Source organism: Pseudomonas graminis (genome assembly GCF_001705435.1).
Classification (GTDB): domain Bacteria; phylum Pseudomonadota; class Gammaproteobacteria; order Pseudomonadales; family Pseudomonadaceae; genus Aquipseudomonas; species Aquipseudomonas graminis_B.
The window spans coordinates 1-57671 of the sequence record NZ_MDEN01000060.1; the positions used below are offsets into that span (position 1 = coordinate 1).

39 protein-coding genes (1 of these 39 running past the window's edge) are annotated in these 57671 nt (G+C 60.5%); 20 read left to right on the forward strand and 19 right to left on the reverse strand.

Annotated features, from left to right (window positions below; translation table 11 throughout):
• Window positions 1-94 precede the first annotated feature (94 nt).
• From msrQ to BBI10_RS09500, 6 genes are all read right to left on the reverse strand, one after another.
• Window positions 95-715 (reverse strand): protein-methionine-sulfoxide reductase heme-binding subunit MsrQ, encoded by a 621-nt coding sequence (msrQ, locus tag BBI10_RS09475; protein WP_065988277.1) that lies wholly within the window; start codon window positions 713-715, stop codon window positions 95-97.
• A complete protein-coding gene (gene msrP / locus BBI10_RS09480) occupies window positions 715-1728 on the reverse strand; it encodes a protein-methionine-sulfoxide reductase catalytic subunit MsrP (RefSeq protein WP_065988278.1) in 1014 nt (337 codons plus the stop codon). Before msrP ends, msrQ begins: the two co-directional genes overlap by 1 nt.
• A gap of 71 nt (window positions 1729-1799) precedes the next feature.
• Window positions 1800-2648 (reverse strand): CDP-diacylglycerol--serine O-phosphatidyltransferase, encoded by an 849-nt coding sequence (gene pssA / locus BBI10_RS09485; RefSeq protein WP_065988279.1) that lies wholly within the window; start codon window positions 2646-2648, stop codon window positions 1800-1802.
• 148 nt (window positions 2649-2796) lie between these two features.
• Entirely contained in the window at window positions 2797-3813 is a 1017-nt protein-coding gene (ilvC, locus tag BBI10_RS09490; RefSeq protein WP_065988280.1) for a ketol-acid reductoisomerase, read from the reverse strand.
• A 46-nt stretch (window positions 3814-3859) separates the two neighbouring features.
• Window positions 3860-4351 carry an acetolactate synthase small subunit gene (gene ilvN, locus BBI10_RS09495; RefSeq protein ID WP_065988281.1) on the reverse strand — a complete coding sequence of 164 codons (492 nt, stop codon included), beginning with the start codon at window positions 4349-4351 and terminating at the stop codon, window positions 3860-3862.
• A 2-nt stretch (window positions 4352-4353) separates the two neighbouring features.
• Window positions 4354-6078 (reverse strand): acetolactate synthase 3 large subunit, encoded by a 1725-nt coding sequence (locus BBI10_RS09500; protein ID WP_065988466.1) that lies wholly within the window; start codon window positions 6076-6078, stop codon window positions 4354-4356.
• Window positions 6079-6488: 410 nt separating this feature from the next.
• Here BBI10_RS09500 and BBI10_RS09505 point away from each other — a divergent pair, with 410 nt between their 5' ends.
• A complete protein-coding gene (locus tag BBI10_RS09505; RefSeq protein WP_065988282.1) occupies window positions 6489-6917 on the forward strand; it encodes a DUF4124 domain-containing protein in 429 nt (142 codons plus the stop codon).
• Window positions 6918-6920: 3 nt separating this feature from the next.
• Here BBI10_RS09505 and BBI10_RS09510 read toward each other — a convergent pair whose 3' ends face one another.
• Genes BBI10_RS09510 through mrcB form a run of 3 tightly spaced genes read right to left on the reverse strand, consistent with a single transcriptional unit; the run spans window position 6921 to window position 10336 of the window.
• Window positions 6921-7250 (reverse strand): YqcC family protein, encoded by a 330-nt coding sequence (locus BBI10_RS09510; protein WP_065988283.1) that lies wholly within the window; start codon window positions 7248-7250, stop codon window positions 6921-6923.
• A complete protein-coding gene (locus tag BBI10_RS09515) occupies window positions 7243-7983 on the reverse strand; it encodes a tetratricopeptide repeat protein (protein ID WP_065988284.1) in 741 nt (246 codons plus the stop codon). Before BBI10_RS09515 ends, BBI10_RS09510 begins: the two co-directional genes overlap by 8 nt.
• Before the next feature lie 31 nt (window positions 7984-8014).
• Complete coding sequence (gene mrcB / locus BBI10_RS09520) at window positions 8015-10336, reverse strand: penicillin-binding protein 1B (RefSeq protein ID WP_065988285.1); 2322 nt, start codon at window positions 10334-10336, stop codon at window positions 8015-8017.
• A 133-nt stretch (window positions 10337-10469) separates the two neighbouring features.
• Between mrcB and BBI10_RS09525 the strand changes: the two genes are divergently transcribed.
• From BBI10_RS09525 to BBI10_RS09535, 3 genes are all read left to right on the forward strand, one after another.
• Window positions 10470-12005, forward strand: a complete 1536-nt coding sequence (locus tag BBI10_RS09525; protein WP_065988286.1) for a bifunctional aminoglycoside phosphotransferase/ATP-binding protein — start codon at window positions 10470-10472, stop codon at window positions 12003-12005.
• Between the two features lie 102 nt (window positions 12006-12107).
• Window positions 12108-12452 carry a pentapeptide repeat-containing protein gene (locus BBI10_RS09530; protein WP_065988287.1) on the forward strand — a complete coding sequence of 115 codons (345 nt, stop codon included), beginning with the start codon at window positions 12108-12110 and terminating at the stop codon, window positions 12450-12452.
• Window positions 12453-12679: 227 nt separating this feature from the next.
• Window positions 12680-12967, forward strand: coding sequence for a TfoX/Sxy family protein (locus tag BBI10_RS09535; RefSeq protein WP_065988467.1), 288 nt, complete (start codon window positions 12680-12682; stop codon window positions 12965-12967).
• 183 nt (window positions 12968-13150) lie between these two features.
• Here BBI10_RS09535 and deoC read toward each other — a convergent pair whose 3' ends face one another.
• The 3 genes from deoC to BBI10_RS09550 all read right to left on the reverse strand — a co-directional run bounded on the left by deoC (window position 13151) and on the right by BBI10_RS09550 (window position 15867).
• Entirely contained in the window at window positions 13151-13927 is a 777-nt protein-coding gene (gene deoC / locus BBI10_RS09540) for a deoxyribose-phosphate aldolase (protein ID WP_065988288.1), read from the reverse strand.
• 189 nt (window positions 13928-14116) lie between these two features.
• A complete protein-coding gene (locus tag BBI10_RS09545; RefSeq protein ID WP_065988289.1) occupies window positions 14117-14884 on the reverse strand; it encodes a heme ABC transporter ATP-binding protein in 768 nt (255 codons plus the stop codon).
• On the reverse strand, window positions 14884-15867 hold the full coding sequence (locus BBI10_RS09550; RefSeq protein WP_167355785.1) for a FecCD family ABC transporter permease: 984 nt from the start codon (window positions 15865-15867) through the stop codon (window positions 14884-14886). Before BBI10_RS09550 ends, BBI10_RS09545 begins: the two co-directional genes overlap by 1 nt.
• A gap of 212 nt (window positions 15868-16079) precedes the next feature.
• Here BBI10_RS09550 and BBI10_RS09555 point away from each other — a divergent pair, with 212 nt between their 5' ends.
• A complete protein-coding gene (locus BBI10_RS09555) occupies window positions 16080-16409 on the forward strand; it encodes a Rieske (2Fe-2S) protein (protein WP_065988468.1) in 330 nt (109 codons plus the stop codon).
• Here the strand turns inward: BBI10_RS09555 and sfsA are convergent.
• Both sfsA and BBI10_RS09565 read right to left on the reverse strand, forming a co-directional pair.
• On the reverse strand, window positions 16387-17130 hold the full coding sequence (sfsA, locus tag BBI10_RS09560; protein ID WP_065988291.1) for a DNA/RNA nuclease SfsA: 744 nt from the start codon (window positions 17128-17130) through the stop codon (window positions 16387-16389). The two genes, BBI10_RS09555 and sfsA, sit on opposite strands and share 23 nt — an antisense overlap.
• Window positions 17130-18302, reverse strand: a complete 1173-nt coding sequence (locus tag BBI10_RS09565) for a pyridoxal phosphate-dependent aminotransferase (RefSeq protein ID WP_065988292.1) — start codon at window positions 18300-18302, stop codon at window positions 17130-17132. Before BBI10_RS09565 ends, sfsA begins: the two co-directional genes overlap by 1 nt.
• 351 nt (window positions 18303-18653) lie before the next feature.
• Between BBI10_RS09565 and dksA the strand changes: the two genes are divergently transcribed.
• The 10 genes from dksA to pgi all read left to right on the forward strand — a co-directional run bounded on the left by dksA (window position 18654) and on the right by pgi (window position 31365).
• Entirely contained in the window at window positions 18654-19097 is a 444-nt protein-coding gene (gene dksA / locus BBI10_RS09570) for an RNA polymerase-binding protein DksA (protein WP_065988293.1), read from the forward strand.
• 174 nt (window positions 19098-19271) lie between these two features.
• A complete protein-coding gene (gene gluQRS / locus BBI10_RS09575; RefSeq protein WP_065988294.1) occupies window positions 19272-20159 on the forward strand; it encodes a tRNA glutamyl-Q(34) synthetase GluQRS in 888 nt (295 codons plus the stop codon).
• Between the two features lie 121 nt (window positions 20160-20280).
• Window positions 20281-20457 (forward strand): hypothetical protein, encoded by a 177-nt coding sequence (locus BBI10_RS27160; protein ID WP_002552060.1) that lies wholly within the window; start codon window positions 20281-20283, stop codon window positions 20455-20457.
• On the forward strand, window positions 20441-23395 hold the full coding sequence (locus tag BBI10_RS09580; protein WP_141695148.1) for a sensor histidine kinase: 2955 nt from the start codon (window positions 20441-20443) through the stop codon (window positions 23393-23395). Before BBI10_RS27160 ends, BBI10_RS09580 begins: the two co-directional genes overlap by 17 nt.
• 22 nt (window positions 23396-23417) lie before the next feature.
• A complete protein-coding gene (locus BBI10_RS09585) occupies window positions 23418-24857 on the forward strand; it encodes a sigma-54-dependent transcriptional regulator (RefSeq protein WP_065988296.1) in 1440 nt (479 codons plus the stop codon).
• Between the two features lie 753 nt (window positions 24858-25610).
• Window positions 25611-27008, forward strand: coding sequence for a polynucleotide adenylyltransferase PcnB (locus tag BBI10_RS09590; RefSeq protein WP_065988297.1), 1398 nt, complete (start codon window positions 25611-25613; stop codon window positions 27006-27008).
• Window positions 27009-27014: 6 nt separating this feature from the next.
• Window positions 27015-27497 (forward strand): 2-amino-4-hydroxy-6-hydroxymethyldihydropteridine diphosphokinase, encoded by a 483-nt coding sequence (folK, locus tag BBI10_RS09595; protein WP_065988298.1) that lies wholly within the window; start codon window positions 27015-27017, stop codon window positions 27495-27497.
• Between the two features lie 210 nt (window positions 27498-27707).
• On the forward strand, window positions 27708-28508 hold the full coding sequence (gene panB, locus BBI10_RS09600; protein WP_065988299.1) for a 3-methyl-2-oxobutanoate hydroxymethyltransferase: 801 nt from the start codon (window positions 27708-27710) through the stop codon (window positions 28506-28508).
• Complete coding sequence (panC, locus tag BBI10_RS09605; protein WP_065988300.1) at window positions 28505-29356, forward strand: pantoate--beta-alanine ligase; 852 nt, start codon at window positions 28505-28507, stop codon at window positions 29354-29356. The genes panB and panC overlap by 4 nt, the downstream gene beginning before the upstream one ends.
• Before the next feature lie 344 nt (window positions 29357-29700).
• Window positions 29701-31365, forward strand: a complete 1665-nt coding sequence (pgi, locus tag BBI10_RS09610; protein ID WP_065988301.1) for a glucose-6-phosphate isomerase — start codon at window positions 29701-29703, stop codon at window positions 31363-31365.
• Between the two features lie 69 nt (window positions 31366-31434).
• Here pgi and BBI10_RS09615 read toward each other — a convergent pair whose 3' ends face one another.
• Complete coding sequence (locus tag BBI10_RS09615; protein ID WP_065988302.1) at window positions 31435-32004, reverse strand: hypothetical protein; 570 nt, start codon at window positions 32002-32004, stop codon at window positions 31435-31437.
• A gap of 325 nt (window positions 32005-32329) precedes the next feature.
• Between BBI10_RS09615 and BBI10_RS09620 the strand changes: the two genes are divergently transcribed.
• Window positions 32330-33511, forward strand: coding sequence for an acetyl-CoA C-acetyltransferase (locus BBI10_RS09620; RefSeq protein ID WP_065988303.1), 1182 nt, complete (start codon window positions 32330-32332; stop codon window positions 33509-33511).
• A gap of 183 nt (window positions 33512-33694) precedes the next feature.
• Here the strand turns inward: BBI10_RS09620 and mgtA are convergent, their stop codons facing one another.
• Window positions 33695-36430, reverse strand: a complete 2736-nt coding sequence (mgtA, locus tag BBI10_RS09625) for a magnesium-translocating P-type ATPase (protein WP_065988304.1) — start codon at window positions 36428-36430, stop codon at window positions 33695-33697.
• A 686-nt stretch (window positions 36431-37116) separates the two neighbouring features.
• On the opposite strand from mgtA, the gene BBI10_RS09630 reads away from it, so the two are divergent.
• The 3 genes from BBI10_RS09630 (at window position 37117) to BBI10_RS09640 (ending at window position 41528) form a co-directional block, all read left to right on the forward strand.
• On the forward strand, window positions 37117-38133 hold the full coding sequence (locus BBI10_RS09630) for a class I SAM-dependent rRNA methyltransferase (protein WP_065988305.1): 1017 nt from the start codon (window positions 37117-37119) through the stop codon (window positions 38131-38133).
• Between the two features lie 111 nt (window positions 38134-38244).
• Window positions 38245-41211 carry a DUF748 domain-containing protein gene (locus tag BBI10_RS09635; RefSeq protein WP_065988306.1) on the forward strand — a complete coding sequence of 989 codons (2967 nt, stop codon included), beginning with the start codon at window positions 38245-38247 and terminating at the stop codon, window positions 41209-41211.
• A 26-nt stretch (window positions 41212-41237) separates the two neighbouring features.
• Window positions 41238-41528: a DUF2845 domain-containing protein gene (locus BBI10_RS09640; protein ID WP_244160338.1), complete on the forward strand. Its 291-nt coding sequence runs from the start codon at window positions 41238-41240 to the stop codon at window positions 41526-41528.
• Between the two features lie 151 nt (window positions 41529-41679).
• On the opposite strand, the gene BBI10_RS09645 is transcribed toward BBI10_RS09640, so the two are convergent.
• The 3 genes from BBI10_RS09645 to BBI10_RS09655 are packed head-to-tail and all read right to left on the reverse strand — an operon-like array spanning window position 41680 to window position 46595.
• Window positions 41680-43053: an HlyD family type I secretion periplasmic adaptor subunit gene (locus tag BBI10_RS09645; RefSeq protein ID WP_065988308.1), complete on the reverse strand. Its 1374-nt coding sequence runs from the start codon at window positions 43051-43053 to the stop codon at window positions 41680-41682.
• Complete coding sequence (locus tag BBI10_RS09650) at window positions 43043-45196, reverse strand: type I secretion system permease/ATPase (protein WP_065988309.1); 2154 nt, start codon at window positions 45194-45196, stop codon at window positions 43043-43045. The genes BBI10_RS09645 and BBI10_RS09650 overlap by 11 nt, the downstream gene beginning before the upstream one ends.
• A 49-nt stretch (window positions 45197-45245) precedes the next feature.
• Window positions 45246-46595 carry a TolC family outer membrane protein gene (locus BBI10_RS09655; RefSeq protein ID WP_065988469.1) on the reverse strand — a complete coding sequence of 450 codons (1350 nt, stop codon included), beginning with the start codon at window positions 46593-46595 and terminating at the stop codon, window positions 45246-45248.
• A gap of 402 nt (window positions 46596-46997) precedes the next feature.
• Between BBI10_RS09655 and BBI10_RS09660 the strand changes: the two genes are divergently transcribed.
• On the forward strand, window positions 46998-57671 hold the 5' portion of the coding sequence (locus BBI10_RS09660) for a retention module-containing protein (protein WP_065988310.1). Its footprint extends 1590 nt past the window's final position; only the first 10674 of its 12264 coding nucleotides appear in the window; its start codon is at window positions 46998-47000; its stop codon lies off the right edge, out of view.

The window sequence follows — 57671 nt, forward strand, 5'->3', positions numbered from 1 at the left end:
GTCCAACTCTTTGATTATCAAGGAGTTTTCCGTTTCGTCTGCGCCGGAAGTGGGGCGAATTATAGACAGATCCAGAGACGCGTCAAGCACTTATTTAAACTTTAGTGGGAACACTGCTGCTCTTAACCCGTCGACGCTGTATACGCTTAGCAATTGCGGGGATCCGCAGCACCAGAAGCAACGCGCCAATCGTTGCATAGACAGCCCACTCCTTCAGATCCGCCCGCACGATCCACAGCATATGCAGCAAACCCAGGCCCAAAATCAGGTAACTGAGCCGATGAAGTTTCTTCCAGCGCATTCCCAAACGGCGCTGGCTATAGCGATTGGACGTGACCGCCAGCGACAACAGCCCCAGGAAACCCAGCGCCCCGACAATAATGTAGGGCCGTTTGACCAGTTCTACGCCCAACTGCGCCCAGTCAAAGCCCAGGATAAAAAAGCCATAACCCAGCATGTGCAGCGACACATACGTGAAACACCACAGCCCCAACTGCCGGCGAACGGCGATCCATCCGGGCCAGCCCGTCGTGCGCTGCAATGGGGTCATCGCCAGCGTGATCAAAAGCAGGATCAACGTCCCCAAGCCCAAGCGATCAACTAGCACCTTTCCAGGATCAGGCCCCAAAGCAAAAATCCACGCCTGGTAGAGCCAATACAGGGGGACCAAAGCCGCTGCGACGAACACCGACACACGCCAGTAGATGAAACGCATCAATAGTTTTTCCGTAGGTCCAGGCCTGTATAAAGAGAAGCAACCTGCTCCCCGTACCCGTTAAACATCTCGGTCTGGCGAATATTCGGGCTGAACAGCCCGCTGGGCAGACGCCGCTCGCGTGCCTGGGTCCAGCGTGGATGATCAACCGTCGGGTTCACATTGGCATAGAAACCGTACTCGCTTGCCGCAATGCTTTGCCAGGTCGTCTTCGGTTGCTCGCTTGTCAGACTGATGCGTACGATGGACTTCACACTTTTAAAGCCATACTTCCAAGGCACCACCAGACGCAACGGCGCGCCGTTCTGATTGGGCAGTTCCCGTCCATACATGCCCACCGCCAGAATCGCGAGCGGGTTCATCGCCTCATCCAGACGAAGCCCTTCTACATAAGGCCAGTCGATCAACGCAAAGCCGGAGCGCTGGCCGGGCATGGTCTTCGGGTCCTGCAGCGTTTCAAACCGGATGTATTTGGCATTCGCCGTCGGTTCAACCTGCTTGAGCAGCTCGGAGATCGGGAAGCCCAGCCATGGAATCACCATCGACCACGCTTCTACGCAGCGCAGACGATAGATACGCTCTTCCAGCTGATAGGGCTTCATGAAGTCTTCGAGTGCGTAGCGGCCAGGCTTGGCCACCTCCCCGTCAATGACGACGCTCCACGGTTCGGTTTTCAGCGAGCCGGCGTTTTGCGCGGGATCACCCTTGTCGGTGCCGAACTCGTAGAAGTTGTTGTAGTGGGTCGCGTCCTTGAACGGCGTAATCGTCTCGTCCTTGACGGTAACGGCTTGCCACTTCGTTGAAGGTAACTTGCCTTTGAACCAGTCAGGGGCAGCGCCGGCTTCGACGTCGGTATAGCGCGAGGCTTCTTCGGCTTGCGCCCAGCGAGGCATTGCGCTGACGGCGAGCCCCGCAAGACTGCTTCCGAGCAATGCGCGACGCGAGAGATAAAAGGATTCGGGTGTGACATCCGACTCTTTGCAATCGGATGTAGAGGGGATCTTGATCAGCATGATGACTCCGCAGCTATGGAGAACTGAAGCATCTATAGCGGCGGAGTATGCGGGAAATAACGGTCGGCGAACTACCTCTGGCGACGTAGACGCAGCAGGTACTGGATAGGACCGGAAGCTGCATATCCAAGGAAAATTAGCAGCAGAATGCGCGGCGGATCACTGAACACCACAGCGAATACCAAAACGACGGCCAGAATCGCAACAAACGGCACCCGCCCTTTCAGATCCAGCTCTTTGAAGCTGTTGTACTTGATGTTGCTGACCATCAGCATGCCCGCTGCCGCGACCAATAGTGCAACCAGAAACGACAGTTTCGAACCCTGGATGCCGTAATCGCTGAACGCCCAGACGGTGCCCGCGACAACGCCTGCGGCGGCAGGACTTGCCAGGCCAATGAAGTAACGCTTGTCCGCCTTGCCCACCTGGGTGTTGAACCGGGCCAGACGCAACGCTGCCCCCGCAACATAGATGAAGGCGACCATCCAGCCGACCTTGCCCATGTCACCCAGCGCCCAGCCAAACGCCAACAGCGCCGGCGCCACGCCAAAAGCGACCATATCGGACAACGAGTCGTACTCTGCGCCGAATGCGCTCTGGGTGTTTGTCATCCGCGCAACACGGCCGTCCAGACCATCCAGGACCATGGCAACGAAGATGGCGATGGCGGAGAACGCGAAGTATTTGCTCGCGCTCGCCTGATCACCCGCGCTCAATGCACTCTGCGCACTCATGGCGCTGATGATTGCGTAGAAGCCGGCGAACAGGTTCGCAGTGGTGAACAGATTGGGTAGCAGGTAGATCCCGCGATGGCGCACCTGGCGCCCCTCGTCGTCGTGACCCTCTTCAATGTGTTCATCAATCGGTAGCAGGCTTTCGGCGTCAGCAGCCTTGTTCGGCTCTTCGGGACGTTCGCTCATGGACAATACCTTGCAGCTGAAGAATTTCGACAAATGCTTGTGGCCTCTGGGCCGACAAACGATGCAGCTTTATACCAGATGAGCCCCCATAACGAAAAAACGCGACCCGAGGGCCGCGTTTTTTCCTGCAGGAACCTGATCGGTGATCTTAGTTCTTGGCTTGGTCGACGATCTTGTTCTTCGCGATCCAAGGCATCATCGAGCGCAGTTGCTCACCGATGATTTCCAGGCCGTGCGCCTTGTTGTTGCGACGCTTGGCGGTCATCGACGGGTAGCCGCTGGCGCCCTCGGCGATGAACATCTTGGCGTACTCGCCGTCCTGGATGCGCTTCAGAGCGTTGCGCATGGCCTGACGGGATTCGGCATTGATGACTTCCGGGCCGGTAACGTACTCGCCGTATTCAGCGTTGTTGGAAATCGAGTAGTTCATGTTGGCGATGCCGCCTTCGTACATGAGGTCGACGATCAGCTTCAGTTCGTGCAGGCACTCGAAGTAAGCCATTTCCGGCGCATAACCGGCTTCAACCAGGGTCTCGAAACCGGCTTTGACCAGTTCAACGGTACCGCCACACAGAACGGCTTGCTCGCCGAACAGGTCGGTTTCGGTTTCGTCCTTGAAGGTGGTTTCGATGATACCGGTACGGCCGCCGCCAACACCCGACGCGTACGACAGAGCGACGTTCTTGGCGTTGCCCGAGGCGTCCTGGTAAACGGCGATCAGGTCAGGGATGCCACCGCCTTTGACGAACTCGGTACGCACGGTGTGGCCTGGTGCTTTTGGCGCGATCATGATCACGTCGAGATCGGCACGAGGAACAACCTGGTTGTAGTGAATCGCGAAGCCGTGGGAGAAGGCCAGTGTTGCGCCCTTCTTGATGTTCGGCTCGATTTCGTTCTTGTACAGCTGGGACTGAAATTCGTCCGGGGTCAGGATCATGACCAGGTCTGCAGCGGCGACGGCGGAAGCCACGTCAGTCACTTTCAGGCCGTGAGCTTCAGCTTTGGCGACAGTACCCGAACCCTTGCGCAGGCCAACAGTGACATCAACGCCGGAGTCTTTCAGGTTGCACGCTTGAGCGTGGCCCTGAGAACCGTAACCGATGATGGCAACTTTTTTGCCCTGGATGATCGAAAGGTCGCAGTCTTTGTCGTAATAAACTTTCATGAAATTCCCCTGATAACTTGGCCGCAAGGCCATTTGCAAAATTAGGTTAGATGCTCAGCACTTTGTCGCCGCGGGCAATGCCCGTGACGCCGCTTCGTACGGTTTCCAGAATGGCAGTAGTGCCAATCGCCTGGATGAAGCTGTCCAGCTTGTCGCTTGTCCCGGTCAACTGCACGGTATAGACGCTGCTGGAGACGTCGACGATCTGGCCGCGGAAAATGTCGGTGGTGCGCTTGATCTCGGCACGCTGGGCGCCAGTGGCTTTCACCTTGATCAGCATCAGCTCGCGCTCGATGTGGGCGCTTTCCGACAGGTCGACCAGCTTGACCACTTCGACCAGCTTGTTGAGGTTCTTGGTGATTTGCTCGATCACTTCATCTTGGCCAACGGTGGTCAGCGTCAGACGCGACAGGGTCGGGTCCTCGGTTGGCGCCACTGTCAGGCTTTCGATGTTGTAGTTGCGCTGCGAAAACAGGCCGACCACACGAGACAGCGCACCCGGTTCGTTTTCCAGCAATAGCGAAATGATGTGGCGCATGGTTATGTCCGCTCCGTCTTGCTCAGCCACATGTCACGCATGGACCCATCTCTGATCTGCATCGGATAGACGTGCTCGCCGATATCGACCTTGATATCGAGGAACACCAGCCGATCTTTCATGGCGAACGCTTCTTCCATCTTCGGCTTCAGGTCCTTGAGATCGGTGATGCGCATGCCGACGTGCCCGTAAGCCTCGACCAGCTTCACGAAGTCAGGCAGCGACTCCATGTAGGAATGCGAGTGACGACCGCTGTAGCTCATGTCCTGCCACTGACGGACCATGCCGAGCACGCCGTTGTTGAGCAGGATGATCTTCACCGGCAGGTTGTACTGCAGACAGGTCGACAGCTCCTGAATGTTCATCTGAATGCTGCCTTCGCCGGTGACGCAGGCGACATTGTCATTCGGGAAACTCAGCGCAACCCCCATCGCGGCCGGCAGGCCGAAGCCCATGGTGCCGAGACCGCCGGAGTTGATCCAGCGATTGGGTTTGTTGAAGCGGTAGTACTGAGCCGCGAACATCTGGTGCTGCCCCACATCGGAGGTGACGTAGGCATCGCCTTTGGTCACTTCGCACAGCGTCTCGATTACAGTCTGCGGCTTGATGACGCTTCCGTCGCCACGGTTGTACGGGAACAGGTCACCGCCGGCGCGCCATTCTTCGATCTGCTTCCACCACGTCGCGACCGACTCCTTGTTAGGGGTTTCGGCGAGCTCTTTGAGGGTCGCAACCATCTCGGTCAGCACGCTCTCGACCGGCCCGACGATTGGCACGTCGGCCTTGATGGTCTTGGAGATGGACGCCGGGTCGATGTCGACGTGAATGATTTTGGCGTTCGGGCAGAATTTCGCCGGCCCGTTGATCACGCGATCGTCGAACCGCGCGCCCACCGCAAGAATCACATCGGCGTGATGCATTGCCAGGTTGGCGGTGTAGCTGCCATGCATCCCCAGCATGCCGACGAACTGGCGATCGGTGCCTGGATAAGCACCCAGGCCCATCAACGTGTTGGTGACCGGAGCGTTCAATTGCTGCGCCAGGTCGGTCAATGGCGCCGAACCGTTGCCCATGATCACTCCGCCGCCTGCATAGATGACCGGGCGCTTGGCCGCGACCAGCATTTCCACGGCCTTGCGGATCTGGCCGGAATGGCCGCGGACCGCCGGGCTGTAGGAGCGCAGCTTGGCTTTCTTGGGGAAGATGTATTCGAACTTCTCTGCCGGGTTGGTCATGTCTTTCGGGATATCGACGACGACAGGACCAGGACGACCGGATTGGGCCAGGTAGAACGCCTTCTTCAGGACCTCCGGGATCTCCGACGGGTGTTTGATCATGAAGCTGTGCTTCACGATTGGCCGGGAGATACCGATCATGTCGGTTTCCTGGAACGCGTCGGTACCGACCATGTTGCTCGGGACCTGACCGGACAGCACCACCATTGGAATCGAATCCATGTAGGCGGTCGCGATACCGGTGATGGCATTGGTTGCGCCGGGACCCGAAGTCACCAGCACAACGCCTGCCTTGCCGGTGGCGCGGGCGTAACCGTCAGCCATGTGAGTCGCGGCCTGTTCGTGACGAACAAGGATATGGCTCACAGCCGGTTCTTTGAACAGCGCGTCGTATATATGCAGGAGGGCACCGCCAGGGTACCCGTAGATGTGCTCTACGCCTTCGTCACGCAAAAAGCGGACGACCATTTCAGCGCCAGATAAAAGCTCCACGTTGTTCACCTCTAAAACGCCAGAATACCGTCCACACAAGCGAGGAGACGGGTCTTAATAGGTTTACTGCAAAGCAGAGCATGAGCGACGGTGGTCGCCGACTACGTCAGCACTGACTGAGCAAGTATTGGGATCGCCCCTTAAGTGTTTCGGGGTCTTCCCACCCAGCGCGAGGTAACGCGTTGCGGGTGTTACGGGTCGGCGCGGGTGTGCGCCTCATGATCTACCGAGACGGTCTGCTTCTGGCAGTCCCTCTACAGCGAACTTTGGATTGTTCGGATTCGCCCCTCTCAAGTCAAGTCATCGATGCGCTTTCTTCGTCCACTGCCCGCCAAAAGGCACCGAATGAGGTCGTAGCGACCCGCTTGTGATAGGTTTCCGGCCATTGCCACAGAAGTAAGGAACCGGGAATGCGCTGGATGATTCTTGCAGCGACGCTGACACTGGCCGTCGCCCCGGCGGTCGGCCAGGCCGCGCAGATATACAAATGGGTGGACGCTCAGGGCGTCACGCATTTCGACGCCCAGCCGCCTGCCGGGCAGACAGCACAGGAAATCAATACAGGGAGCCCCGTCTCCGCCCCACCTGCCCCGCCCCCGCAGAACCAGGAGGGAGCACGGGAGCAGGAGGCGGTCGATGCCAAGGTCAGAAAACAGGTTGCCGCTCAGGAAGCCAAGCGCAAAGAAGCGTGCGACGAACAGCGAACCAATCTTGCCCAACTGCAGAACAACCCTCGGGTACGGCAGGAGGTGAATGGCGAGTTCAGGCGTTTCACGGAAGAAGAGCGGCAGGCCCGCATCGTCGAGGTCAAGCAGTACCTCGACGATCAATGCAACTGAGGGTCAGACCGCCTCGGTAATCAACCGGTCGAAGTCTTTCAGCAGCGCCAGCAAGTTGCGTGCTTCGCGGATACGGCTGGCGTATACCATCTCCGCCATTTCCAGAATGCCGGATGCCGTGGGCAACGGCATATCCTGCTCAAGGATGATCTTCATGCGTGGCAGGAAGATCCATTGCAGCCACTGATCAAAATCCAGCGTGTCGACGCAGAAGGGTTCACGGCTTGACAGCGACTCGTCGCTGGGCGGCACTTCCTTCCACCATCCCAGGACTCGCAATTCGCGCTCGATCAACAGCAATTGGTCAGCGATTTTCGGAAAGCGTTTATCCATTGGCTTTCTGCCGCGCCAACGCTGCACCGGCGGCGTCACCCTGCTTTTCCCGCGATTGGGCAATCAGGCCCCAAAGACTGGCTTGAAGGCTCGCGCGACCGTTGGCGTAGGTCAGAGCACGACGGGCCAATTGCTCAGCCTGAGGCGCATCGCCCTGGGCCAGACGCACTTGCGCCAGACGGTAGAGGACCTGGGGCTCACGGGGGGCAACACGTTGAGCACGCTCAAGGCTCGATGATGCGCCGTTGAGATCGCCACCGGACTGCTGCTGCTGAGCGGTGGTGAGCAACGCCAGCACCGGCCCATCCAGTTGCTCGTCTTCTGACAACCCGCCGCTGGACGCAGACGGAATGCCAGTCGGCGCCGAGGCCGGCATGTTGTAGGTATTGCTTGTCGCTGGCGGCGGTGTGTACGTATTGTTCACTGGGGCCTGATTAACCGGCGCAGTGCTGATCGGCGCCGTAGCGGGTGGCACGAACGTCGAAATAGGCGCACCACTGGCGTTGGCGCCGCCGGGTACCATGACCGTGACACCAGAATCTTCCTGAATCGTCTGCGACTGCGCGGGTGCCTGTACCGGCGCGCGATAGGTGTTGCTGCGAGTAGACGAAACGCGCTCGCCGTTTGAAACGCGTGACCCTGAATCGACCACCGGAATCGCACTGCGCGTCTGGGACGCGCAACCGTTGAGCAAAGCCAGAGCCGTTACAGCCGGAATCCACCACTTGTTCACGTCACATCCTCTTTGCTTAATTCAACCAGGCTTAGTTCAACCAGCCCTTGACCCAGTCCATCACCGAATCGGCAGGCGCTGCTGCCCCACCGCAGGTCGGGCCGGGTTGCGGCTCACTGCCGCGAATATACGGCATCTGTACGGCGTTCGGGCAGCTGGCGTCGGTGCCTTCGCCGGTACTGGCATTGACCCAGGCCTGCACGACGTTATCAGGCATCGCCATGTCCAGCGGCAGCGGATCGGCTTTCTTCATGAAGCTGGTCCAGATCTGCAGTGCGCCGGTGGCCCCAGTGAACGGCGTCTTGCCGTTGTCGTCGCGGCCCATCCAGACGATCGCCAGCAAGTCCTGGCTGAAGCCGGCAAACCAGCTGTCGCGCGAGTCGTTGGTGGTGCCTGACTTGCCCGCCAGATTCAGGGTGCTCGGCAGCACGTTGTACACCGATTTACCCGTACCCTCGCGCATCACCCGCTGCATGGCGTTCTGCAGCAAATAGATCGAACCCGGGTCGAAACGTTGCTGAATCTGGAACGGGTAGCGCTTGAGCGGCTCCCCTTCGGCGGTCAGTACGCTGCGAATCCCGCGCAACGGCGTGTTGAAGCCGCCGCTGGCGATGGTCTGGTACATCGTCGCCACTTCGATCGGCGTCAGCGCGCCAGCCCCCAGGAGCATCGACGGGAACGCCGGCCACTCGCGAGTGACGCCCAGCTTGGTCAGGGTTTTGAAGACATTCGGAATGCCCAGGTCCAGACCCAGCTTAGCGCTGGACAGGTTGTAGGAATGCGCCAGGCCCTGATACAGGAAAATGTTGCCGTGGGCTTTGTGATCGTAGTTCTGCGGTTTCCAGATCTGGCCGTCGGCGCCTTTCACCTGAAAAGGCTCGTCGGGAATCCAGCTGGTCAGCGAGTACTGCTGCGGACGCTCGAGAGCGGTCAGATAGATGGCCGGCTTGACCAACGACCCGATCGGCCGAACGGCATCCAGCGCCCGGTTGAAACCCGCGAAGCCTGCCTGGCGGCTGCCGATCAGCGCCTGGACTTCGCCGGTCTCCGGATTGGTCACGACCATGGCCGTTTCCATCTCGTCCGCGCCTTTGCGGCCCGAAATCCTGGCGAAGCTTTCACGCACGGCAGCTTCGGATTTCATCTGCAGAATAGGGTCGAAACTGGTGAAGATCCGCAGGCCCTCTTCGGTCAAGTCCTCGTCGCGGTAGTCCTGACGCAGCTGGCGTTTGACCAGATCAAGGAAGTCCGGGAACGAGCTGTCGGCCAGCGATCCGACTTTGCTCACGCCAAGCGGCATCTTCTTCGCAGCCGCAACCACTTCGGGGGTGGCGACACCCTGTTGTTCAAGCAGATCGAGGACCAGATTGCGACGCTCCAGCGCACGCTCGGGATTGCGGCGCGGGTTGTAATACGAAGGCCCCTTGACCAGACCGACCAGCAAGGCGACCTGATGCAGCTTCAACTCCGACAGCGGCTGACTGAAGAAATACTGACTCGCCAGACCAAAGCCGTGGACCGCGCGCTGACCGTCCTGCCCCACGAACACTTCGTTGAGGTAGGCCTCGAGAATCTCCTGCTTGCTGTAATGAATCTCCAGCAGAACTGCCATCATCGCTTCGGTCAGCTTGCGGGTGATGCTGCGCTCGTTGGTCAGGTAGAAGTTCTTGACCAGTTGCTGAGTCAGCGTCGATCCGCCCTGGCGCATCTGGCCAGCGGAAGCGTTGATCCAGAAAGCTCGCAGGATCCCCTTCGGCGATACGCCGAAGTGATGGTAGAAATCCCGATCTTCGACGGTGACGAGCGTATCGAGCAAATAAGGCGGCGCCTGATCGAGCTTGATCAGAATCCGGTCTTCGAGATTCTTCGGGTACAAGCCGCCGATCATCAGGGGCTCAAGCCGCGCGACAGCAAGCTTGGCGCCATTGGCGGCGCTCAGTTCCGCGACGTAATCGCCGGAGAAGCGCACGTGAATCTGCTGAGCCGGATCAGCGCCTTCATAGAACTGGAAGCCGCGGGTGTTGAGATCGACAGTGTTGCCGTTGACCGCGGCAGCGCCCGGCCCGTTGGCCACACCTTCACGACGATAGCCCAGCGCATCGAGTTCCAGAAGGAAGTCATCGCGTGAAAGCTTCTGGCCGACGAACAGCTCCAGTGGCCGTGCATAGACCTTGGCCGGAATGGTCCAGCGCTTGCCGGAGAATTTTTCCTGGACGATGGAATCCAGGTAAACGGCGAAGCAGCCAAGGATCACCAGCCCGACAAGACTGAGTTTCAGGGCCCAGCCCAACAGGCTGCGCAGGCGGCTGTTGGTGGGTTTGGGGGATTTTTTCGGGGTGCGGGATCGGGTCATGGCGGCGGATTATACGCACTTTCAAAGCCCCCGACAGACCGCCCTTTAAGCGGTTTGCAGCAATGGCTCCAGCGGCCATAATGGCCGCCTTTCGCTACTTCTCTATCGCCTTATCACCTTTCAAGGATCGTCCGTGAGCCAGACACTGATAGCCGCGCTGCAAAACCCCGCCCTGTTTCCTCACCCGGTCGAACAGTTTCAGGTCATCGAGACGCATATTTCCTGGGTGCTCCTCACCGGCCAGTACGTCTACAAGATGAAGAAGCCGGTCAATTTCGGTTTTCTGGACTTCACCAACCTGCCGGCGCGCCAGCATTTCTGTGAGCAGGAGCTGATGCTGAACCAGCGCCTGACGGACGATCTGTACCTGGAAGTGCTGCCTGTTACCGGCAGCATCGACGCTCCTCAGCTGAATGGTGAAGGCGAAGCGATCGAGTACGTGCTGAAAATGCGCCAGTTTCCGCAGGACGGATTACTCAGCACCTTGCAAGCCAAAGGCGAGTTGACCACCGCGCACATCGACGACATGGCCCGGCAGATCGCCGAGTTTCATCTCAAGTCGCCCAAGGTGCCGATGGAAAACCCCCTCGGCAGCGCCGACAGCGCAATGGCGCCGGTCACGCAAAATTTTGAGCAGATTCTGCCCTTCCTCAGCGAAAAGTCTGACCTCATCCAACTTGAAGCGCTGGAGGCATGGGCGAACAGCAGTTTCGAGCGCCTCAAGCCATTGATGAACCAGCGCAAGCTCGACGGATTTGTCCGCGAGTGCCATGGCGACATCCACTTGGGCAACGCAACGCTGATCGATGGCAAGGTGGTGATTTTCGACTGCATCGAGTTCAACGAGCCCTTCCGCATGACAGATGTCTATGCCGACATCGGCTTCCTGGCCATGGACCTTGAGGATCGCGGCCTGAAAAGCCTTTCCCGTCGATTCGTCAGTCAGTACCTCGAACTGACCGGCGACTATGCGGGACTTCAGCTTCTCAATTTCTACAAGGCCTACCGGGCACTGGTCCGCGCCAAAGTGGCGCTGTTTAGCCTGAATGCCGACGCCGATCATGTGCAACGGGCCGCGACACTGCGCCAGTATCGCAATTACGCCAACCTGGCCGAGAGCTATAGCGCGATTCCGTCGAATTTTCTGGCCATCACCCATGGCGTTTCCGCGGTCGGCAAAAGTCAGGTTGCGATGCGCCTGGTCGAAGCGCTGGGGGCGATCCGTCTGCGTTCAGATGTCGAGCGCAAGCGTGCATTCGCCGACCATGAAGATCTGTATTCCGCCGACGTCAGCGCGGCTACTTATCAGCGTCTGAATGAGCTGGCGGGTGTCGTGCTCCGCGCAGGCTTGCCGGTGGTCATCGATGCAACCTATTTGAAGCTCCCGCAGCGTCAGGCGACTGCGCAGATTGCCGAGGCAATGGGCGTTCCTTTTCTGATCGTTGACTGCGCCGCGCCAAAAGCGGTTATCGAGGGTTGGCTGGCGCAACGTCGGGCACAAAATGATGATCCTTCGGACGCAACCATGGAAGTCATTGAAGCGCAGCTGGCCAGTCGCGAGGCGCTGACCGCTGATGAAATATTGCGCAGCCGCCACGTCGAGACCAACGTCAGTGGTGATCTGGACAAGCTGGTCGCCGACATTCGTCAGCATCTGCCGGGGCTCTGATAGCCCGCATCCGCCAGCGGTCGAGTCGTGATGGATAACGCTTCACGGCTCGACATAGGTGGCATTATAGTGGCGTCAGAATACCAACAATGGAGACGTCAAATGAACCAGCCCAAACAGCTCGACTCGCCTCTGTTCGCACTGTTGCGAAAAGACGATGTGACCGCCTTCAACCTCGAACGCCCTAAGCAGGGCCCTGTTGATCTGTCTGGAGGCGATTTCCGCGGCCTGGATCTGCGTGAGATCGACGCCGACCGCATCGACTTCACTGATGCTTACTTCAGGTCGGCGGACTTGCGCGGCGTTGACTTCCGGACGAGCCAACTTGAAGGTGCAAGCATCGCCCATGCACAGATATCCGGGGCGTACTTCCCGCCAGAGCTGAGTGCTGACGAGATTCTTATGTCAGTCAATTTCGGTACTCGCCTGCGCTATCGCACCCGCTAAGCCTCGCTCTAACCTCTCGCCCTGCATGCGCCGCCATGTCGGGCCTGCCCTCGCCTGCTTATCCAATCCAACCTGATCCTACCGTTCGGCGGCGTACGCCGCGTTCGAGTGGTAACACTCTGCAGATTGATTCGGCGTCGTCTACGCTAAACGGCATGGCTCGCCTTTTCAGTTTATGTCGAGCCTATGGAGAAGTTATTACATGGAACCACAGGATGGGTTTGCACATGGATGACGAATTGTTGGGCATGAAGAACCTGGGGAGGACCTCGGTTCAATGGCTTCACGCTGCGGGTATTCACACGATTGCTGATCTGCGGCGACTCGGCGCGATTCAGGCTTACCGGGCCGTTCAGGTCAGGGGATTCCGGGCCTCCAAAGCGCTGCTCTACTCACTGGAAGGCGCGTTGTCAGATCGCCCTTGGGCCGAGCTGCCCCAAGCGCACAAAGATTCCATGGACACTGAACTGAAGGACGCCAGTTCTGGGCTAATCCGGGAACGCCACATTCCATAAGCAAAATAGTCTGCAGAACACTGTTGACTTACAAATGAGAATCACTATGATTATCACATCCGGTCGCGAGACTGGTCGATAACCTGAAAGGCTCCTTGGTTCGGACTCTCAGATTATCTCCTCATCAGGCTAATCACGGTTTTTGACCCGGCTCTTTGCCGGGTCTTTTTTTTTGCCCGGGATTCAGGCCCCTACTCCCAAGTGGCCCAACAAATCATCCAGCAGGCTGGTCGCCCCGAGCCGCAGTCTCCCCTGCTCAAGCCAGCGTGGGCCAAATCGTGCCTTGACCAGATCCATGTGAACCCGCGCTTCCTTGAGCGTCCGTACATTCCCGGAGACGTTGATGCCCACATGCGCGCCTGACTCGGCGATGGCCGCAATCAAAATCCGGCTGGCCTGGGGTGTCGCGTTGAGGACCTGTTTCCCAGTACTGGTTTTCAGAAAGTTGGCGCCCTCCTGAATTGCCACACAGCTTGCGCCGTAAATGACCTGCGGATCACGCAGCACGCCGGTTTCCAGCGTGACGGTCAATGCGGCACGACCGCATCTGGCTTTACAGGCGTTAATGATGTCCGCGCCAATCTGTCTGTCCCCGCCAAGCAGCGCATGGAAGGGATAGACCAGATCGATTTCGTCGGCACCCGCGAGGATTGCCGCCTGGGTTTCCGACTCGGCCGAGCTGACAGAAGGCGAACCGCTCGGAAAGTTAACCGCAGCCACGACGCTGACCTCCCGCGCATGCAGGCTGTCGAGGGTGCGCCGCGCCAGTCCTGCGAATCGGGGCATTACACATACGGCGGCAACATGCCCCACAGGTGTCAGGGCTCGATGACACAACGCAATGATCTTTTCCGGCGTGTCATCGGCATTCAACGAAGCCAATTCCATCAGGCCTATAGCCAGTTGCGCCAATGACGCATCGACCGCATGCACGTCAATCGCTTCGTTTAAGTCGTTCATTACACATCCTCGATACCTTGGCTTGAGGCGACGATAATCGAGAACGGCTGTGCCTGAACGGTCACAAAGACGCAAAAGAGCAGGCCTACGTGATTACAAGAATTGTCCGAAGGACATTGCCCGCACAGGCAATGGAAACGGGGCTGCTGCATCGATAAAGGCAGCTGATGCACATCGACACGAGCCCATTCAGCGAGCGATCACCAGCGGATGCCCACGCTCGGGATGAGGCTGCACCAGAACATCCAGACCGAACACCGACTTCAGCGCCTCAGGCGTGAGCACGTGCTCTGGTGTGCCGGATAGATGTGCGCGCCCTTGCGCCAGCAGCAACAGCTGATCGCAGTAACGGGCTGCCAGGTTCAAGTCATGCAGGATCACCATCACCGCGCCGCCACGGTCGGCGAAGGCACGAACGGCCAACAGCGTGGTGTGCTGATGCAGCGGGTCGAGCGCCGACGTGGGCTCGTCCAGCAAGAGAATCTGGCCCTCCTCGCCCGGCCACACCTGCGCCAGCACTCGTGCCAGGTGCACCCGCTGACGCTCGCCGCCCGACAGCGTCAGATAGCTGCGACCGAGCAGGTGAAGCCCATCGGCCGCCGCAAGGGCGTGCTGGATGATTTCTCCGTCACATTGTTGACCGCTGTCATGGGGCAAGCGGCCCATCGCAACCACTTCCTCGACCTTGAACGCGAAATCCAATGTCGAGCTCTGCGGCAGTACCGCCAGCCGACGCGCCCGTTCGTGGCCGCGCCATTGATTCAGGGGAATGTCGTCCAGCACCACGTGACCGTGAGTCGGGGCAAGCTCGCCGCACAGGGCAGCCATCAGCGAACTTTTGCCGGCCCCATTGGGGCCCAGCACGCCGAGCATCTGACCGGGCGCCAACGCCAAGTCGATGTTGGCGACCACCTGTTTGCCATCGCGCACGATGCCGAGGTCATTAGCGATCAACATCAGCGACGGCCTCGAACCAGCAGGAAAAGAAAAAACGGCGCGCCAAGGAACACGGTGACAATTCCGATTGGCAGCTCCGCCGGCGCCATCACCAGTCGGGCGAAGATGTCTGCGAAGAGCAGCAGTGTTGCCCCTGCCAGCGCTGAGGCGGGAAGGACAACGCGGTGGTCCGGCCCGGTCAGCAGTCGCACCAGGTGCGGCACGATCAGGCCGATGAAGCCGATCAGCCCCGCCGCTGCGACGGCAGCCCCGACGCCAAGGGCGATGCACAGAATCAGCTCACGCTTGAGGCGTTCGACCTCGATGCCCAGATGGCGCGCTTCCGATTCTCCAAGCAGAAGCGCGTTGAGCGCCTTGGCTCGGCGCGGCAGCCAGAGGATCACCGCCGCGCAAACCAGCAAAAGAGGCCAGAGCCGTGCGTAACTGGCACCATTAAGTGTGCCCAGGTTCCAGAACGTCAGCGTCCGCAGACTGGCGTCGTCGGCCATATACGTGAGCAGGCCGATGACTGAGCCGGCCAGCGCCGTCATTGCTACACCCGCCAGCAGCATGGTGCTGACGCTGGTTCGGCCGTCGCGGCGTCCCAGCCGATAGACGATTGCGGTCACGCCAAGCCCACCGGCAAATGCGCAGACTGACAGCAAATACGGCTGGAACGGCTCAGGGAAACCGCCCAGCGATGCTCCGGCAACGATGGCCACCGCCGCGCCCAATGCCGCGCCACTGGAAACCCCGACCAGACCGGGGTCGGCGAGGGGATTGCGAAACAAAGCCTGCATCGCCACGCCCGACAAGGCCAGCACAGCCCCCACCGCCAGCCCGAGCAACGTACGGGGCAGGCGGATCTGGCCCACGATCAGCTCCGCCTGCTGCAAGTTGTCCTCCGCCAAGGGCATGCCCATCAGATGAAGAACCGCGCGCAAAGTATCCATCATCGGCAGGCTGACAGGCCCGAGGGCGAGGGACAGCCACATCGCCAGCAAACAGGCCAGGCCCAGCGCGATCAGTTGAGAGGTGAAGCGCATAAAAAGGTGCGTCCCCTATAAAGGAAGGCCCAGTCGATCACCTCAAGGCGCGACTGGCTGGATTTCGTTCATCGACTGGCGGGTTCGACTGCTGGCAGAATGCGCAGCCTGCCAGGGCCAGGAATTTGATGATTATTTGCATTTGAGCGTCAAGCGCCAAGGAGACCATGCTGAAATACCTGTGCGACAGCGCTGCGCTGATGGAAGGCAAAAGCCTCGGGTTCGAGGTTGATGAACTCAGGATTCTGGCCGTCCGGCGAGCGGGTCAAGTGTATGTGTACGCCAATCGGTGCCCCCATCGCGGGGTGGCGCTGGAATGGCAGGCCGATGAGTTTCTCGATGCCAGCGCCAGTCTGATCCAGTGCGCCACTCACGGTGCCCTGTTCCTCATCGAAAGCGGCGAGTGTGTAGCCGGCCCTTGCGAGGGCAAGTCCCTCAGGGCTATCGCCTGCGACGAGGACGCTCAGGGCATCTGGATCAACCCGGTGGCAGCGGACTGAGCGGGCGCGTCTGGGTGAGGTGAATCTCAAGACGCCGATCAATGCGCACCTCGTCAGGGGTGAGCGCCACGCCATACGCAAGGACTTCAACCCCCGCCGCATTTGCGTCAAGTAAGGCAGCAGCATAGGCCGCGTCGATTTCGGCAGCGGGCCGCACGGCATCAATGCCTGTCAGGTTCACGCAATACAGCAACACCGCACGCACGCCTTCCCGGGCCAGGGCCGCCAGTTCGCGCAGGTGCTTCGCGCCGCGTTGAGTGACCGCGTCGGGAAACGCAGCGACACGGCTGTCATCAAAGCCCAACGTCACGCTTTTGACTTCCAGGTACAGCGGGCCCTCTGGATAATCCAGCCGGAAGTCGACGCGGCTGTTTTCCTGACCGTAGGCAACTTCGCGCTTGAGCGCCGTAAACCCCGCCAATTCCGTGATTACGCCGGCCAGAAGTGCTTCTTCCACCAGCCTGTTGGCGCGCGCAGTGTTAACGCAGGCGAGCCGACCCTGTGGGGTTTCAGTGATTTCCCAGGTACCCGGCAACTTGCGCTTGGGGTCATTGGACCTGCTGAACCAGACGCGCCCCCCCGGCATCATGCAATTGAACATGGAGCCCGTGTTGGGGCAGTGAATCGTCAGCAGTTCGCCGCTGGCGGTCTCGATGTCGGCGAGGAAACGCTTGTAGCGCTGAATCAGCCGGCCTTCTTCAAGGGGAGGAGAGAAACGCATCAGCCTTGCCAGCTCCGAAGACCACGGCCTATACGCTCGACCGCTTCCTGAAGGCGAGGCAGGCTTTGGGTGTAGGCGAAGCGCACATGGTGGCCGGCGCGGTACCGACCGAAATCCAGCCCGGGTGTGAACGCCACGTGCTCGGTTTGCAGGAAGTGATGGCAGAACGCGAACGCGTCGCCGCCGAACGCACTGATGTCTGCGTATAGATAGAAGGCGCCCTCGGGCTCCACGGCAATGGTAAAGCCCAGTTCGCGCAGCGCCGGAAGCAGGAAGTCGCGACGTCGGGCGAACTCCGCACGACGTTGCTCGAGGATCTCCAGGGTCTGTGGCTCGAAACAGGCAAGTGCCGCACTTTGCGCCATGCTCGGCGCGCTGATGTAAAGATTCTGCGCCAGCTTTTCCAGATCACCGACCGCCGCGTCGGGCGCAACCAGCCAACCGAGTCGCCAACCGGTCATGCCGAAATACTTGGAAAAACTATTCAGCACGAAGGCATCGTTGTCGACTTCCAGCACGCTGCTCGCGTCGGTGCCGTAGGTCAGACCGTGATAGATCTCGTCAACCACGAGGTGGCCATCCCGCGCCTTGAGCGACGCCGAAAGCGCGGCGAGTTCGTCCCGGTGCAGCAAGGTCCCGGTCGGGTTGGCCGGGGAAGCCACCAGCGCACCGACGCTGTCCTCGTTCCAGTATTGGGCGACCAGATCGCCCGTCAGTTGATAACGCACGTCCGGGCCCACGGGCACCAACTGCGCGGCGCCCTCCACCAGGCGCAGAAAATGCCGGTTGCACGGGTAACCCGGATCGGCCAGGAGCCAGTGTTTGCCGGGATCGACCAGCAGACTCGCCGCCAGCAGCAACGCACCGGAACCGCCCGGCGTAATCAGGATCCGGCCCGGATCGACATTCACGCCGTAACGCTGCGCGTAAAAGCCCGCAATCGCCTCGCGCAATTCCGGCAGACCACGGGCCGCCGTGTAACGGGTCTTGCCAGCGGCCAACGCCGCCTGACCGGCCTTGATGATCGGCTCGGCCGTGGTGAAATCCGGCTCGCCGATCTCCAGGTGGATGACGTCATGCCCGGCCGCTTGCAGTTCATTCGCCCGCGCCAGCAGCGCCATGACATGAAAGGGTTCTATGGCGCGGCTGCGCGCACTGTAGGGCTGTGGCATGGGCCTTCCTTTGGTGAGGGGTGGCGAGACAAGTGGCCGATTCTACTCATCCGCCCGAGTGGGCTACAGCGTTTATCCGCCTTGACGGCAGTGAGTTGCAGCCGACAGTCCGGAAAACCCGGGGCTTGCGGGCGCAGGGACTAAACTCGACGCGCTGCAAAATAGATAAAACCGGGGGCTCAGCCTGTGGTCATAGTCCACGTGCGTGTTGCAGGCCATCCTCGACAACCGGGAGTAGCGCGCTCCGATTCGATCTGGTAAGTTCGCCCGCTTGCAGCCGCAGGGCCGGCAGGTGTCGGCGATGGATCTTAACCTGTGTAATGGCTTAGAAGAGTGAGAGGCGGTCCGTTCATGCCCACCGAAGAAAAGCAAAAGAGCACCCCGGCAATCAGTGGTTTCGAACCTTACGTTGCGACGAAGGGTGAGGAATACATGGGCGACCCCATGCGCAAGCACTTCACCAAGATCCTGTCCAAGTGGAAACAGGAGTTGATGGTAGAAGTTGACCGCACGGTTGTTCACATGAAGGACGAGGCGGCTAACTTCCCTGACCCTGCCGACCGTGCAAGCCAGGAAGAAGAATTCGCACTGGAACTGCGCGCCCGTGATCGTGAGCGCAAGTTGATCAAGAAGATCGACAAGACGCTGCAGCTGATTCAGGACAAGGAATACGGCTGGTGCGAATCGTGCGGCGTCGAGATCGGTATCAAGCGCCTTGAAGCCCGCCCAACGGCCGATATGTGCGTTGACTGCAAAAGTCTCGCTGAAATCAAGGAAAAACAGGTCGGTAAATGATCCTGTTGATCCAGTAAAAAGGACGCCTCGGCGTCCTTTTTCGTTTGTCTCAAGACCGCCGGGCACGCGGCGGCGTGGGCTGGAAAGCGCCCTACCGGGGCGTAGCGCTTTCCCACACGCCATGACATGTCCTCCGGTATTTCGTACGTTTTATTTCCAGTACCATCAGCGCCCATGAAAACCCCTTCTTATATAGGGCGCTTTGCGCCAACCCCCAGCGGTTATCTGCACTTCGGTTCTCTGGTAGCAGCCCTGGCCTCCTATCTCGACGCCCGCTCGGTCGGTGGAAAATGGCTGATGCGCATGGAAGATCTCGACCCTCCCCGCGAGGTCCCGGGTGCCCAGGCAGGAATACTCCACACCCTCGAAGCCTACGGATTCGAATGGGACGGCGAACTGGTCAGGCAAAGCGACCGGCACGAGGCTTACCAGGCAATCATCCATCGGTGGTTCAGCCAGGGCCTCGCTTACGCGTGCACCTGTTCGCGCAAGCAACTGGAAGGCTACAACGGCATTTACCCGGGTTTTTGCCGTAATGCGGGCCACCCACCCGAGGATGCGGCCATCCGGATTCGGGTGCCTGAGCTGGAATACCGCTTCGAAGACCGGGTGCAGGGGGAGTTTCGTCAACATCTGGGGCGCGATTCGGGAGATTTCATCATTCGTCGCCGGGACGGGTTTTACGCCTACCAGTTGGCGGTTGTCCTCGACGACGGCTGGCAAGGAGTGACCGACATCGTACGCGGCGCAGATCTGCTCGATTCCACGCCACGTCAGCTGTACCTGCAAGAACTGCTGGGCTTGCCGCAACCGCGCTACCTTCATGTACCGCTGATCACCCAGCCCGATGGCCATAAGCTGGGTAAGTCCTACCGATCGCCGCCACTGCCGCCGGACCAGGCCACGCCGTTGCTGCTCCGGGGGCTGCGGGCCTTGGGCCAAGAGACACCAGGTGAACTGGATGACGCTACACCCCGAGAGGTACTGGATTGGGCCGTTGCCCACTGGAACGCCGATTCGATACCCCGCCTAGGTGCTATCGAGGAAGCTCGAATAGACTGAGCTCGCGCCACCGATTCATGTTGAGGGAGCACAAAGCTGGCGGAAACGTCGCTTGCAGCCCCATCGCCATCCGTTACCATGCCGCTCCGTCATCGTCTGGTCAGTCAACCTGGGAGGCCAAATGTACATTTATCGATTGGTCCTGCTGCTGGTGGTGGGCATCTATCTGTTCTCCCCCGCCATCATGGACTGGTGGATCGACGCCACGGGCGCCTGGTACAGGCCCTACATGCTGTGGCTGATCCTGATCGTCGTGACCTTCATTCTGCAGAGCCAACGAGATGCCGATGAGCTTTAGCCTGACCCAGATGATTCTGGTCAGTGCCGCCTACCTGACGTTGCTGTTCGGCGTTGCCTGGGTCAGTGAGCGTGGCCTGATCCCGCGCTGGATCATTCGTCACCCGTTGACCTACACGCTGTCACTTGGCGTCTACGCCAGTGCGTGGGCGTTTTACGGCACGGTGGGGCTGGCTTACGAATACGGCTACGGTTTTCTGTCGAGTTACCTGGGGGTGTCCGGCGCTTTCCTGCTCGCCCCCGTCCTGCTTTACCCCATTCTCAAGATCACCCGAACCTACCAGCTCTCATCACTGGCTGACCTGTTTGCGTTCCGCTTTCGCAGCACCTGGGCGGGCGCGCTGACGACCATCTTCATGATGATCGGCGTCTTGCCATTGCTGGCACTGCAAATCCAGGCCGTGGCCGACTCCATCGGCATTCTCACCCGGGAACCGGTGCGCAACTACGTGGCCTTTGCGTTCTGCGCGCTCATCACGCTGTTCACTATCTTCTTTGGCTCGCGTCACATCGCCACCCGGGAAAAACACGAAGGGCTGGTGTTCGCCATCGCCTTCGAGTCGGTCATCAAATTGGTCGCCATCGGCGGCATCGGTCTGTATGCGCTGTACGGCGTGTTCGATGGGCCGCAGAGCCTGGAGCAATGGCTGCTGCAAAACCAGAGCGCACTGGCGGCGTTGCACACACCCCTGCAGGAAGGCCCATGGCGGACGCTGCTGCTGGTGTTCTTCGCCTCAGCCATCGTGATGCCGCACATGTATCACATGACCTTCACTGAAAACCTCAACCCCCGCTCGCTGGTCAGCGCCAGTTGGGGTCTGCCCCTGTTTCTGCTGCTGATGAGTCTGGCGGTACCCCTAGTGCTGTGGGCAGGGTTGAAACTGGGCGCCACCACCAGCCCTGAATATTTCACCCTGGGCATCGGCATCGCCGCGCACAGCAAGACCTTGGCGTTGCTCGGCTATATCGGGGGACTTTCCGCAGCGAGCGGACTGATCATCGTCACCACGCTGGCGTTGTCCGGCATGGCGCTGAACCACTTGGTGCTGCCGCTTTACCAGCCGCCAGCCGAAGGCAATATCTATCGCTGGCTGAAGTGGACACGGCGCGGCCTGATTGTCGCGATCATCATGGCCGGCTTTGGCTTCTATCTGTTGCTCGGCGCCAAGCAGAATCTGGCGAATCTGGGCATCGTCGCCTTCGTGGCAACATTGCAATTTCTACCCGGCGTGCTGTCGGTGCTGTACTGGCCGGCCGCCAACCGACGCGGTTTCATGGCGGGGCTCATCGCAGGCATCGCGGTCTGGACCATCAGCATGTTGCTGCCGCTGATCGGCGACTTCCAGGGGTTCTACATCCCGCTGCTGAACATGATTTACGTGCTGGATGACACCAGCTGGCACATGGCGGCCATCGCTTCTCTGGCGGCCAACGTGCTGGTGTTCACCCTGATTTCACTGTTCAGCAATCCCAGCCCCGAAGAGGCAAGTGCGGCCGAGGCCTGCGCGGTAGACAACGTTCGCCGCCCACAGCGTCGCGAACTGCACGCCGCCTCCCCCCAGGAGTTCGCCACCCAACTGGCCAAACCCCTGGGCGCGAAGGCTGCGCAGAAGGAAGTCGAACAGGCGCTGCGGGATCTTTATCTGCCATTCGACGAGCGCCGCCCTTATGCGCTGCGGCGTTTGCGCGACCGTATCGAGGCCAACCTCTCCGGGCTGATGGGGCCGAGTGTTGCGCAGGACATGGTCGAGACGTTTCTGCCGTACAAATCCGGCAGTGAGAACTACGTCACCGAGGACATCCACTTCATCGAAAGCCGCCTCGAGGATTACCACTCCCGCCTCACCGGCCTGGCGGCAGAACTCGACGCCCTGCGCCGTTATCACCGCCAGACCCTGCAAGAACTGCCGATGGGTGTGTGCTCCCTGGCCAAGGATCAGGAGATCCTGATGTGGAACAAGGCCATGGAAGAGCTGACCGGCATCGGCGCTCAGCGCGTCGTCGGGTCACGGCTCGAGACCATCGTCGATCCCTGGAAGCAGCTGCTGCTGGGTTTCATCAACGTCCCTGACGAACACTTGCACAAGCAGCGCCTGGGCCTCGACGGTCAGACTCGCTGGCTCAACCTGCACAAGGCGGCCATCGACGAGCCGCTCGCGCCGGGTAACAGCGGGCTGGTGATTCTGGTGGAAGACCTGACCGATACCCAGATGCTCGAGGACAAACTCGTGCACTCCGAGCGGCTTGCGAGCATTGGTCGACTGGCTGCCGGCGTTGCCCACGAAATCGGCAACCCGATCACCGGCATCGCCTGCCTGGCGCAGAACCTGCGCGAAGAACGCGAAGAAGACAGTGAGCTGACGGAAATCAGCAGCCAGATTATCGAACAGACCAAGCGCGTCTCCCGCATCGTGCAGTCACTGATGAGCTTCGCCCACGCCGGTGGACATCAACACGCCGACGAGCCCGTGTGCCTGGCGGAGGTGGCGCAGGATGCCATTGGTCTGCTGGCGCTGAACCGGCGCAATTTCGAAGTGCAGTTCTATAACCTCTGCAACCCCAACCACTGGGTGGACGGTGACCCACAACGTCTCGCACAAGTGTTGATCAATCTGCTGTCCAACGCCCGCGACGCATCACCCGCCGGCAGTGCAGTGCGCGTGAAAAGCGAGGCCTCCGAACACACGGTCGATCTGATCGTCGAAGACGAAGGCAGCGGCATTCCGAAAGCCATCATGGACCGCTTGTTCGAACCTTTCTTCACCACCAAGGATCCGGGCGAAGGAACAGGACTGGGCCTCGCGCTGGTCTATTCCATCGTTGAAGAGCATTATGGACAAATCACCATCGACAGCCCGGCTGACCCCGAGCACCAACGCGGAACCCGGATTAGGGTGACCTTACCGCGACATGTCGAAGCGACGTCCGCCGTGAACTGAGACCGTCGAGAGAACCGAATCAATGCCTCACATTTTGATCGTGGAAGACGAAACCATCATCCGCTCCGCCCTGCGTCGACTGTTGGAACGTAATCAGTACCAGGTCAGCGAAGCCGGATCCGTGCAGGAAGCTCAGGAACGTTTCAGCATCCCTTCGTTTGACCTGATCGTCAGCGACTTACGCCTGCCCGGCGCCCCCGGCACAGAGCTGATCAAGCTCGGCCAGGGCAAACCCGTGCTGATCATGACCAGTTACGCCAGCCTGCGCTCGGCCGTGGACTCGATGAAAATGGGCGCGGTGGATTACATCGCCAAACCCTTCGACCACGACGAAATGCTTCAGGCCGTCTCTCGCATTTTGCGTGATCGCCAGACGCTGCAAAGCATGCAGGCCGAACGCGCCGCCACCGCAAAAACTGCGACGGGCGACAAGTCTGGTCCGGACAACAGCAACGGCGAGATCGGCATCATCGGCTCGTGCCCGCCGATGCAGGACATGTACAGCAAGATCCGCAAAGTCGCGCCAACCGACTCCAACGTGCTGATTCAGGGCGAGTCCGGTACGGGCAAGGAACTGGTGGCCCGCGCGCTGCATAACTTGTCCCGTCGCGCCAAGGCCCCGATGATTTCGGTCAACTGCGCAGCGATTCCGGAATCCCTCATCGAATCCGAGCTGTTCGGCCACGAAAAAGGGGCGTTTACCGGTGCCAGTGCCGGTCGTGCCGGTCTCGTGGAAGCCGCGGATGGCGGCACGTTGTTTCTCGATGAAATCGGCGAACTCCCGCTTGAGGCGCAGGCCCGCCTGTTGCGCGTCCTGCAAGAAGGCGAAATTCGCCGGGTGGGCTCGGTGCAGTCGCAAAAAGTCGACGTCCGCCTGATCGCAGCGACTCACCGCGACCTCAAGAGTCTGGCCAAAGTGGGCCAGTTCCGCGAAGACTTGTACTACCGCCTGCACGTGATCGCGCTGAAACTGCCCGCGCTGCGTGAACGCGGGGCAGACGTCAATGAGATCGCCAATGCGTTCCTGGCGCGGCAGAGCCTCAAGGCCGGTCGTAACGACCTGCGTTTCGCGCCGGATGCCGAGCAAGCGATTAGACACTATTCGTGGCCCGGTAACGTGCGAGAGCTCGAGAACGCGGTCGAGCGCGCGGTGATTCTGTGTGAAAGCCCGGACATTTCTGCCGAGCTGCTGGGCATCGATATCGAGCTGAGCGACCTCGACGTCAACGAGTTCATCGGCCTTGCACCCCAGGCGTCAGGCTCGTCGAGCTCCACGGCTGGTGAGCCGACCGAGGACTTGTCGCTGGAGGACTATTTCCAGCACTTCGTTCTGGAGCATCAGGACCACATGACCGAAACCGAACTGGCGCGCAAGCTGGGCGTCAGCCGCAAGTGCCTGTGGGAGCGTCGCCAACGCCTGGGTATTCCGCGACGCAAGACCGGAGTGGCCAGCGAAACGTGAGCGCATCTCCGCGCAGGCTCTGGCACGCGGGTTACGCGCCATGTGAAAAAACTGTTACCTCATAAATGGTGACGTAACAAAACCGGGGCGTACGGTAACGAACCCCCGGTTTTTTTTCGCCCGTGCAAAATAGCGTCAATTTGCCACACCCTTGGATTCCGCGGCGTGTAGCCTGTTTTCCAAAAGTTGGCACAGGTACTGCTATATGTATTCGTACAAGAACAACAAAAATCAGTCACCCGAAACACCAACATAATAAAAACAAGACGAAACGACTCACGCATAACAAGAACAACACGGCGGAGGCGCAGCTAACTGATTCTTTTGGAGAGGCGTTGCATTTGGGACTTGTCCCGCAACCAGGCCGAGAACAACAAAAACTACCCTTAGGTAGAGCCTGAACTGGTTGGATCGATAGATCACTGCCGCACAGCGACCAAAGCAATCCGTTTGCTCTTGACTCCCGATTGGGAGGTTTCACAGGCGAAAGCCGTGAATTGGGCGGTCAACAACAATAAAAAGCCCATCAGACAATAAAAATAAGAGCACGCACTTTGGGGGAGCTTCGGCTCCCCCAGTAGCATCTGCAATAAACACCGTCCTGCTCGCCCCCCTTGCACCCATTGTGCAGTCAGCCCCCAGGCGCCTATCGAGCTGCCTCCTACACCATCCCTCGACTAAATGCTAGAATCCCCGCCCATCGTGCGGTCACTCTTCGAAATTGGCCGAATATTCCTTCAAACAGTGCCTCCCATGCTGAAGAAGCTGTTCCAGTCATTCCGTTCCCCACTGCGCAAGCCGCAGCAACATGTGCGCACAACGCCTGAAGTGCTCAGCGGTAGCCAGCATTCGTTGCAACGCAATCAATTCAGCCGCTATGCGGTGAATATCGTCGAGCGCCTGCAGACTGCCGGCTACCAGGCCTATCTGGTCGGTGGCTGTGTCCGCGATATGATGCTCGGCATCACGCCCAAGGATTTCGACGTCGCCACCAGTGCCACGCCCGAGCAAATCCGCGCCGAGTTTCGCAACGCCCGTATCATCGGCCGCCGCTTCAAGCTGGTTCATATCCACTTCGGCCGTGAAATCATTGAAGTCGCGACCTTCCGCGCCAATCACCCGATCGATGACGAAGACGAAGACAGCAACCAGTCTTCGCGCAACGAGAGCGGGCGCATTCTGCGTGACAACGTCTACGGCACCCTCGAAGACGACGCCCAGCGCCGGGACTTCACGATCAACGCCCTGTATTACGATCCGGTCACCGAGCGCGTCCTCGATTACGCCAATGGCGTACACGACATCCGCAATCGCCTGATTCGTCTGATCGGCGACCCGCAGCAGCGTTACAAGGAAGACCCGGTGCGCATGCTGCGGGCCGTGCGTTTCGCCGCCAAGCTGGATTTCGGCATCGAGAAGCACAGCGCCACGCCCATTCGCCCGCTGGCGCCGATGCTGCGCGACATCCCGTCTGCGCGTCTGTTTGAAGAAGTCCTGAAGCTGTTCCTATCGGGTTATGCCGAGGCGACGTTCGAGATGCTGGTCGATCTCGAACTGTTCGAGCCGCTGTTCCCGGCCAGCTCCAAGGCCCTGGAATACAACCCGACTTACACCCACACGCTGATCAGCGAGGCGTTGGCCAACACCGATCTGCGCATCAAGCAGAACAAACCGGTCACACCGGCGTTCCTGTTCGCTGCCCTACTGTGGCCTGCCCTGCCCGCCCGCGTGCTGCGTCTGCAAGAGCGCGGCATGCCGCCGATCCCGGCCATGCAGGAAGCGGCTCACGAACTGATTACCGAACAGTGCCAGCGGATCGCGATCCCGAAACGCTTCACCATGCCGATCCGCGAGATCTGGGACATGCAGGAACGTCTGCCGCGCCGATCGGGCAAACGCGCCGACCTGCTGCTGGAAAACCCGCGCTTCCGTGCCGGCTACGACTTCCTGTTGCTGCGCGAATCCGCTGGCGAAGAAACCGACGGCCTGGGTGAATGGTGGACCGACTATCAGGACGCCAATGATTCCGGACGCCGCGACATGATTCGTGACCTGGGCAGCAAGCCCGACGCCACCGGCCAGGGTCCGCGCAAACGTCGTCGCAGCAGCAGCGGCAAGCGCAAACGCGCTGGCGTCGACGGGGCGGAATAACACCCGATGATCGAGCGCGTTTACGTCGGCCTGGGGAGCAACCTGGCCGACCCTGCCGAACAGTTACGCGAAGCGATCAAGGCCATGGGCCTGATACCGCAGAGCAGCCTGTCGGGCGTTTCCTCCTTCTATGTCAGCGACTCGCTGTTGCCGGGTCAGCCGCGCTACACCAATGCGGTGGCTGCGCTCGACACCTCGCTCCCCCCGCTGGCGCTGCTCGACGCCTTGCAAGGCATCGAAAACGATCAGGGCCGCGAGCGCCTCGAACGCTGGGGGCCGCGCACGCTGGACCTCGACATCCTGTTGTTCGGCGATCGCCTCATCGATGAGCCGCGACTGAAGGTGCCGCATTACCAGATGCAGGCGCGCGCGTTTGTGCTGTACCCACTGGCCGAGCTGGCACCGGGCATCACCCTCGCTGATGGCCGCGCGCTGAATGATTTGCTTGCCCAGTGCCCGTTCGAAGGCCTGGAACGATCGCCGAGCTGAAGCTGTTCTGCGGGCACGCTCAAACCGGTAACACCCGGAATTGACTTCCCGCCCCCTCCTCACGAAGATAAGCGTCCCAAAGCCGGACGACCGGCCAAAAGGCGCGGATCAGGCCGTTGCAAACATCGCAAAACGACGATGTGCCTGCCTCCCAAGATGAATCACGCGTTGCTCGCCGCAGTATTCACAGCGCCTGAATGAGGACTTTCCATGCCCGATATCACCGTTACGTCCCTGCTGGCTCTGAAGCAAAAAGGTGAAAAAATCACCATGCTGACCTGCTACGACGCGACTTTTGCCCACACCGCCAGCCAGGCCGGTGTGGAAGTGCTGCTGGTCGGCGACTCGCTGGGCATGGTTCTTCAGGGCCACGACAGCACACTGCCTGTCACCACCGCCGAGATGGCATACCACGTGGCCGGCGTCAAACGCGGCAACCAGGGCGCGCTGATTCTGGTGGATCTGCCGTTCATGTCCTACGCCACTCCTGAGCAGACCTTCGCCAACAGCGCCACGCTGATGCAAGCGGGTGCGCACATGGTCAAGATCGAGGGCGCGGCGTGGCTTGCCGACTCGATCCGGCTGCTGGCCGAGCGCGGCGTTCCCGTCTGTGCACACATGGGCCTGACGCCTCAGGCGGTCAACGTGCTGGGCGGCTATAAAGTGCAGGGTCGGCTGGAGTCGCAGGCGCGGCAGATGCGGGCCGACGCGATTACCCTTGAGCAGGCCGGCGCCGCGATGATTCTGCTGGAATGCGTGCCCAGCGAGCTGGCCCAGGAAATCACCCACGCCGTGAAGATTCCGGTGATAGGGATTGGCGCCGGCAGCGCCACAGACGGTCAGGTGCTGGTGCTTCACGACATGCTCGGCCTGTCGATCACCGGCCGTGTGCCCAAGTTCGTGAAGAATTTCATGGCCGGTCAGCCGGACATCCAGTCGGCGATCGCCGCGTATGTCAGCGCGGTCAAAGACGTCAGCTTCCCCGCTCCAGAACACGGATTCTCGGCATGAACACAGTTAAAACCGTTCGTGAGTTGCGCGCCGTCGTCGCCCGCGCACGCAGCGAAGGCAAACGCATCGCCCTGGTGCCCACCATGGGCAACCTGCACAGCGGCCATATCGCGTTGGTCACCAAAGCCGTTCAACGCGCTGACTTCGTGATCGCCAGCATCTTCGTCAATCCGCTTCAGTTTGGCCCCAATGAAGACCTGGCGTCGTACCCGCGGACCCTGGCCGCCGATCAGGAGCAGTTGCTTCAGGCCGGGTGCCACCTGTTGTTCACACCGACGGTCGATGAAATGTACCCCCATGGCATGGCCGATCAGACCATCGTGCGCGTGCCGGTGGTGTCAGAAGGTCTGTGTGGCGGCAGCCGTCCTGGTCACTTCGACGGCGTTTCGACGGTGGTCAGCAAGCTGTTCAACATGGTGCAGCCGGACATCGCGATTTTCGGTCAGAAGGATTTCCAGCAGCTGGCCGTCGTCAACGCACTGGTGCGTGACCTGAACATGCCCATTCAAATCATCGGCGAACCCACCGTGCGTGCCGCCGACGGCCTGGCCCTGTCGTCGCGCAATGGCTACCTGACTGAAGCCCAGCGCGCTGCAGCGCCTGCGTTGTACCGCGTCATCAAACAGATCGGCACGGCGTTGCAGAATGGCGAGCAGGATCACCAGCAGTTGATAGGCGAGGGTGTGAAAGCGCTCGAAGCAGCGGGCTTTCGTACTGATTACCTGGAGATTCGCAACGCGGTCAGTCTGCGCCCTGCGACCCCGGATGATCATGATCTGGTTGTGCTGGGCGCGGCGTTCATGGGCAAGACGCGCCTGATCGACAACCTGCATCTGGTCAAGGAATAACCTGCAAACCCGGCTGAAGGACGCGCCCGGTCATGTGTAAAGCAAAAGTCACGTGATCGGATGACCATCTGCGCCTATGCTCACTGCGCAAACCCGTTGTGGAGCGCAGGCCCTGGCCTTCGCAGGGCGCTGGTGATGAACTTAGCCAGACCCGCAATGCCATACCGATACAGTTCGTGTCAGACAAGCAACTCTACTCTGTGAGAAAAAGTACCGAGCAAAGGTAAAGCAAGGCGCAGACATCGGCGTTGCCTGGGACTAGTCTCTGATGCACCCACGAATTCATGTCCAATCCTGCTTTTCAGCGTCCAAAAGGCAGTTCAAGTACAAGGAAACCCGCAGCGATGGCGTACTACCGCACTCCTCATGACGTCACTACCCTGCCCGCCTGGCAGGCGCTCAAAGATCACCGCGAAGCGATGCAGAATTTCAGCATGCGCGAAGCGTTCAACGCCGACCCGAAGCGTTTTGACGAATTCACGCTCAGCAGTGCCGGTCTGTTTCTCGACTACTCGAAGAACCTGATCACCGCCGAGACCCGCCAGTTGCTGGTCAATCTGGCCAACGAAGTCGGCCTGAAAGAAGCCATCAAGGCGCAGTACGACGGCGAGCTGGTCAACGCTTCTGAAGGTCGCCCTGCACTGCACACCGCGCTGCGTCGTCCGGTGGGCGACAAGCTGCTGGTCAACGGCGTCAACGTGATGCCCGAAGTGCACAAGGTGCTGAACCAGATCACTGATCTGGTGGGGCGCATCCACGACGGTCTGTGGCGCGGTTACACCGAAAAGCCAATCACCGACGTGGTCAATATCGGCATCGGCGGCTCGTTCCTCGGTCCTGAGCTGGTGTCGGAAGCGCTGTTGTCCTACGCGCAGAAAGGCGTTCGCTGCCATTACCTGGCGAACATCGACGGCACCGAGCTGCACGAGCTGACCCAGAAGCTGCGCGCCGAAACCACGCTGTTCATCGTTTCGTCCAAGACCTTCACCACCCTCGAAACCCTGAAGAACGCCACCGCTGCCCGCGCCTGGTACCTCGCTCAGGGCGGGTCCGAAGCCGAGCTGTATCGCCACTTCATCGCGGTGTCGAGCAACAACGCCGCGGCGGTTGCGTTCGGGATTCGTGAAGAGAACATCTTCCCGATGTGGGACTGGGTTGGCGGCCGTTACTCGCTGTGGTCGGCCATCGGCCTGCCTATCGCGCTGGCGATCGGGATGTCCAACTTCAAGGAGCTGTTGTCCGGCGCCTACACCATGGATCAGCACTTCCAGAACGCCGAGTTCGAAGAGAACATGCCGGTGCTGCTGGGCTTGCTGGGTATCTGGTATGGCAATTTCTGGGACGCGCAAAGTCACGCGATCCTGCCGTACGACCATTACCTGCGCAACATCACCAAGCACCTGCAACAGCTGGACATGGAATCCAACGGCAAGAGCGTTCGCCAGGACGGCGTGCCGGTCAAAACCGACACAGGCCCGGTCATCTGGGGTGGCGTGGGCGCGAACGGTCAGCATGCATATCACCAGTTGCTGCACCAGGGCACCCAGATGATTCCTGCCGACTTCATCGTGCCGATCGTCAGTTTCAACCCGGTGTCTGACCACCATCAGTGGCTGTACGCCAACTGCCTGTCCCAAAGCCAGGCCTTGATGCAGGGTAAAACCCGCCCCGAAGCCGAAGCCGAACTGCGCGCCAAGGGCGTACCGGAAGAGGAAGTGCAGCGTGTCGCGCCGCACAAGGTCATTCCGGGCAACCGTCCGAGCAATACCATCGTCGTCGAGCGCATCAGCCCTCGCCGCCTGGGCGCACTGGTTGCAATGTACGAGCACAAAGTGTTCGTGCAAAGCGTGGTCTGGGGCACTAACGCCTTCGATCAATGGGGTGTCGAACTGGGCAAGGAGCTGGGCAAAGGCGTTTACAGCCGCCTTGTCGGCACCGACGAAACGGTCGCTGAAGACGCGTCGACCCAGGGCCTGATCAACTACTTCCGCGGTCGTCACCGCGGCTGATCTGCCGTCCTGTTACACCCTCGAAACCCGCTCCTTCGCAAGAGGCAGCGGGTTTTGTGCGTCCGGGTTTCAGTCTTGCAGTTCCGGTAGCGCTGTCGGGTCGAGCTGGATGGTGTGCTGCCGTGGATTGCGCTCACAGAGAAACAAGTCGTCTCGGGGACCGTCCTTGGGACCGACGTGACGCAGGTGCATCAACGAACCACACCAGGGACATTGCGCGGTCAGCCGATTGACCCGCAGGCGACCGCTCTGGCTCATTTCAAGGAAGTGCCGCGAGCCGAAGCAGTGATCGAATTTTCGCCGCCGCAATACCGCCGACATCACCACGGCCATGACCGCAACGATGAATGAAAACATGAACAATGTGGACCATGTGCTATGCCAGCCCAGCCCCGGCTGGAATAGGGTGAAGTACAGACCGATCAGGCTGGCCAGACCGGCGATGTAACCGAACACCGACACATTCCGGCTGTCGAGGCTGCGCCCGCCGAACGTCGGGTGACGCTCGATGTGCAGTTGTTCGGGAGTGAAGGTCGTGCGCTCACCGTTGTTGATATTCACATCGGCGCCACGAAAATCGCCGACGCCGACGTTCAGGCTGTTGTCGCCGCTTTGACTGCCATGGTTATCGTTGGACAAAAGGAGGCTCCTGAAGCATGACCGCTGGAATGGCCGGCGATTGTCCATGCATTCACTTTCAACAAAAATCAGCCGCTTCCCGGGTTTGCGTCAGAACCTGCGACACTTCTTGTCGTATGTTTCCGTAAGAAAAGTCCGCAGGCCGGCCACAGGATCGACCGGAAGCTTTGGAAGGCCGTGACTGCAAAATCCGGGCGACAAAGGGCTTAAATTATCATCGTCATTCATGCAACCATGCTCTCCCTTGATCCGGCTGCCCCGCTGTTTTCTTCACCTTTTCAAGCCCGGGCTCGCGCCGCGTCGCACACCACTGAGGATTCGCACCATGCAAGACGTCGTAATCGTTGCCGCTACCCGCACGGCTGTGGGCAGTTTCCAGGGTTCGCTGGCGAATGTTCCCGCGGTGGATCTCGGCGCTGCCGTCATCCGCCAACTGCTGGAGCAGACCGGTCTGGACGGCGCGCAGGTCGATGAGGTGATCATGGGTCAGGTGCTGACGGCGGGAGCCGGACAGAATCCTGCACGTCAGGCCGCGATCAAGGCGGGCTTGCCGTTCACGGTGCCGGCCATGACGCTGAACAAGGTCTGTGGCTCGGGGCTCAAGGCGCTGCATCTGGGGACGCAGGCGATTCGCTGCGGCGACGCGGAAGTGATCATCGCCGGCGGCCAGGAAAACATGAGCCTGTCCAACTATGTGATGCCGGGCGCGCGAACCGGTCTGCGCATGGGCCACGCGACGATGGTCGACACGATGATCAGCGATGGCCTGTGGGATGCGTTCAACGATTACCACATGGGCATCACGGCCGAGAATCTGGCCGATCAATACGACATCAGCCGTGAGGCGCAGGATGCGTTTGCTGCGGCGTCGCAACAGAAAGCAACTGCCGCCATTGAAGCCGGGCGCTTCGTGGATGAGATCACCCCGATCCTGATCCCTCAGCGCAAGGGCGATCCGCTGTCTTTCAGCACCGACGAGCAGCCTCGTGCGGCGACCACTGTCGAGTTACTGGGGAAGCTCAAGCCCGCGTTCAAAAAGGACGGCTCGGTCACGGCAGGCAATGCCTCGTCGCTGAATGACGGCGCGGCAGCGGTCATCCTGATGAGTGCCCGAAAAGCAGAAGAACTGGGCTTGCCGGTGCTGGCGCGGATTGCCGCTTACGCGAACGCCGGCGTCGATCCGGCGATCATGGGCATCGGCCCGGTGAGCGCAACCCGCCGCTGCCTGGACAAGGCGGGTTGGTCGCTGGAGGAGCTCGATCTGATCGAAGCCAACGAAGCCTTCGCGGCGCAGTCTTTGTCGGTTGGCAAGGAATTGGGCTGGGACATGAACAAGGTCAACGTCAACGGCGGCGCCATCGCCATAGGCCACCCGATCGGCGCGTCGGGCTGCCGCGTGCTGGTGACGCTGCTGCACGAAATGATCAAGCGCGACGCGAAGAAAGGCCTGGCGACGCTGTGCATTGGCGGCGGACAAGGCGTGGCGCTGGCGTTGGCGCGGTCTTGACAGTCTGGGCAGTACGTAGCCGTAGGACCGGCTTCAGCCGGGAAGAGGCCGGTGTGAACACCCTGAGTTTTGCGGTGTAACGCCTGACGCATTCCCGGCTAAAGCCGGTCCTACAGTAGGTGTCGACGCCGGTCTCCCACTGCTTACACGCGGTCAGTCAGTGGGACCGGCATCACACGCAGATCACTGCCAGCCAAACTTGCGTACGTAGAACCCCTTCACCGCCTGGGTCAGCGCCACGTAGGCGATCAGGATCAGCGGCAGGATGGCGAAGTACAGCGGTGGCAGCGCTTGCAGTTTGAAGTAGTGCGCCAGCGGGCCCATCGGCAGGAAGATGCCCACGGCCATGATGACACCGGTCATCACCATCAACGGCATCGCCGCACGGCTTTGCAGGAACGGGATTTTCGGTGTGCGGATCATGTGCACGATCAACGTTTGCGTCAGCAGGCCCACGACAAACCAGCCCGACTGAAACAGGGTCTGATGCTCAGGCGTGTTGGCGCCAAACACGTACCACATGACCGCGAACGTGGTGATGTCGAAGATCGAGCTGATCGGCCCGAAAAACAGCATGAAGCGTCCTACATCCGCAGGCTGCCAGCGCTGGGGTTTTTTCAGCAGTTCCTCATCGACGTTATCGAACGGGATGGCGATCTGGGAAATGTCGTACAGCAGGTTCTGCACCAGCAGGTGCATCGGCAGCATCGGTAGAAACGGGATGAACGCACTGGCAACCAGCACCGAGAACACGTTGCCGAAGTTGGAACTGGCCGTCATTTTGATGTACTTGAGCATGTTGGCGAAGGTCCGGCGCCCTTCCAGCACGCCCTCCTCCAGCACCATCAGGCTCTTCTCCAGCAGAATGATGTCGGCCGCTTCCTTGGCGATGTCCACCGCGGTGTCCACGGAAATACCGATGTCGGCCGTGCGCAGCGCCGGCGCGTCGTTGATGCCGTCGCCCATGAAACCCACCACGTGCCCGTTGGCCTTGAGCAGCCGCACGATGCGCTCCTTGTGGGAAGGCGTCAGCTTGGCGAACACGTTGGTGGTCTCGACCGCGACCGCCAGTTCGGCATCGCTCATCCGCTCGATATCACCCCCCATCAGCAGGCCCTGACGCTCCAGCCCGACTTCGCGGCAGATCTTCGCGGTGACGCGTTCGTTGTCGCCGGTCAGCACTTTCACCGCCACGCCATGCTCGGCCAACGCTTTAAGCGCCGGCGCCGTGCTTTCCTTCGGCGGATCGAGAAACGCCACATAACCGATCAGGGTCAGGTCGCTTTCGTCAGCCAGGCCGTAGGTGTCGCGGCCTGCCTCCATAGGACGCGCCGCCACCGCCACAACGCGCAGACCTTCTTCGTTGAACGCGGCGGTGACGCTTAGAATGCGCTCGAGCAGCTCAGGCGTCAGCGCTTCTTCGGCATCGCCATGACGCACGCGGTTGCACACGCTCAGCACTTCTTCCAGCGCGCCTTTGCAGATCAGCAGATGCGGCTCGCGCTGCTGTTGCACCACCACCGACATGCGCCGGCGATTGAAGTCGAACGGGACCTCATCAACCTTGCTGAACGCGGTGCCGACTTGCAGCTCGCGGTGAATCTCGACGTGCTCCAGCACCGCGACGTCCAGCAGGTTTTTCAGGCCGGTCTGGTAGTAGCTGTTGAGGTAGGCCATTTCCAGAACGTCGTCGGACTCATCGCCCCATACGTCGACATGGCGTGCGAGAAAAATCTTGTCCTGGGTCAGCGTGCCGGTCTTGTCGGTGCACAGCACGTCCATGGCGCCGAAGTTCTGGATGGCGTCGAGACGTTTGACGATGACTTTTTTGCGCGACAGAAACACCGCGCCCTTGGCCAGCGTCGAAGTGACAATCATCGGCAGCATTTCCGGGGTCAGGCCGACCGCGATGGACAGCGCGAACAGCAACGCTTCCATCCAGTCGCCCTTGGTGAACCCGTTGATGAACAACACCAGCGGCGCCATCACGAACATGAAGCGGATCAGCAGCCAGCTGACTTTATTGACCCCGGCCTGAAACGAGGTCGGCGCACGATCGGTGGCGCTGACCCGTTGCGCCAGCGCGCCGAAATAGGTGTGGTTGCCGGTGGCCAGGATGACACCCGTCGCCGCGCCGGACACCACGTTGGTGCCCATGAACAGAATGTTTTCCAGGTCCAGCGGGTTGCCCGTATCGACGCCCTGACGCCGCGAGAATTTCTCCACCGGCATGGATTCGCCAGTCATCGCGGCCTGGCTGACGAACAGGTCCTTGGCGCTGAGCACGCGGCAGTCCGCAGGGATCATGTCGCCGGCAGACAGCACGATGAGGTCGCCCGGTACCAGTTGCTTGATCGGCAACTCAATGCGTTTTTGCTTTGCGTTATCGGCAGCGTCGAACGAGCTGTCGGCGCGGCGCATGACGGTCGCGGTGTTGCTGACCATTGCCTTGAGCGCGTCGGCGGCCTGATTGGAACGCGCCTCCTGCCAGAAACGCAGCAGCGTGGAGAGCACGACCATGGAGAAAATCACCGTGGCGGCTTTCATGTCTTCGGTCAGCCACGAGATGAACGCCAGCAGGGTCAGCAGCAGGTTGAACGGATTTCGATAGCAGTGCCACAAATGCACCCACCATGGCAGCGGCTGTTCGTGCTCGACTTCGTTGAGGCCGTGTTGCTCGCGCAGTTCGTGCGCTTCGGTTTCGGTGAGACCGTCGGCGTGGCTGCTCAGGCGTGCGAGCAATTCAGGCACATCGCTGCTGGCGCCGCGGGTCAGGGTTTGCGCGAGGGTGGGCGGCACTTCGCGGCTGACGGTGGCGTCGGTCACGCTGTCGAGCGTCGCCAGCCGACGGAAGTGCCGGCCGAGTTTGCGGGTGCGGACGAAGTCTGCGAGGAATTCTTTCAGGAGGGTGTACTTCATGGTTGTGTCCCCTGGACTGAAGGCTGCTGGAGCTGAAAGCACAGGAACCTTGAGCGGGTACGGCACGCCTCAGGCGCCCCGCTCGTTCATGAGCAGGCACCGCAGACTGGCCCGCGCAGCAAAAGCCACGCGTGTCCGATGCGCAGACGAACGACAGACGCGTCGGTCATCACGCAGGATTGGGCGTCAGGGAAAGGACAGGGAAGCGGGCTCTGAGCAGAGTCCGCGGGCCACTGCCGCTTCTCACGTTGTCGGCGAGATAGCGGCAGTGAAAAGACTGCGCGTTATCGTGCCGAGGATTGGCCGGTCGTTATCACCGGCTGACGTCTGTCACTCGAACAAGTACCCACTGTGGGTCTCCGCATTGGTTGAAAACGGGCGAAGCATACGCCCGGGTTGTATGAGAGTAAATCGCCAGCATGGAGGGTGTGGGGGTTAATACGGATGTCTTCAGGGAAGGTTCAGGAAAGGCGGCAACGGTGCGGTATGTGGCGGCATTTGTGGGAGTGAGCTTGCTCACCAAGACGACATTTCAGGGGATAAACGTGTAGCGGATGACTCGGCCTTTTCGCGAGCAAGCTCGCTGCCACAATGAGTGTCTGCAGTGCTGTGATGTTCGGCCACAGCAGACCGTATGAAATCGAACTGCTAAACTGCCGCGCCTCATTCCTGCCCCAAGGCCGAGCATGTCCTCGTTGAATCAGGCGCTCAGCGTCGCCCTCGATAATCGTCAATCCCTGCTGGCGGAACTGCACGCCCAAGGCACCGATTGTTATCGCCTGTTCCACGGCAGTCAGGAAGGCGCGAGCGGGCTGACCGTCGACCGCTACGGCCCGCAACTGCTGGTGCAGAGTTTCCACAACAGCCTGGATCTCGACTCGCTGCTGGCGCTGCAGGCCGACGTCAATGGGCGGCTGGGCCTGGAACTGATGCTGGTTTATAACGACCGCTCCCAGGGCAACTCGCGGGTCGACCGGACAGACCCGATCTACAAAGCCGACGACGCTGCGCTGGCCGATCTGGTCGGCCATGAGTGGGGCCTGAATTACCGGGTGCGCGGTCGTCATGCCGGGCAGGATCCACTGCTGTTTCTCGACCTGCGCAACGCCCGCGGCTGGGTCAAGCAACATGCCGCCGGCAAGAGCGTGCTCAATCTGTTCGCCTACACCTGCGGCGTCGGCCTGAGCGCAGCGGCGGGTGGCGCGCGCGAGGTGTGCAACCTGGATTTCGCCGAGGGCAATCTGGCGGTCGGGCGCGAGAACGGCCTGCTCAATCCGCAGCTGCCGGCCATGCAGTTCGTCCAGTCCGATTACTTCCCGGCCATTCGCCAACTGGCCGGACTGCCCATCGCTTCCCGTCGCGGCCACAAGCTGCCGAGTTACGTGCGCCTCGAGCAACGCCAATATGATCTGGTCTTGCTGGATCCGCCGGCCTGGGCCAAGAGCGCGTTCGGCACCGTCGATCTGCTGCGTGATTACCAGAGCCTGCTCAAACCCGCGCTGCTGACCACCGCCGAAGATGGCGTGCTGATCTGCTGCAACAACCTGGCGAAGGTCAGCCTCGACGATTGGCGCGAGCAGGTGCTGCGTTGCGCCAGCAAAATCGGCCGGCCCGTGCGCGACTGCCAAGTGCTGACCCCGGGCGCCGACTTTCCGTCACAGGACCAACAGCCCCCGCTCAAGACATTGATCTTGCAGCTGTGATGCTCAAACAGGCCTAAGGAAATATCCCACAAGGATTGAAGCGACTGGATTCGGAACCAGATTGGCGTGCCATACTCCAAGGACCTCCCATCGAGAGAGTCGGCGACCTACATGCCCAAAGGATTGAAACGCGCCATCGGCGCCCTGCTGGCCGTCTTCGCCATTTACAGCGTGCTGGGGTTTCTGATCCTGCCCGGCGTTGCATTGCGAATCATCAATCAACAGCTGGCCAATTACGCCACGGTGCCGGCCAGGCTGGACCGTCTCGAACTCAATCCCTACAGCCTGGAAGTCACCCTCTGGGGCCTGAACATCGGGGCGCCGGGCAAGGAGCAAATCGGTTTCGCGCGGCTTTACGCCAACCTGCAAATCGACAGCCTGTGGACAAAGGCCCTGCACCTCAAGGCCGTCGAACTCGATAAACCCAAGACCGAGTTGCTGTTCGCCAAAGACGGCACGCTCAATCTGGCCGGGCTGTTCAAGCTGCCGGCCAGCGAACCTGCTAAACCTGACGCCCCCCCGAGCAAACCGTTCCCGCTGCGCATCGGCGAGATCAAGCTGGCCGACGGCTACGTGCATTTCCAGGACATGCGCCCCAGCGAGCCCATCGAGTTTCTCTACGACGCGCTGAATTTCGAGCTGAAAAACCTCAGCACCCTGCCGGAAGACAACGCCGACATGACCCTCGTCGCCGCGGGGCCTAACGGCGGTCAAATCGATTGGGTCGGGCGTATCAGCCTTGTGCCCCTCTGGTCCGAAGGCACGCTAAGAGTCACCGACGGCAAGATGGAAGTCTGGTGGCCCTACGTGCGCGACGCGCTGCCGCTGGTCCTCAAAGACGGCGTCCTCAATTTCAACACCCATTACACACTCAGTCTGGCGAAGGAAACCGAGCTGCTGCTGGACAAGACATCCCTGAGTGTTGCGCCCTTCGCCATTGATGCCCCGGACGGCAGACCGCTGGCTCGCCTGAAAAAACTGAGCATCAGCGACACGTCAATCGATCTGGCCAAGCAGTTGGTGTCCGTCGGCAAGATTCGCAGCGAAGGCCTGGAAACCTGGGCGACGCGGGAGTCGGACGGCGAGCTGGACTGGCAGAAGCTGTTCGCCAGCCAGCCGTCCAAAGCACAAGCCAAGAAAGTCGAGGCTGAAAAACAGCAGCCCGCGACCGCGACCGGCGCAGAAACCACGGCCAGCGCAAAAACGGCGGCGCCAAGCACAAGCAAACCCTGGCAGGTGTTGCTGCGCGATACGCAGCTGCGCGACTACCGGATTCATCTCGCCGACAAGGTTCCGAAAGAGCCTGTGGCGATTGATGTCGGCCCGCTGAACCTGGACCTGACCGGCTTCGACAGCCTCAACAAGTCACCCTTCAAGCTCAAGCTCGACACCGGTGTGGGCAAGCAAGGCAAGCTGACCGCCGAGGGCGAGGTGAATCTTGCGCCGGTTCGCGCCAATCTCAATGTCACTACGCGCGACATCGACCTGCGAGTGGCGCAGTCCTACGTCACGCCGTTCATTCGCCTGGAAGTGCGCAGCGGCATGCTCAACAGCGATCTGGCCGTGGACCTGAAAAGCACCGAGCCGTTGGCGCTTGGCATTACCGGCAAGGCGCAGGTCGACCAGTTGCACACCCTCGACACCCTCAAGTCGCGGGACTTCGTGAAGTGGCAGCGGTTGAACGTCGACGGGCTGAATTTCCAGCTGGGCGATAGCCTGACCATCGCTTCGATTAATGTCGACCAGCCGTATGCGCGCTTCGTGATCGCTGACGATCGCTCGACCAACATCGACGACCTGCTGATTCCGCAGCCTGCAGACAAGGCGCCTGCCGCGCCGAAAACAAAAGCCGCCGCCAGCAGCGAAAAGCCGATGGGCATTCGCATTGGCGAGGTGAACATCACCAACGGCTCGGCCAACTTCGCCGACTTCAGCCTGACGCCGAACTTCGCCACGGCCGTTCAGCAACTCAACGGCAAAATCGGCACGCTGGATAACCGCCAGGACAAACCCGCGACGGTGAATATCAACGGTAAGGTTGATCGCTATGCGCCGGTGACCATCAAGGGCGCGCTGAACCCGTTCAACCCGATGGCGAGTCTGGACATCGCGACCAGCTTCAAGCGCGTGGAACTGACCACGTTGACGCCATACTCGGGCAAGTTCGCCGGTTATCGCATTCGTAAAGGCCGTTTGAATCTTGATCTGCATTACCTGATCACCAAAGGCCAGCTCAAGGCAGAAAACAAGGTGGTGGTCGAGCAACTGCAGCTGGGTGAAAAGGTCGACAGCCCGGACGCGGTGAACCTGCCGTTGAAACTGGCGATCGCCCTGCTCAAGGATACCGATGGCAAGATTTCCATCGAGCTGCCCGTAACCGGCGATCTCAACAATCCGCAGTTCAGCGTGATGCCGATCGTCTGGCAGACCCTGCGCAATCTGGTGGTGAAGGCAGCGGCGGCGCCGTTCAAATTCATCGGTGGATTGATCAGCGGCGGTGGCGGATCGGAGGACCTGGGCACGGTGTCCTTCGCGCCGGGGGCTGAGGAGCTGAGCCCTGAGGCGATGGCTTCGCTGGACAAGCTGGCGGCAGCCTTGAAAGCCCGGCCAGCGTTGCGTCTTGAGATTGAAGGCACCAGCGCTGAAGCCAGCGACGGCCCGTTGATTGCCCAGCAACGACTGGAGCGTGAATACCAGAGCACGTACTACAAGATTCTCCAGCGCCGCGGCGACAAGGTGCCTGCGCAGCCGAGTGATCTGACGGTACCTGCGGATGAGAAGGCGCCGATGCTTGACGGTATTTATCGCACGCGCCTGAAACAGCAGCCGCCGGCCGAGTGGGTGAATCTGGGCAAGGAAGAGCGTCAGAACAAGCTGCGCGAGGCGGTGCTCAAATCCTGGAGTTCGAGCGCGCTGCTGCTGCGTCAGCTCGGCCAGGCGCGGGCCGGAAGCATCAAGGACTACCTGGTCGACAAGGGCCAACTGGCAGACGAGCGGGTGTATTTCATCGACACCACCCTTGGCAAGCCGGAAAAAGACGGCCGCGTCATCAGCCCCCTGCACCTCGACAGCGAGTAATGATTTTGAAGAATGCGATAACGAGGATGGCGGTGATTCTCGGTATGACGGCGCTGCTTGGCATTGCCCAGGCAGACACATTGCGCTGTGGCAGCCAGCTGATCAGCGTCGGCGACCGGATGTTTGAAGTGCAGCAGAAATGCGGCCAGCCGGTCAGCCAGGACATCATCGGCTATAAGGAAACCGTCAATCACTACCGCCAGGTGGATCAGGTGCAAGTCCAGGAATGGATCTACGGCCCGAGCAACGGGATGTACCAGTATTTGCGGTTCGAAGGCGGGCGATTGGTGAGGATCGATAGCAAACGCGGAAGGTGATGGTTGCGGAAGATTTATTGTAGGACTTGCTTTAGCCGGGAAGAGGCCCGCGTGAACACCCTACATTTGCGGTGTCACGCTTGACGCATTCCCGGCTGAAGCCGGTCCTACAACGAGCGGGGCCAGTCCCACAGCCGTCAACCATCTACCATCAACGCTCGTGCAATGCCTCGGCGCGGGCTTTGAGGACGGGTTTGAGCATGTAGCTCAGGATGGTTTTCTTGCCGGTGATGATGTCCACCGAGGCGACCATGCCAGGGATGATCAGCAGCGGGTGCTCATCGGTGCCGAGGTGGCTGCGGTCGGTGCGCAGCTTGATCACGTAGAAGGTGTTCTTCTTCTCTTCGTCCTGAATGGTGTCAGCACCGATCTGTTCCAGCTTGCCTTTCAGCCCGCCATAAATCGTGTAGTCATACGCGGTGAACTTGATCATCGCCTCCTGACCCGGGTGCAGGAAGGCAATGTCTTGCGGGCGAATGCGCGCTTCCACCAACAGCGTGTCATCCAGCGGCACAACTTCGGCGATGTCGCTGCCCGGCTGAATGACGCCGCCAACGGTGTTGACCAGCATCTGCTTGACCACGCCGCGCACCGGCGATGTCACCATCGTGCGGTTCACGCGGTCTTCAAGGCCCTTGGCCGTCGACTGCGCTTTGGAAAGGTTGGTGCGCGCTTCATTCAGTTGAGTCAACGCGTCGCTGCGGAATTTGCCACGGGTTTCATCGATCTTGCGCTGCACTTCGGCAATCGCCGCCTGTGCGCGAGGGATCGCCAGCGTGGTGCCGTCCAGCTGACCACGGGTTTCCACTTCGGAGCGTTTCAGACGAAGGATGTCCACCGGCGACACCGCGCCCTGTGACACCAACGGCTCGGACATGCCGATCTCCTGTCGCAACAGGCCCAGGCTGCTGCGGTACTGCTCCTGCTTGGAAGCAAATTCGCGCAATTCCTGCTGGCGTTGAATCAGTTGCTGCTGCAAACCACCGACCTCATCGACCAACTGCTGACGGCGGCTCTTGTACAGCGACTCTTCGTTGGACGCCTGATTCGGCACCAACTTGCGCGCTTCGGCGCTGATGTTCAGTGGACGATCGTCGACCTCGGCGCTCAGGCGCTCGACGCGCAACTGCATCGCCAGACGATCAGCTTCAGTCTCACCCACGTTGGACGCAAAGCGCGTGTCGTCGAGACGAATCAGCGGGGCGCCGGCGTCGACAATCTGGCCGTCGTGGGCATAGATCTGCGCGACGATGCCGCCTTCCAGGTTCTGGATTTTCTGGATCTTGGTCGACGGAATGGCCTTGCCCTCGCCCTTCGTCACTTCATCGATCACGGCGTAGTTAGCCCACACCAGCAAGAAAACGAAGAACAGGATCACGGCCCAGATGGTCAGCCGCACGATGCGCGGGGCGTCGTCGACCAGTGCCTTTTTGACTTCCGGCAGCGCCTGGCCTTCGAGCGAAGGCGAGCCTTTGAAATAGCCGAAAATGCCGCCACCGGAGTTTTGACCTGACTTAAGCAACACTGATCTGCCCCTTCTTCAACGCTTCCATAACGGCGGCTTTCGGGCCGTCGGCCACGATCTGGCCGCGGTCGATGACCACCAGGCGATCAACCAGGCTGAGCAACGAAGCTCGGTGTGTCACAAGAATCACGGTCTTTTTCTCGATAACGCCATGCAGGCGCTGCTTCAAACGTTCTTCGCCGGTGTTGTCCATGGCGCTGGTGGGTTCGTCGAGCAGCAGGATCGGCGGATCGAGCAACAAGGCCCGCGCCAGCGCAACGTTCTGCCGTTGACCACCGGACAGGTTCTGCCCGCGCTCGCCCACCTGCAACTCATAGCCCTGGGGATGCAGGCTGGCGAATTCATGCACGCCGGCCAGTTCAGCGGCCTGCAGCACCATCTCGTCGTCCACGTAACGCGCGCCGGAAATCAAATTGTCCCGCAGCGTGCCTGATAACAGTTGAATGTCCTGGGCGACGTAGCCGATGTTGTGGCGCACTTCGCTGACGTCGATCTGACGAATGTCGACGCCATCCACCAGCAGCGAGCCTTCGTCTGGCTGATACAGACCCACCAGCAGTTTGGCCAGGGAGCTTTTCCCCGAACCGCTGCGGCCAATGATCCCGACCTTCTCGCCCGGGCGGATCACCAGATTGATGTTGCGCAGGGCCAGGTTCTGCTGGTTCGGGTACGTGAACTCCAGATTGCGGAATTCCATGGCGCCCTGCAGGACCTGACGGCTGAGCGGACGCTCGTCGAAGTTGCGTTCCTGGGGCAGCTCCATCATCTGATCGACCGAGACCATGGTCACTTTCGCTTGCTGATAACGGGTCAGCAGGCCGGACAATTGCGCCAAGGGGCCTAAAGCACGACCGCTGAGCATGTAGCACGCCACCAGGCCGCCCATGCTGAGGACGCCGTCCATGATCATGTAGACGCCGAAACAGATCATCGCCACGCCCGCCAGTTGCTGGATCAGCAGGGTGATGTTCATGGCCAGACCGGAAAGCACTTTGACGCGCAATTCCAGGCGGCTGAGCGTGCCGATGGTGTGTTCCCACTGGTACTGACGCTCGCTTTCGGCGTTGTTGACCTTCACCGCATCGAGGCCGGCGAGGGTTTCAATCAGGCTCGACTGACGCTCGGCCCCCAGCGCCATGGTGCGTTCAAGGGTGGAGGTCAGCGGTTTTTGCAGGAAGTGGCCGATGCCCAGCGCCAGCGGGAAGGCAATGATCGGAATCCACACCAGATGCCCGCCCAGCAGCGCGATCACCAACAGGATGATCAGCGTGAACGGCAGGTCAATGAGGCTGGTCAGGGTCAGCGACGTGAGGAAGTCACGCATGCCCTGAAACTCATGGATGTTCTGGGCGTAGCTGCCAACCCGCGCCGGGCGAAACTTCATCGCCATGCCGACTATACGTTCGAACAGCGTGGCGGAAATGATCAGGTCGGTTTTCTTGCCGGCCAGGTCCAGGCACAGACTGCGCAGGCCCTTGAGCAAAAGATCAAACACGAACGCGCCACAGATACCGGTCGCCAGCACCCACAATGTTGCGGTGGCCTGGTTGGGCACGACACGGTCGTAGACGTTCATGACAAAAAGAGGGGTAGCGAGCGCGATCAGGTTGATCACGAAGCTGGCAGCGATCGCGTCGACGTAAAGCCAGCGAGACAGCTTGAGGGTGTCCTTGAACCAGGAACGAGCGCGCGGGATGAGCGAGCCCTGGGTGACGTCAAATTTATGTTGCGGCTGTGCGAAAAACACCCGACCGCTGTAATCCTGCGCCAGCGCTTCGGTTTCGATCAGCACTTCGCCGCCGTTGCTTTCGCTGATCAGCAGGCGGGCAGACTCGCCCTCCCAACCGAGCAGAACGGCAGAGCGCCCTTCCTTCAGCAGCAGCAAGGCGGGCAATGCGATCTCGGGAATCTGGGTGAGTTTGCGTTGCAGCAAACGCCCCTGCAAACCTGCCCGGGCTGCGGCGCGAGGCAGCAAATCCGGGCTCAAGCGTTGGTCGGGCAATGGCAGACCGGTGGTCAACATGGCCCGGCTCGCCGGTTTGTGATGCAGGGCACAGAGTGTCAGCAGCCCGTCGAGTAACGGATCGTCGTGCTGGCTGCGTGGATCATGACCTAATTGAGCCGAAGGTAATTCCAAGTCCACGCTGACACTCTCTTTCTTAACAGTTAAAAGAAGCTGACCCCGTCAAGAATCAGTTCATGCCCGGTAGCTGAACGGTCGGTTTCACATCGTTCTGCACAACCGATGCCATCGGCGCGACGACGCCCTGGCTTTTCAGCAGCGTGCCCATGTCCGCCTTGATGCGGTATTGGGTGTACATCTGCAGGTTTTTCAGCTGCATCAGACGCTGTTGCGCGGTGAACAACTCGTTCTCGCTGTCGAGAAGGTCGAGCAGGGTACGCTCTCCCAGACTGAATTGCTGCTGGTACGAGGTACGCACGCTGTTGGCACGCTCGACGTACTGCTGAGCGATCGGCAGCTGGGCGTTGGCGTTGTTGTAGGCGTTCCAGGCCAGGCCCAGTTCTTCGTTCAACTGACGCAGCGCGTTGTTGCGGATATCCAGAGCCTGGCTCGACAGGTACGACTTCGATTGCAGGTCGGCCTTGTTGCTGCCACCGGCGTACAGATTGAAGCGCATGCGCACCATGGCTTCCCAGCCATTGTTGTGGCCTTCGTCGCCGCCAATGTTGTTATCGGCATTGCGGCCCAGTTCTGCATCGAAACGCGGGTAGTAATTGGACTGCGCCGAGGTGTACTGCTTTTCAGCGGCCACGATGTCGGATTCGGCCGAGCGCAGCACCGGGCTGTTCTCCAGCATCTGGCGACGGGCTTCGTTCAGATCGGCAGGCATCATCGCGAACGGCGACGGCGCTTCAAGTTGGTCAGCTTCCAGACCAACGGCACTCAAGTAATTGGTTTGGGCGTCGGCCAGATTGGTTTGTTCGGTGATCAGGTTGTTGCGGGCTTGTGCCAGACGGGCATCGGCCTGGTCCATATCGGCCATACGACCCACGCCGCGGGAAGTGCGCAGTTTGATTTGGTCGTAAATACGTTCGTGACTCTTCAGGTTCTCTTCGGCCAGCCGAACCATTTCACGTTGAGTCAAAACATCCAGATAGACGTGCGCAACTGTCAACGCCGTACGTTCGGTTGTATTTAACAGCGAGTATGCCCGGGAATTGGCGGTGGCTTGTTGACGCGCAACTTCGTTACTTGTTGCGTAGCCGTCAAACAGCATTTGCTGAAGACGGATTTGCGCTTCGCCGCGGTCCAGCGTCTGGTAGTCGTGACGACCGGTCGAGGCACGGGTGCTTGGCGTATCGGAACCGGCCCGGCCGTAGCCCGCCGTGACATCGACACGCGGAAGGTAGCCGCCTCGTGCAGCGCGCAGCGCATAGTCCTGGGCGATACGGGCATTAATGCCGGCCTGCACCTCGGGATGCTCGTCCATGGCTTTCTGCATGGCGGACTGTAGCGTCTGGGCCTGAACGAAACCGGCACAAAGGATGAGGGGTACAGCAGTGAAGAGGTGCTTACGCATTTTGGTGGTTTCCCGAGAACGTACTTGTTCAAAATGCAGCAATACACACTGCCGCATCGTAAAAATGGCCATTGAAGTGATCGTTTCGAGAGTGTTCTGAAGGGCGCTTGCGATCACACTGCAGAAATACGCGATCTCATCAAATATCAATGTGACATTACGGAAGCGATTGTTTAGGATGTCGCCGAATAGGTCAATACTTTGGCAGAAAGTTAATTCCTGTGCCGACCTGCTGTTAATAAATTGGCGCCAGATTACGTGCAACTTAATTAGTTCCCTAAGTTGTTATCTGGCGCCGGAACAAATGCGAATCTTTACGTATTCCAGTAATGAAGCGGCGTTAGTTAAGGCCGGTCGGCATGATGGATACCAACTGAACGGTAATTTCGGAGAGTCACCCCCATGAGCAGTGTTGTTGCCATCGTCAAAAGCATTGTTGGCCAAGTCGTCGCAGTTTCCCCGGAAGGGATTCGTCGTGTGCTCATTGAGGGTGACCGGTTGTTCACCGGCGAGCAGGTTCTGACAGGCCCGGGAGGCGCAGTCACGCTGCAGCTTGCCGATGGCCGTCAGCTGGACATCGGCCGTGACAGCCAGTGGAGCGCAGACGCACCGGCTTCTACGACCAACCTTGCCGAAGCCACCGCGCAAGCCGCACCGTCCGTTGCGGAATTGCAGCAGGCGATCGCGGCCGGCGCGGACCCGACCAAAGACCTCGAAGCCACTGCGGCAGGTCCGCAAGCGGCGCCAGGTGATGGCGGCAACGCAGGCGGCGGCCACAGCGTGGTGATGCTCACCGAGACCGCAGGCGAAGTGAATCCGACCATCGGCTTCCCGACCAACGGCCTGGCGGCAACGGCTGTGCCCCCTCCTACCCTGAGCAACGGTCTGGCGATCGACAACGGCAATGGCAACGGCACCCCCGCCGCGCCGCAGCCTGCCGGCACCCTGACACTGACCGCTACCCAGACGCTGACCGAAGCCGGCGGCGCGCTGGTGTACACAGCAAACGTCACTCAGGCGCCGAGTTCGGACCTGACAGTCACCCTGTCCAACGGGTCGACCATTGTCATTCGTGGCGGCGACACGTCGGGCTCGACCACTGTTCAAGTGGCTGACACCAATACGCCGTACATCGACCCTTCAGTTATCAGCACGACTATCACTGGCACAACGGGCGGTGGCGGCCTGATCGTGACGACCGATCCGACGCCGGCGGTGACCACCATCACCGACACCATCGACACCACTTTTGCCAGCATCACCGGCACTCAGTCGGTGATTGAAGGCCAGGCGGCCACGTACACCATTACGCTGAGCAACCCCGCGCAGACCGAAGTCACGATCAACCTGACCTACAGCGGCACCGCTACCGACGGCAGCGACTACACGCAAGTGGTCAGCGTGAAGATCCCTGCCAACAGCAGCAGCGTCACCTTCGACCTGAACACCCTGAATGACACGATCCCGGAAGGCGTTGAAAACGTCACCGTGGCGATCGGCGCCATCAGCGGCGGCAACTTCGAGAACGTCGCTGTCAGCCCGACCAACGGCAGCGTCACTACCACCATCATCGACAACGACGCTCTGCCGGTTGTCGATCCCAATGGTGGCGCCAACGGCACCAACAGCGAAACCACCTTCACCGAAGGCCAGGCTGGCGTTTCGATCGCCGACCAGTTGACCGTCACGGACGCCGACAGCCCGACGCTGCAAGGCGCGAAAGTCACCCTGATCAACCCTCAGGACGCCGACAGCCTGGTGGTGGGCAGCCCGAACGCGAACATCGCGGTCAGCACCGCCACCGTCAACGGCCAGATCGTACTGACCCTGACCGGCGCCGCCACCGCAGCCGAATACGAAGCCGTGATCAAGTCGATCACCTTCCAGAACAGCAGCGAAGACCCGAGCGTTGCCGATCGCACCATCACTGTGACCGTCAACGACGGCCAGAACGACTCCGCACCGGCCACCAGCATCGTGCACGTTGTCGCCGTCAATGACGCCCCGACCGTGTCCTTCACCAGCAGCGATTACGTCGAAAACGGCGCGCCTCAGGCACTGGTCAACAACCTGCAGATCGGCGACGTCGACGGCGGTCAGTTGAGCGGCGCGAAGATCACCGTGACCGGCGTTCAGGCCGAAGACCTGATCGCATCGCCGTCCTTCCAGGGCGGCAACAGCGGCACCACGGCTTCGGGCATCAGCTACACGCTGGGCAACGACGCCAACGGTAACGTCGTCATTCAGTTGAACGGCAACGCCTCGATCGCCGACTACACCACGCTGATCAACTCGATCACCTACGCCAACAGCAGTGACGCGCCGATCACCACCCCACGGGGCGTGACCATCGAAGTGACTGACGTGGACACCCACGGCACCAACAACCTGACGGGCAGCGCCACCGGCGAAGTCGCCATCACGCCGGTCAACGACGCACCGACCGTCATCGGCGCATCGGGCCAAGGCGACGAAGACACCGCCATTGCGGTCAGGCTGACCGGCACTGACGTCGACGGCACCATCGACCACTTCAACCTGGTCAGCCTGGCGGCCAACGGCACGTTCTACGCCGATGCTGCCGGTACCCAGGCGCTGACCAGCCTCAGCAATATCGCCGCCACCGCCAACGGCGCGACGATCTACTTCAAGCCGAACGCCAACTGGGCGGGCGACACCAGCTTCACCTACACCGCAGTCGACAACCAGGGCCTGCAAACTGGCGCGCCAGCCAACGGCGTCATTAACGTCACGCCAGTGGCCGATGCGCCGATCGTCACCGTTGCTGACGCCCAAGGTAATGAAGACTCGGCGATCAAGCTGACCCTGAGCACCGCGCTGGTCGACACCGACGGCTCCGAATCCCTGGGCCCGCTGGTTGTGTCCGGCATTCCGGTCGGCGCCGTGCTGACGGATGGCACCCACAGTTACACCTCGATTCCGACAGGCGACGGTGCTGTTTATATCGACGGTTGGGACCTGAACAACCTGACGATCACCCCGCCGAAAGATTTCAACGGCTCGATCACCCTGCAAGTGAGCTCGACGTCGACCGAAGGCGCCAACCAGGATTCGGCCACCACGACACAGGCGCTGATCGTCAATGTGACGCCTGTGAACGACGGCCCGGCGGTCAACTTCGACAGCACGACGTACACCGAAAACGGTGCGCCGATCGCGCTGGTGAACAATTTCAGCATCACCGACATCGACAGCACGCAACTGAGCAGCGCGAAAATCACGCTGACCGGTGTTCAGGCTGAAGACCTGGTGGTGTCTCAGTACTACAAAGGCGGCACCACCGGCCTTACCGACCTGGGCATCACCTACACCCTGAGCAACGACGCCAGCGGCAACATCGTGATCGACCTGACGGGCAACGCCTCGGTCGCCAACTATGAAACCCTGATCAAGTCGCTCACGTACGCTGACAACAGCGAAAAACCGAGCACCGTACCGCGTGGCGTGAGCATCTCGGTTACCGACCTCGACGCAAACGGCACCACCAACCTGACCGCCGTGCACGACGGCCAGATCAACGTGATTGCCGTCAACGACGCTCCGACCGTGAACGCGGCTCTGGGCCAGGGCGACGAAGACACTGCCATCGCGGTCAACCTGACCGGCGCTGATGTCGACGGCACCATCGATCACTTCAATCTGGTCACCATGGCCGAGCACGGCACGTTCTACGCCGACGCCGCCGGTACCCAGGCGCTGACCAACCTCAGCAACATCGCCGCCAGCAACAACAGCGCGACGATCTACTTCAAGCCGGATGCCAACTGGGCCGGTGACACCAGCTTCACCTACACCGCGGTCGACAATCAGGGCCTGCAAACTGGCGCGCCAGCCAACGGCGCCATCAACGTCACGCCGGTGGCAGACGCTCCGATCGTCACCGTTGCCGACGCCCAAGGTAATGAAGACTCCGCGATCAAGCTGAACGTCAGCACCGCGCTGGTCGACACTGACGGCTCGGAATCTCTCGGCCCGTTCGTGGTGTCCGGTATTCCAGTGGGCGCCGTGCTGACGGATGGCACCCACAGCTACACCTCGATTCCGACCGGCGACGGCGCTGTCTACATTAATGGCTGGGACCTGACCAACCTGACGATCACGCCGCCGAAAGATTTCAACGGCTCGATCAACCTGCAGGTGAGCTCGACGTCGACCGAAAGCGCCAACAAGGACTCGGCCACCACGGTTCAGTCGCTGACCGTGAACGTCGGGCCGATCAACGATGCCCCAACCGTCACCTTCACCAATCCTGACTACGTCGAAAACGGCGCGCCTCAGGCATTGGTCAGCAACCTGCAGATCGGCGACGTCGACAGCAGCCAGCTGAGCAGCGCAAAAATCACCCTGACCGGCATTCAGGCCGAAGACCTGATCGTTTCCCAGTACTACACTGGTGCAAACAGTGGCACCACCACTCTGGGCATCAGCTACAACCTCAGCAACGATGCCGATGGCAACATCATCATCGACCTGACCGGCAAGGCGTCGATCGCTGACTACACCACGCTGATCAACTCGATCACCTACGCCAACAGCAGTGACGCCCCGATCACCACCCCACGCGGCGTGACCATCGAAGTGACCGACGCTGATGCCAATGGCACCAACAACCTGTCGGGCAGCGCCACTGGCCAGATCGGCATCACGCCGGTCAACGACGCGCCGGTCGTGAACAACACCGCAGGCAAGGGCGACGAAGACACGCCGATTGCCGTCAAGCTGTCGGGCGGTGACGTTGATGGCACCATCGACCACTTCAACCTGGTGTCGATGGCCAGCAACGGCAAGTTCTATGCTGACGCTGCAGGGACTCAGGAGCTGACCAACCTCAGCAACATCGCCGCCACCAACAACAGCGCGACGATTTACTTCAAGCCAACCGAAAACTGGGCGGGCGTCACCAGCGACTTCACCTACACCGCTGTCGACAATCAGGGCCTGGCCAGCACACCGGCAACCGGAAACATCAGCGTCACACCGGTGGCCGATGCTCCAATCGTCACCGTTGCCAACGCACAAGGTAATGAAGACTCGGCGATCAAGCTGGACGTGAGCACCGCGCTGGTCGACACCGACGGCTCGGAATCCCTGGGCCCGTTCGTAGTGTCCGGTATTCCAGTGGGCGCCGTGCTGACTGACGGCACCCACAGCTACACCTCGATTCCGACAGGCGACGGCGCTGTCTATATCAATGGCTGGGACCTGACCAACCTGACGATCACGCCGCCGAAAGACTTCAACGGCTCGATCAACCTGCAAGTGAGCTCGACCTCCACCGAGCTGACCGGCCAATCGGCAACCACGACTCAGTCCCTGACCGTGAACGTCGCGTCGGTGAACGATGCGCCAGTGGTCAACTTCGACAGCACCACTTACACCGAAAACGGTGCGCCGATCGCGATCGTCAACAACTTCAGCATCGCTGACGTCGACAGCACTGAGCTGACCAGCGCGAAGATCACGCTGACCGGTATTCAGGCTGAAGACCTGATCGTTTCCCAGTACTACAAAGGCGGCAGCGACGGCACCGCGGGTACCACCGATCTGGGTATCAGCTACAAGCTGAGCAACGACGCCGACGGCAACATCGTTATCGATCTGACTGGCAAGGCTTCGGTGGCCAATTACGAAACCCTGATCAAGTCGATCACTTACGCCGACAACAGTGAAAACCCAAGCACTGCACCACGCAGCGTGACCATCGCTGTGACCGACGCAGATGCCAACGGCACCAACAACCTGACCGTCGTTCACGACAGCCAGATCAACGTGATTGCCGTCAACGACGCCCCGACCGTCAACGCGGCACTGGGCCAAGGCGACGAAGACACTGCCATCGCGGTCAACCTGACGGGCGCTGACGTTGACGGCACCATCGACCACTTCAACCTGGTGTCGATGGCCAGCAACGGGAAGTTCTACGCTGACGCTGCAGGGACTCAGGAGCTGACCAACCTCAGCAACATCGCCGCCACCAACAACAGCGCGACGATTTACTTCAAGCCAACCGAAAACTGGGCGGGCGTCACCAGCGACTTCACCTACACCGCTGTCGACAATCAGGGCCTGGCCAGCACCCCGGCAACCGGAAACATCAGCGTCACACCGGTAGCCGACGCCCCGACCGTCACTGTCAGCAACGCCCAAGGTAATGAAGATTCGGCGATCAAGCTGAACGTCAGCACCGCGCTGGTCGACACAGACGGCTCGGAATCCCTGGGCCCGTTCGTGGTGTCCGGCATTCCAGTGGGCGCCGTGCTGACTGACGGCACCCATAGCTACACCTCAATTCCGACCGGCGACGGCGCTGTCTACATCAATGGCTGGGATCTGACCAACTTGACGATCACGCCGCCGAAAGACTTCAACGGCTCGATCAACTTGCAAGTGAGCTCGACCTCCACCGAGCTGACCGGCCAATCGGCAACCACGACTCAGTCCCTGACCGTGAACGTCGCGTCGGTGAACGATGCGCCAGTGGTCAACTTCGACAGCACCACTTACACCGAAAACGGTGCGCCGATCGCGATCGTCAACAACTTCAGCATCACCGACGTCGACAGCACTGAATTGACCAGCGCGAAGATCACGCTGACCGGTATTCAGGCTGAAGACCTGATCGTTTCCCAGTACTACAAAGGCGGCAGCGACGGCACCGCGGGTACCACCGATCTGGGTATCAGCTACAAGCTGAGCAACGACGCCGACGGCAACATCGTGATCGATCTGACTGGCAAGGCTTCGGTAGCCAATTACGAAACCTTGATCAAGTCGATCACTTACGCCGACAACAGCGAGAACCCGAGCACTGCACCACGCGGCGTGACCATCGCTGTGACCGACGCAGATGCCAGTGGCACCAACAACCTGACCGTCGTTCACGACAGCCAGATGAACATGATCGCCGTCAACGACGCTCCAGTGGTCAACGCTGCATCGGGCCAGGGCAACGAAGACACCACCATCGCGGTCAAGCTGTCTGGCTCTGACGTCGACGGCACCATTGACCACTTCAACCTGGTCAACACGCCAGCCAACGGCACCTTCTACTCCGATGCCGCCGGCACTCAGCCGCTGACCAACTTGAACAACATCGCTGCGACCAACAATGGCGCGACGATCTACTTCAAGCCGGACGCGAACTGGGCGGGCGATACCACCTTCACCTACACCGCTGTTGATAACGAGAACCTGCCAGCCGGCACCACCGCAACTGGCACCATCAACGTCACGCCGGTGGCTGATGCCCCGACCGTCACCGTCAGCAACGCCCAGGGCGATGAAGACACCGCGATCCAGATCAATGTCAGCACTGCACTGGTCGACACCGACGGTTCGGAAAGCCTGAGCGGCCTGACCGTGGGCGGCATTCCGGTTGGCGCTGTGCTGACCGATGGCAAAAACAGCTACACCTCGATCCCGACCGGCGACGGCAAAGTCGTCATCGATGGCTGGGACCTGACCACGCTGACCCTGACGCCACCGGCTGACTTCAACGGTTCGATCACCTTGCAGGTGAGCTCGACGTCGAGTGAACTCACCGGGCAGAAAGCAACCGCCACCGGCTCGCTGACCGTCAACGTTGCCGCAGTGAACGACGCGCCAGTGGTCAACACCGCCACAGGCACTGGCAACGAAGACACCCTCGTTGCCGTGAAGCTGACCGGCTCTGACGTGGACGGCACTATTGACCACTTCACCTTGGTCAACACGCCTGCCAACGGCACGTTCTACTCCGACGCGGCCGGCACTCAGCCGCTGACCGGGACCACCAACATCCCCGCCACCGACAACGGAGCGACGGTCTACTTCAAGCCGGACGCGAACTGGAATGGCAGCACGCCGTTCACCTACACCGCCGTTGACAACCAGGGCTTGGCGTCCACGACTCCGGCAACCGGCACCATCACGGTCACGGCCGTCAACGACGCGCCTGTGGTCAACTTCGGCAGCATCACTTACACCGAAAACGGTGCGCCGATTGCGATCGTCAAAGACTTCAGCATCGCTGACGTCGACAGCACTGAGCTGACCAGCGCGAAAATCACGCTGACCGGTATTCAGGCTGAAGACCTGATCGTTTCCCAGTACTACAAAGGCGGCAGCGACGGCACCACCGGTACCACCGATCTGGGTATCAGCTACAAGCTGAGCAACGACGCCAACGGCAACATCGTCATCGATCTGACCGGCAAGGCTTCGGTGGCCAATTACGAAACCCTGATCAAGTCGATCACCTACGCCGACAACGGCGACAATCCGAGCACCGCGCCACGGGGCGTGACCATCGCTGTGACCGACGCAGATGCCAATGGCACCAACAACCTGACCGTCGTTCACGACAGCCAGATCAACGTGATTGCCGTCAACGATGCCCCAGTCATCGGCCACACCGGCAGCGGCAAACAGTTCGGCAACACCTGGAACGAAACCGCCGTGGGTGGCGATGTCACCGCGCCGGGCAAAGGCCCGGGTCAAATCGCTCGCGATTTCACCCTGAACGACGCTGACAGCACCTCGCTGAAAAGCGCGACCGTCACGCTGACCAACTTCAAGGACGGCGACGTCCTGAATGTCGGCAAACCGGGCGCCCTGACCTACACCGTCAGTGATGTTAAAGACGCTTCCGGCGCGGTGACCGGCAAGACCATCACCTTTGGTGCAGGCACTGCGGCCCAGTACCAGACGGCGATTCAGTCGATCACTTTCGACAGCACGTCCCATGATCCGTCGAAAGAAAACCGCCTCATCAAGATCACTGTTGATGACGGCAGCACGGTCAACAACATCGCGTCCACCACCTCGACGATCCACATCACCACGGTCAACGATGTACCGACCGTGAGCACTGCATCGGTCGGCTTCACCGAAAACGATGCAGCGGTCTCGATCGTCAAGAACCTGAATCTGGCCGACGTCGACAACACTACCCTGAGCAAGGCTGTGGTTTCGGTCGATGTGAAGGCAGGCGACGTGCTGACGTTCACCGGCACTGCGCCGAAAGGCGTCAGCGTGGTAGAAACCCACAACGCCGACGGTCTGGTGAACGGCTTCCAGATCAAGGGCATCGCGTCCATTGACCAGTACAAGGCGCTGATCCAGTCGATCACCTTCAACAGCCCGGGCGACAACCCTCAGGCGGGTGACCGTGCCGTAACCGTCCAAGTGACCGACTCCGGCGCGAAAGGCGACGGTACGGGCACGCAGGATTCGCTGGTTGCCGGCAGCACAATCACCGTCACCGCGGTGAACGACGCTCCGGTCATCGGCCACACTGGCGATGGCAAGGAATTCGGCAACACCTGGAACGAAACCCTGGTCGGCGGCGATGTCACTGCGCCGGGCAAAGGCCCAGGCTTGATCGCTCGCGACTTCACCGTCAGCGATGCCGACAGCCCGACGCTGCAAAGCGCTACGGTCACACTGACCAACTACAAGGCGGGTGATCTGCTGGCGATCGGCAACACCGCTGGCCTGAGCGTCACCACCACCGATATCGTTACCAACAACGTTGTGACCGGCAAGGTCATCACGTTCGGTGCGGGCACGGCGGCTCAGTACCAGACGGCGATCTCGTCGATCACCTTCGACAGCACGTCCCACGACCCTGTCAAAGACGACCGCATCATCAACATCAGCGTCAACGACGGCAGCACCACCAACAACATCGTCAACACCACGTCGACGATTCACATCACGACGGTCAACGATGTGCCAGTGGCCGACGCCACAACCGGCAGTGGTAACGAAGACAGCCCGGCCATCGCCGTGACGCTGAGCGCGACCGACGTGGACAGCACAATCGACCACTTCAACCTGGTCGACATGGCGGCACACGGCACCTTCTACGCTGATGCAGCCGGAAAGGTCGCGCTGACCAGCCTGAGCAACATCGTCGCAGTCGGCAACGCTGCAACGGTGTACTTCAAGCCAGCCGCCGATTGGGCGGGCAGCACCTCGTTCACCTACAAGGCCGTCGACGATCAGGGTCTGGCGAGTTCGGTCAACGCCACCGGCACCATCAGCGTGGCACCTGTTGCCGACCAACCGCTGGTGACGCTGGGTTCCGGCGTGGTTCAGTCGACCGGTCTGGTGAAAGACGTTTATGTCGGCACGCTGAAGAACATGGGCACCGACGGCAACGGCGCCAACGAAGCGACCATCAAGGCCGGCTTCAACACCACCGTGGATCCGACCACGCATAGCGTCGCAAGCGGTGCACAGGACTCGTCCGTCGCGGTCGGCACCGGCACCAAGTTGTCCGGTCTGGTCTACATGGAAGCTGGCCACACCTACACCTTCTCCGGCACCGCGGACGACAGTCTGTTGATCACCGTAGCCGGCCAGACCGCAGCCAACGCCACATGGGGCGCGGGCGGCAAGATTCAGAGTGCGGGCTTCACGCCGACGGAGTCCGGCTACTACACCCTGGACGTCTACCACTACAACCAGGCAGGTCCGGGCAGCTACAACATCAGCCTGACCGACAAGAACATCAGCACCGGCGCCTCCCAGACCGTGGCCCTGAACGGCAGCAACGTGCTGCTGTTCGCAACGGTCGATGACCTTAAGGCTTCGGGCCTGAACGTCTCGCCGTTGCACGAAGGCACGGTTGGCAGCGGTGAGGGTTATTACACCGGTTACGAGCTGAACCACGGCACCGAAGGCACCGCGATCAAGCTGAGCCCGGTCAAAGCGGTGTTCGGTGACAGCCTCGACGGTTCGGAGACTCACGTCACCACCCTGAGCGGCGGCGCACCGGCCGGCTCGATCCTGACCGACGCCGCGGGCCACACGGCCACCGTGACGACTCACGTCGAAGACGGCAAAACCGTGATGGACACGATCGACGTCAGCCAATTCGACCTGTCGACGCTGAGCATCACCACGCCTGACTACTTCAGCGGCAAGTTCACGCTGAACGTCACGGCGACGGCGACCGAAGCAAACGTTCCAGGCGTCCCAAGCGCGGTGGCCAGCGCCAGCGACAGCAAGGCGATCACCGTCACCGTCGAGTCTCAGACTTACAACTCGAGTGAAGGCCTGGCCGGCACC

Excerpts from the sequence above, each read along its gene's own strand:
- msrQ (WP_065988277.1), bottom strand. The coding sequence starts at position 715 with ATGCGTTTCATCTACTGGCGTGTGTCGGTGTTCGTCGCAGCGGCTTTG.
- msrP (WP_065988278.1), bottom strand. The coding sequence starts at position 1,728 with ATGCTGATCAAGATCCCCTCTACATCCGATTGCAAAGAGTCGGATGTC.
- pssA (WP_065988279.1), bottom strand. The coding sequence starts at position 2,648 with ATGAGCGAACGTCCCGAAGAGCCGAACAAGGCTGCTGACGCCGAAAGC.
- ilvC (WP_065988280.1), bottom strand. The coding sequence starts at position 3,813 with ATGAAAGTTTATTACGACAAAGACTGCGACCTTTCGATCATCCAGGGC.
- ilvN (WP_065988281.1), bottom strand. The coding sequence starts at position 4,351 with ATGCGCCACATCATTTCGCTATTGCTGGAAAACGAACCGGGTGCGCTG.
- BBI10_RS09505 (WP_065988282.1), top strand. The coding sequence starts at position 6,489 with ATGCGCTGGATGATTCTTGCAGCGACGCTGACACTGGCCGTCGCCCCG.
- BBI10_RS09510 (WP_065988283.1), bottom strand. The coding sequence starts at position 7,250 with ATGGATAAACGCTTTCCGAAAATCGCTGACCAATTGCTGTTGATCGAG.
- mrcB (WP_065988285.1), bottom strand. The coding sequence starts at position 10,336 with ATGACCCGATCCCGCACCCCGAAAAAATCCCCCAAACCCACCAACAGC.
- BBI10_RS09530 (WP_065988287.1), top strand. The coding sequence starts at position 12,108 with ATGAACCAGCCCAAACAGCTCGACTCGCCTCTGTTCGCACTGTTGCGA.
- BBI10_RS09535 (WP_065988467.1), top strand. The coding sequence starts at position 12,680 with ATGGATGACGAATTGTTGGGCATGAAGAACCTGGGGAGGACCTCGGTT.
- deoC (WP_065988288.1), bottom strand. The coding sequence starts at position 13,927 with ATGAACGACTTAAACGAAGCGATTGACGTGCATGCGGTCGATGCGTCA.
- BBI10_RS09545 (WP_065988289.1), bottom strand. The coding sequence starts at position 14,884 with ATGTTGATCGCTAATGACCTCGGCATCGTGCGCGATGGCAAACAGGTG.
- sfsA (WP_065988291.1), bottom strand. The coding sequence starts at position 17,130 with ATGCGTTTCTCTCCTCCCCTTGAAGAAGGCCGGCTGATTCAGCGCTAC.
- BBI10_RS09565 (WP_065988292.1), bottom strand. The coding sequence starts at position 18,302 with ATGCCACAGCCCTACAGTGCGCGCAGCCGCGCCATAGAACCCTTTCAT.
- dksA (WP_065988293.1), top strand. The coding sequence starts at position 18,654 with ATGCCCACCGAAGAAAAGCAAAAGAGCACCCCGGCAATCAGTGGTTTC.
- gluQRS (WP_065988294.1), top strand. The coding sequence starts at position 19,272 with ATGAAAACCCCTTCTTATATAGGGCGCTTTGCGCCAACCCCCAGCGGT.
- BBI10_RS27160 (WP_002552060.1), top strand. The coding sequence starts at position 20,281 with ATGTACATTTATCGATTGGTCCTGCTGCTGGTGGTGGGCATCTATCTG.
- BBI10_RS09580 (WP_141695148.1), top strand. The coding sequence starts at position 20,441 with ATGCCGATGAGCTTTAGCCTGACCCAGATGATTCTGGTCAGTGCCGCC.
- BBI10_RS09585 (WP_065988296.1), top strand. The coding sequence starts at position 23,418 with ATGCCTCACATTTTGATCGTGGAAGACGAAACCATCATCCGCTCCGCC.
- BBI10_RS09590 (WP_065988297.1), top strand. The coding sequence starts at position 25,611 with ATGCTGAAGAAGCTGTTCCAGTCATTCCGTTCCCCACTGCGCAAGCCG.
- folK (WP_065988298.1), top strand. The coding sequence starts at position 27,015 with ATGATCGAGCGCGTTTACGTCGGCCTGGGGAGCAACCTGGCCGACCCT.
- panB (WP_065988299.1), top strand. The coding sequence starts at position 27,708 with ATGCCCGATATCACCGTTACGTCCCTGCTGGCTCTGAAGCAAAAAGGT.
- panC (WP_065988300.1), top strand. The coding sequence starts at position 28,505 with ATGAACACAGTTAAAACCGTTCGTGAGTTGCGCGCCGTCGTCGCCCGC.
- pgi (WP_065988301.1), top strand. The coding sequence starts at position 29,701 with ATGGCGTACTACCGCACTCCTCATGACGTCACTACCCTGCCCGCCTGG.
- BBI10_RS09620 (WP_065988303.1), top strand. The coding sequence starts at position 32,330 with ATGCAAGACGTCGTAATCGTTGCCGCTACCCGCACGGCTGTGGGCAGT.
- mgtA (WP_065988304.1), bottom strand. The coding sequence starts at position 36,430 with ATGAAGTACACCCTCCTGAAAGAATTCCTCGCAGACTTCGTCCGCACC.
- BBI10_RS09630 (WP_065988305.1), top strand. The coding sequence starts at position 37,117 with ATGTCCTCGTTGAATCAGGCGCTCAGCGTCGCCCTCGATAATCGTCAA.
- BBI10_RS09635 (WP_065988306.1), top strand. The coding sequence starts at position 38,245 with ATGCCCAAAGGATTGAAACGCGCCATCGGCGCCCTGCTGGCCGTCTTC.
- BBI10_RS09640 (WP_244160338.1), top strand. The coding sequence starts at position 41,238 with ATGGCGGTGATTCTCGGTATGACGGCGCTGCTTGGCATTGCCCAGGCA.
- BBI10_RS09655 (WP_065988469.1), bottom strand. The coding sequence starts at position 46,595 with ATGCGTAAGCACCTCTTCACTGCTGTACCCCTCATCCTTTGTGCCGGT.